51 protein-coding genes and 2 pseudogenes (1 of these 53 cut by a window edge) are annotated in these 56,623 nt (G+C 61.8%); 36 read left to right on the top strand and 17 right to left on the bottom strand.

Going from position 1 to position 56,623, the window contains the following annotated elements; genetic code table 11:
- Positions 1–879 carry the final stretch of a TonB-dependent siderophore receptor gene (locus AC07OT_RS15850; protein ID WP_495108459.1) on the top strand. Its footprint begins 1,248 nt before the window's first position, so only the last 879 of its 2,127 coding nucleotides appear in the window; the start codon falls outside the window, past its left edge; its stop codon occupies positions 877–879.
- A 123-nt stretch (positions 880–1,002) separates the two neighbouring features.
- Here the strand turns inward: AC07OT_RS15850 and AC07OT_RS15845 are convergent, their stop codons facing one another.
- Together AC07OT_RS15845 and AC07OT_RS15840 are read right to left on the bottom strand one after the other, a co-directional pair.
- Positions 1,003–1,725 carry a FadR/GntR family transcriptional regulator gene (locus AC07OT_RS15845; protein WP_027603617.1) on the bottom strand — a complete coding sequence of 241 codons (723 nt, stop codon included), beginning with the start codon at positions 1,723–1,725 and terminating at the stop codon, positions 1,003–1,005.
- 48 nt (positions 1,726–1,773) lie between these two features.
- The gene (locus tag AC07OT_RS15840) at positions 1,774–3,510 is read right to left on the bottom strand and encodes an IlvD/Edd family dehydratase (RefSeq protein WP_027603618.1); all 1,737 of its coding nucleotides are present in this window, start codon (positions 3,508–3,510) and stop codon (positions 1,774–1,776) included.
- 193 nt (positions 3,511–3,703) lie between these two features.
- Between AC07OT_RS15840 and AC07OT_RS15835 the strand changes: the two genes are divergently transcribed.
- Genes AC07OT_RS15835 through araH form a run of 7 tightly spaced genes read left to right on the top strand, consistent with a single transcriptional unit; the run spans position 3,704 to position 12,027 of the window.
- Positions 3,704–5,026 (top strand): MFS transporter, encoded by a 1,323-nt coding sequence (locus AC07OT_RS15835; protein WP_027603619.1) that lies wholly within the window; start codon positions 3,704–3,706, stop codon positions 5,024–5,026.
- A 15-nt stretch (positions 5,027–5,041) separates the two neighbouring features.
- Positions 5,042–6,034, top strand: a complete 993-nt coding sequence (gene araD1 / locus AC07OT_RS15830; protein WP_092359072.1) for an AraD1 family protein — start codon at positions 5,042–5,044, stop codon at positions 6,032–6,034.
- A gap of 10 nt (positions 6,035–6,044) precedes the next feature.
- Positions 6,045–7,625: an aldehyde dehydrogenase (NADP(+)) gene (locus tag AC07OT_RS15825; protein ID WP_495108458.1), complete on the top strand. Its 1,581-nt coding sequence runs from the start codon at positions 6,045–6,047 to the stop codon at positions 7,623–7,625.
- A 16-nt stretch (positions 7,626–7,641) separates the two neighbouring features.
- Positions 7,642–8,505 carry an SMP-30/gluconolactonase/LRE family protein gene (locus tag AC07OT_RS15820; RefSeq protein WP_141157403.1) on the top strand — a complete coding sequence of 288 codons (864 nt, stop codon included), beginning with the start codon at positions 7,642–7,644 and terminating at the stop codon, positions 8,503–8,505.
- A gap of 37 nt (positions 8,506–8,542) precedes the next feature.
- Positions 8,543–9,550 (top strand): substrate-binding domain-containing protein, encoded by a 1,008-nt coding sequence (locus tag AC07OT_RS15815; RefSeq protein ID WP_495108457.1) that lies wholly within the window; start codon positions 8,543–8,545, stop codon positions 9,548–9,550.
- Positions 9,547–11,049, top strand: a complete 1,503-nt coding sequence (gene araG / locus AC07OT_RS15810; RefSeq protein WP_495108510.1) for an L-arabinose ABC transporter ATP-binding protein AraG — start codon at positions 9,547–9,549, stop codon at positions 11,047–11,049. Before AC07OT_RS15815 ends, araG begins: the two co-directional genes overlap by 4 nt.
- Positions 11,050–11,058: 9 nt before the next feature.
- Complete coding sequence (gene araH / locus AC07OT_RS15805) at positions 11,059–12,027, top strand: L-arabinose ABC transporter permease AraH (protein ID WP_141157404.1); 969 nt, start codon at positions 11,059–11,061, stop codon at positions 12,025–12,027.
- A gap of 116 nt (positions 12,028–12,143) precedes the next feature.
- On the opposite strand, the gene AC07OT_RS15800 is transcribed toward araH, so the two are convergent.
- Positions 12,144–13,292 carry an aldose epimerase family protein gene (locus AC07OT_RS15800; protein ID WP_495108456.1) on the bottom strand — a complete coding sequence of 383 codons (1,149 nt, stop codon included), beginning with the start codon at positions 13,290–13,292 and terminating at the stop codon, positions 12,144–12,146.
- Positions 13,293–13,428: 136 nt separating this feature from the next.
- Between AC07OT_RS15800 and AC07OT_RS15795 the strand changes: the two genes are divergently transcribed.
- Complete coding sequence (locus tag AC07OT_RS15795; protein WP_027607585.1) at positions 13,429–14,196, top strand: SDR family NAD(P)-dependent oxidoreductase; 768 nt, start codon at positions 13,429–13,431, stop codon at positions 14,194–14,196.
- 138 nt (positions 14,197–14,334) lie between these two features.
- Here the strand turns inward: AC07OT_RS15795 and AC07OT_RS15790 are convergent, their stop codons facing one another.
- Both AC07OT_RS15790 and mug read right to left on the bottom strand, forming a co-directional pair.
- Positions 14,335–14,931: a glutathione S-transferase family protein gene (locus AC07OT_RS15790; RefSeq protein ID WP_092490378.1), complete on the bottom strand. Its 597-nt coding sequence runs from the start codon at positions 14,929–14,931 to the stop codon at positions 14,335–14,337.
- A 38-nt stretch (positions 14,932–14,969) separates the two neighbouring features.
- Positions 14,970–15,482 (bottom strand): G/U mismatch-specific DNA glycosylase, encoded by a 513-nt coding sequence (gene mug, locus AC07OT_RS15785; protein ID WP_495108455.1) that lies wholly within the window; start codon positions 15,480–15,482, stop codon positions 14,970–14,972.
- A 79-nt stretch (positions 15,483–15,561) separates the two neighbouring features.
- Between mug and yghU the strand changes: the two genes are divergently transcribed.
- Complete coding sequence (yghU, locus tag AC07OT_RS15780) at positions 15,562–16,398, top strand: glutathione-dependent disulfide-bond oxidoreductase (protein WP_065939862.1); 837 nt, start codon at positions 15,562–15,564, stop codon at positions 16,396–16,398.
- A 122-nt stretch (positions 16,399–16,520) separates the two neighbouring features.
- Here the strand turns inward: yghU and AC07OT_RS15775 are convergent, their stop codons facing one another.
- Genes AC07OT_RS15775 through AC07OT_RS15765 form a run of 3 tightly spaced genes read right to left on the bottom strand, consistent with a single transcriptional unit; the run spans position 16,521 to position 19,262 of the window.
- Positions 16,521–17,447 (bottom strand): sugar ABC transporter substrate-binding protein, encoded by a 927-nt coding sequence (locus AC07OT_RS15775; protein WP_027607581.1) that lies wholly within the window; start codon positions 17,445–17,447, stop codon positions 16,521–16,523.
- Positions 17,448–17,466: 19 nt separating this feature from the next.
- A complete protein-coding gene (locus tag AC07OT_RS15770; RefSeq protein ID WP_027607580.1) occupies positions 17,467–18,246 on the bottom strand; it encodes a TIM barrel protein in 780 nt (259 codons plus the stop codon).
- Positions 18,246–19,262, bottom strand: coding sequence for a Gfo/Idh/MocA family oxidoreductase (locus AC07OT_RS15765; RefSeq protein WP_495108454.1), 1,017 nt, complete (start codon positions 19,260–19,262; stop codon positions 18,246–18,248). The genes AC07OT_RS15770 and AC07OT_RS15765 overlap by 1 nt, the downstream gene beginning before the upstream one ends.
- A gap of 185 nt (positions 19,263–19,447) precedes the next feature.
- Here AC07OT_RS15765 and AC07OT_RS15760 point away from each other — a divergent pair, with 185 nt between their 5' ends.
- On the top strand, positions 19,448–21,421 hold the full coding sequence (locus tag AC07OT_RS15760; RefSeq protein WP_495108453.1) for a sigma-54 interaction domain-containing protein: 1,974 nt from the start codon (positions 19,448–19,450) through the stop codon (positions 21,419–21,421).
- Positions 21,422–21,776: 355 nt separating this feature from the next.
- Here AC07OT_RS15760 and AC07OT_RS15755 read toward each other — a convergent pair whose 3' ends face one another.
- On the bottom strand, positions 21,777–22,826 hold the full coding sequence (locus AC07OT_RS15755) for a LacI family DNA-binding transcriptional regulator (protein WP_495108452.1): 1,050 nt from the start codon (positions 22,824–22,826) through the stop codon (positions 21,777–21,779).
- A 162-nt stretch (positions 22,827–22,988) separates the two neighbouring features.
- On the opposite strand from AC07OT_RS15755, the gene AC07OT_RS15750 reads away from it, so the two are divergent.
- From AC07OT_RS15750 to AC07OT_RS15730, 5 genes are read left to right on the top strand one after another with little or no spacing between them, the layout of a single operon-like run.
- Complete coding sequence (locus AC07OT_RS15750; RefSeq protein ID WP_495108451.1) at positions 22,989–24,083, top strand: fatty acid desaturase family protein; 1,095 nt, start codon at positions 22,989–22,991, stop codon at positions 24,081–24,083.
- A gap of 28 nt (positions 24,084–24,111) precedes the next feature.
- Positions 24,112–24,432, top strand: coding sequence for a MocE family 2Fe-2S type ferredoxin (locus AC07OT_RS15745; RefSeq protein WP_027607575.1), 321 nt, complete (start codon positions 24,112–24,114; stop codon positions 24,430–24,432).
- Positions 24,433–24,434: 2 nt separating this feature from the next.
- A complete protein-coding gene (locus tag AC07OT_RS15740) occupies positions 24,435–25,634 on the top strand; it encodes an NAD(P)/FAD-dependent oxidoreductase (RefSeq protein WP_495108450.1) in 1,200 nt (399 codons plus the stop codon).
- A 1-nt stretch (position 25,635) separates the two neighbouring features.
- Positions 25,636–26,454, top strand: coding sequence for a sugar phosphate isomerase/epimerase family protein (locus AC07OT_RS15735; protein ID WP_495108449.1), 819 nt, complete (start codon positions 25,636–25,638; stop codon positions 26,452–26,454).
- A gap of 49 nt (positions 26,455–26,503) precedes the next feature.
- Positions 26,504–27,466 (top strand): Dyp-type peroxidase, encoded by a 963-nt coding sequence (locus tag AC07OT_RS15730; RefSeq protein ID WP_141157412.1) that lies wholly within the window; start codon positions 26,504–26,506, stop codon positions 27,464–27,466.
- A gap of 138 nt (positions 27,467–27,604) precedes the next feature.
- On the opposite strand, the gene AC07OT_RS15725 is transcribed toward AC07OT_RS15730, so the two are convergent.
- Complete coding sequence (locus tag AC07OT_RS15725) at positions 27,605–28,477, bottom strand: undecaprenyl-diphosphate phosphatase (RefSeq protein WP_108574877.1); 873 nt, start codon at positions 28,475–28,477, stop codon at positions 27,605–27,607.
- Positions 28,478–28,654: 177 nt separating this feature from the next.
- Here AC07OT_RS15725 and AC07OT_RS15720 point away from each other — a divergent pair, with 177 nt between their 5' ends.
- Positions 28,655–29,161: a GNAT family N-acetyltransferase gene (locus AC07OT_RS15720; protein ID WP_141157413.1), complete on the top strand. Its 507-nt coding sequence runs from the start codon at positions 28,655–28,657 to the stop codon at positions 29,159–29,161.
- Here the strand turns inward: AC07OT_RS15720 and AC07OT_RS15715 are convergent.
- Positions 29,139–30,083, bottom strand: coding sequence for a GlxA family transcriptional regulator (locus AC07OT_RS15715; RefSeq protein ID WP_027607569.1), 945 nt, complete (start codon positions 30,081–30,083; stop codon positions 29,139–29,141). The genes AC07OT_RS15720 and AC07OT_RS15715 overlap by 23 nt on opposite strands.
- A gap of 172 nt (positions 30,084–30,255) precedes the next feature.
- Between AC07OT_RS15715 and AC07OT_RS15710 the strand changes: the two are divergent.
- From AC07OT_RS15710 to AC07OT_RS15700, 3 genes and pseudogenes are all read left to right on the top strand, one after another.
- Positions 30,256–30,883, top strand: a pseudogene (locus AC07OT_RS15710) (TetR/AcrR family transcriptional regulator).
- Entirely contained in the window at positions 30,880–31,557 is a 678-nt protein-coding gene (locus tag AC07OT_RS15705; RefSeq protein WP_027607567.1) for a type 1 glutamine amidotransferase domain-containing protein, read from the top strand. The pseudogene AC07OT_RS15710 and the gene AC07OT_RS15705 overlap by 4 nt, the downstream one beginning before the upstream one ends.
- A 78-nt stretch (positions 31,558–31,635) precedes the next feature.
- On the top strand, positions 31,636–32,760 hold the full coding sequence (locus tag AC07OT_RS15700) for an alkene reductase (protein WP_115488561.1): 1,125 nt from the start codon (positions 31,636–31,638) through the stop codon (positions 32,758–32,760).
- A gap of 259 nt (positions 32,761–33,019) precedes the next feature.
- Here AC07OT_RS15700 and AC07OT_RS15695 read toward each other — a convergent pair whose 3' ends face one another.
- Both AC07OT_RS15695 and AC07OT_RS15690 read right to left on the bottom strand, forming a co-directional pair.
- Positions 33,020–34,018, bottom strand: a complete 999-nt coding sequence (locus AC07OT_RS15695) for an NAD(P)H-quinone oxidoreductase (protein WP_495108448.1) — start codon at positions 34,016–34,018, stop codon at positions 33,020–33,022.
- On the bottom strand, positions 34,015–35,247 hold the full coding sequence (locus AC07OT_RS15690; RefSeq protein ID WP_495108447.1) for a YbfB/YjiJ family MFS transporter: 1,233 nt from the start codon (positions 35,245–35,247) through the stop codon (positions 34,015–34,017). The genes AC07OT_RS15695 and AC07OT_RS15690 overlap by 4 nt, the downstream gene beginning before the upstream one ends.
- Positions 35,248–35,359: 112 nt before the next feature.
- Between AC07OT_RS15690 and AC07OT_RS15685 the strand changes: the two genes are divergently transcribed.
- Positions 35,360–36,235 (top strand): LysR family transcriptional regulator, encoded by an 876-nt coding sequence (locus AC07OT_RS15685; protein WP_098479784.1) that lies wholly within the window; start codon positions 35,360–35,362, stop codon positions 36,233–36,235.
- Positions 36,236–36,316: 81 nt separating this feature from the next.
- Entirely contained in the window at positions 36,317–36,703 is a 387-nt protein-coding gene (locus AC07OT_RS15680; RefSeq protein ID WP_053128802.1) for a DoxX family protein, read from the top strand.
- 144 nt (positions 36,704–36,847) lie between these two features.
- Here the strand turns inward: AC07OT_RS15680 and AC07OT_RS15675 are convergent, their stop codons facing one another.
- The 3 genes from AC07OT_RS15675 to AC07OT_RS15665 form a co-directional block, all read right to left on the bottom strand.
- On the bottom strand, positions 36,848–37,666 hold the full coding sequence (locus AC07OT_RS15675; RefSeq protein ID WP_495108446.1) for an alpha/beta fold hydrolase: 819 nt from the start codon (positions 37,664–37,666) through the stop codon (positions 36,848–36,850).
- A gap of 89 nt (positions 37,667–37,755) precedes the next feature.
- Complete coding sequence (locus AC07OT_RS15670) at positions 37,756–39,147, bottom strand: alginate export family protein (protein WP_495108445.1); 1,392 nt, start codon at positions 39,145–39,147, stop codon at positions 37,756–37,758.
- A complete protein-coding gene (locus AC07OT_RS15665) occupies positions 39,144–40,040 on the bottom strand; it encodes a VOC family protein (RefSeq protein ID WP_495108444.1) in 897 nt (298 codons plus the stop codon). The genes AC07OT_RS15670 and AC07OT_RS15665 overlap by 4 nt, the downstream gene beginning before the upstream one ends.
- Positions 40,041–40,187: 147 nt before the next feature.
- Between AC07OT_RS15665 and AC07OT_RS15660 the strand changes: the two genes are divergently transcribed.
- The gene (locus AC07OT_RS15660; protein ID WP_115488567.1) at positions 40,188–41,255 is read left to right on the top strand and encodes an NAD(P)-dependent alcohol dehydrogenase; all 1,068 of its coding nucleotides are present in this window, start codon (positions 40,188–40,190) and stop codon (positions 41,253–41,255) included.
- 365 nt (positions 41,256–41,620) lie between these two features.
- Here the strand turns inward: AC07OT_RS15660 and AC07OT_RS15655 are convergent, their stop codons facing one another.
- The gene (locus tag AC07OT_RS15655; RefSeq protein WP_169899901.1) at positions 41,621–41,920 is read right to left on the bottom strand and encodes a hypothetical protein; all 300 of its coding nucleotides are present in this window, start codon (positions 41,918–41,920) and stop codon (positions 41,621–41,623) included.
- Positions 41,921–42,136: 216 nt separating this feature from the next.
- On the opposite strand from AC07OT_RS15655, the gene AC07OT_RS15650 reads away from it, so the two are divergent.
- The 13 genes and pseudogenes from AC07OT_RS15650 to AC07OT_RS15590 all read left to right on the top strand — a co-directional run bounded on the left by AC07OT_RS15650 (position 42,137) and on the right by AC07OT_RS15590 (position 56,512).
- A complete protein-coding gene (locus AC07OT_RS15650; protein ID WP_065939841.1) occupies positions 42,137–42,781 on the top strand; it encodes a secretin and TonB N-terminal domain-containing protein in 645 nt (214 codons plus the stop codon).
- Complete coding sequence (locus tag AC07OT_RS15645; protein ID WP_027607555.1) at positions 42,778–43,323, top strand: RNA polymerase sigma factor; 546 nt, start codon at positions 42,778–42,780, stop codon at positions 43,321–43,323. The genes AC07OT_RS15650 and AC07OT_RS15645 overlap by 4 nt, the downstream gene beginning before the upstream one ends.
- Before the next feature lie 37 nt (positions 43,324–43,360).
- Positions 43,361–44,287 carry a FecR family protein gene (locus AC07OT_RS15640; RefSeq protein ID WP_495108443.1) on the top strand — a complete coding sequence of 309 codons (927 nt, stop codon included), beginning with the start codon at positions 43,361–43,363 and terminating at the stop codon, positions 44,285–44,287.
- Positions 44,288–44,710: 423 nt separating this feature from the next.
- Positions 44,711–46,405 (top strand): ShlB/FhaC/HecB family hemolysin secretion/activation protein, encoded by a 1,695-nt coding sequence (locus AC07OT_RS15635; protein ID WP_495108442.1) that lies wholly within the window; start codon positions 44,711–44,713, stop codon positions 46,403–46,405.
- 21 nt (positions 46,406–46,426) lie between these two features.
- On the top strand, positions 46,427–52,420 hold the full coding sequence (locus tag AC07OT_RS15630) for a two-partner secretion domain-containing protein (RefSeq protein ID WP_495108441.1): 5,994 nt from the start codon (positions 46,427–46,429) through the stop codon (positions 52,418–52,420).
- Positions 52,420–52,779, top strand: a complete 360-nt coding sequence (locus AC07OT_RS15625) for a hypothetical protein (protein ID WP_495108440.1) — start codon at positions 52,420–52,422, stop codon at positions 52,777–52,779. Before AC07OT_RS15630 ends, AC07OT_RS15625 begins: the two co-directional genes overlap by 1 nt.
- Before the next feature lie 87 nt (positions 52,780–52,866).
- On the top strand, positions 52,867–53,034 hold the full coding sequence (locus AC07OT_RS15620; RefSeq protein ID WP_495108509.1) for an HNH endonuclease: 168 nt from the start codon (positions 52,867–52,869) through the stop codon (positions 53,032–53,034).
- Between the two features lie 35 nt (positions 53,035–53,069).
- The gene (locus tag AC07OT_RS15615; RefSeq protein WP_495108439.1) at positions 53,070–53,453 is read left to right on the top strand and encodes a hypothetical protein; all 384 of its coding nucleotides are present in this window, start codon (positions 53,070–53,072) and stop codon (positions 53,451–53,453) included.
- A gap of 147 nt (positions 53,454–53,600) precedes the next feature.
- Positions 53,601–53,792 (top strand): annotated as a pseudogene (locus tag AC07OT_RS15610) (DNA/RNA non-specific endonuclease); the annotation flags it as partial.
- Positions 53,793–54,118: 326 nt separating this feature from the next.
- The gene (locus tag AC07OT_RS15605) at positions 54,119–54,649 is read left to right on the top strand and encodes an SMI1/KNR4 family protein (RefSeq protein ID WP_141157422.1); all 531 of its coding nucleotides are present in this window, start codon (positions 54,119–54,121) and stop codon (positions 54,647–54,649) included.
- Positions 54,650–55,041: 392 nt separating this feature from the next.
- Positions 55,042–55,368, top strand: a complete 327-nt coding sequence (locus AC07OT_RS15600) for a hypothetical protein (RefSeq protein ID WP_495108438.1) — start codon at positions 55,042–55,044, stop codon at positions 55,366–55,368.
- 189 nt (positions 55,369–55,557) lie between these two features.
- Complete coding sequence (locus AC07OT_RS15595; RefSeq protein ID WP_495108437.1) at positions 55,558–55,842, top strand: hypothetical protein; 285 nt, start codon at positions 55,558–55,560, stop codon at positions 55,840–55,842.
- A gap of 301 nt (positions 55,843–56,143) precedes the next feature.
- On the top strand, positions 56,144–56,512 hold the full coding sequence (locus AC07OT_RS15590) for a hypothetical protein (RefSeq protein WP_495108436.1): 369 nt from the start codon (positions 56,144–56,146) through the stop codon (positions 56,510–56,512).
- Positions 56,513–56,623: the final 111 nt, after the last annotated feature.

Here is a 56,623-nt window from a genome sequence, read left to right as displayed (position 1 = left end):
ACCCACGACAAGGAAAACCTCAAGACCTACGCGGCCTTCGTGCAGGATCAGGTGGCCCTGACCGAGCGCCTTAAAGTGCTCGCCGGCGCACGCTTCGAGCGTTTCGAACACGACTACCACACCTACGTGCCGGGCGGTAAAAGCTGGGAGGCCAGCGACAACGCCGTCACCCCACGCGTGGGCGTGATCTACGACCTCACCGACACCGTCGCGGTCTACGCCGACGCCGCACGTTCGTTCAAGCCCAACACCGGCGCCAGTCGCCAGGGCGGTGGTTTTGAGCCGGAGAAAGGCAAATCCTACGAGATGGGCATCAAGTGGGAAGCCCTGGACCGTCAACTCAGCGTCGACGCCGCGATCTACCAGATCGAGAAGAAAAACGTGCTCACCACCGACCCTCTCGACTCCACCTTCAGCGTCGCCGCCGGCCAGGTGCGCAGCCGTGGTTTCGACCTGAACGTGGCGGGTAATATCACCCCTGAGTGGCGTGTGATCGGTGGCTATGCCTACGTGGATGCCGAAGTGACCAAGGACAACACCCTGCGCAGCGGCACGCGCTTGCTGAACATCCCGCGCAACAGCTTCAGCCTGCTCAACGTCTACGAGTTCCAGGACGGCGCCCTCAAGGGCCTGGGCCTCGGCGCGGGTGGCAAGTATGTGGATGAACGGGCCGGGCAGACCTCCAACAACGCCTTCTCGATGGACGCCTACACCGTGGTCGACCTGCTCAGCTACTACAAGGTCAACGACAAGGTGCGGCTGAACCTGGACGTGAAGAACCTGTTCAATCGCGAGTATGAAGAAGGTGCGTTCGGCAACGTATACGCCTACCCAGGCGAACCGCGCACAGTGCAGGTAGGGATCGCCTACACCCTCTAACGGCCTGCACAGCTTCAATGTGGGAGGGGGCTTGCTCCCGATAGCGGTAGACCAGTCGATGTTGCTGTGACTGATCCACCGTCATCGGGGGCAAGCCCCCTCCCACATTTGACTGCGTTTACATTACAACGGCGTCAGCACATTCATCACCGTATCCAACGCCACTCGCGTGTCATCCAGCTGCACCAGCGACGCATGCCGCGCGCCGAGGGCGTCGCGGTTCTGGATCGCGGTGAGGATCGCCTTGTGCCGGGGCAGGCTCAGGCCCTGGATGTCGGGGCGGCGGTTGGTGATGTTGATCGACTCGCGCAGCGGCAACGACAGCATGTTGCACATATAGGCGAGCAGGTCGTTGCGGGTGGCGTCGGCAATGGCGCGGTGGAAGTCCAGGTCGGCCTGCAACAGCTGTTCGTGGGTCTGCGCGGTTTCCATGCCCTGGTAGGCTTTTTCGATGGTGGCGATGTCTTCATCGGTGGCGGTGGTCGCGGCCATGGCGGCGATCTCCGGCTCGAGGATGCGCCGCACACCGGCCAGGGTATTGAAGAATTCACTGTGGGGCGTGGACTGCATCAACCAGGACAACACGTCCGGGTCGAGCAAGTGCCATTTCAAGCGCGGCCGTACCACTGCACCCACCCGTGGCTTGGAATACACCAGGCCCTTGGCGCTGAGCACCCGGGTCGCCTCGCGCAACACCGAACGGCTGACCTTGTACTCCTCGCACAGCGTGGCCTCCATGGGCAGCCGTTCTTCGGGCTTGAAGCGACCTGAAACGATGTGCATGCCCAAGTCCTGAACGATCTGGGCATGCATGCTCTTGCGCGGCTTGGACGGCTGGTGATCCATAACGACAGGGATGCTCCGACTTAAATTCGCGGCATCATAGCATCCCAATTAGTGGGAATGCCGGGGGACTTCAGCCCCACGGCAACCCACCAGGAAGTCAAAGTCGCAACCCTGGTCGGCCTGCAGCACATGGTCGATGTACAGCTGGCGGTAGCCGCCGACGATCAGGTTCTGCGGCGGCTTCAGGTCGGCCATGCGCGCCGCCAGCTCTGCGTCGGGGATGTCCAGATGCAGGCGACCGTTGGCGCAATCGAGTTCGATCCAGTCACCTTCCTTCACCGTGGCCAACGGTCCGCCGGCTGCGGCTTCCGGCGCCACATGCAAGACCACGGTGCCGTAGGCAGTACCGCTCATGCGCGCATCGGAGATCCGCACCATATCGGTCACGCCCTGGGCCAGCAGTTTGGCCGGCAAGCCCATGTTGCCGACTTCGGCCATGCCTGGGTAACCCTTGGGCCCGCAGTTTTTCATGACCAGGATCGAGTTGGCGTCCACGTCCAGTTCCGGGTCGTTGATGCGCGCCTTGTACATGTCGAAGTTCTCGAACACCACCGCACGGCCGCGATGCTGCATCAGCTCGGCGCTGGCGGCCGACGGCTTGAGCACCGCGCCGAGTGGCGCCAGGTTGCCGCGTAGCACGCAGATGCCGCCGTCGGCGCGGATCGGGTTGTCGAGGGTGCGGATCACTTCGTCCTGGCCGTAGATCGGCGAGTCCTTGGTGTTCTCGCCGAGGGTCTTGCCGTTGACGGTCAGGGCGTTCGGGTGCGGGATCAGGTTGGCTTCACCGAGGCGACGCAGCACGGCGGGCAGGCCACCGGCGTAGTAGAACTCTTCCATCAGGAAGCGCCCGGACGGTTGCAGGTCGACGATGGTCGGCATGCCGCGACCGATGCGGGTCCAGTCGTCCAGGTCGAGCTCGACGCCGATGCGCCCGGCGATGGCTTTCAAGTGGATCACGGCGTTGGTCGAACCACCGATGGCGGCGTTCACGCGAATCGCGTTTTCAAACGCCTCCTTGGTGAGGATCTTCGACAGCTTCAAGTCTTCGCGCACCATCTCCACCGCACGCATGCCGGACATATGGGCTAACACATAACGTCGCGCATCCACCGCCGGGATCGCTGCGTTGTGGGGCAGGGAGGTGCCCAGTGCCTCGGCCATGCAGGCCATGGTCGATGCGGTGCCCATGGTGTTGCAGGTGCCCGCCGAACGCGACATGCCGCCTTCGGCCGCGAGGAAATCGTCCAGGGTAATGGTGCCGGCCTTGACCTGTTCGCTGAGCTGCCACACCACGGTGCCGGAGCCGATGTCCTGGCCCTTGTGCTTGCCGTTGAGCATCGGCCCACCGGTGACCACGATGGCCGGCACGTCGCAACTGGCGGCGCCCATCAGCAGGGCTGGGGTGGTCTTGTCGCAGCCGGTCAGCAGCACCACACCGTCAATCGGGTTGCCGCGAATCGCTTCCTCCACGTCCATGCTCGCCAGGTTACGGGTGAGCATGGCGGTGGGGCGCAGGTTGGATTCGCCGTTGGAGAACACCGGGAATTCCACCGGGAAGCCACCGGCCTCGATCACGCCACGTTTGACGTGCTCGGCGATCTGGCGGAAATGCGCGTTGCACGGGGTCAGCTCCGACCAGGTATTGCAGATACCGATGATCGGCTTGCCATGGAACTGATGGTCGGCGATGCCCTGGTTCTTCATCCAGCTGCGGTACATGAAGCCGTTTTTGTCGGCGGTACCAAACCACTGGGCGGAGCGTAGGCCGGGCTTTTTATCAGACATGATCGATTCTCTTATTGTATGACTATATGTTCTATGCGTGCTTAAACATAAGCGCAAAATCGATGCTTTGGAAGAGTTGTTTTGCAAATAGTCCTACTATATAGTCTGGCTTAACTGAGGTATGACCCTGGCGGATTTCCGCGAGAGGCGTCCCCCGAGCTTCTATAAAAACAACAATCGGAGATCGACCCCCATGAGCCAGGAACTGCGGCTTATTCGGCGCATCACGCTGAAACTGATTCCCTTCCTGATCCTGCTGTACCTGATCGCCTACGTGGACCGTTCCGCCGTGGGGTTTGCCAAGCTGCACATGGGCGCCGACGTCGGTATCGGCGATGCGGCCTATGGCCTGGGCGCGGGGTTGTTCTTCATTGGCTACTTCCTCTTCGAGATCCCCAGCAACCTGATGCTCGACCGCTTCGGCGCACGGCGCTGGTTCGCGCGGATCATGATCACCTGGGGCGCGATCACCATCGGCATGGCCTTCGTGCAAGGGCCGCACAGCTTCTATGTGATGCGCTTCCTGCTCGGCGCGGCCGAAGCCGGGTTCTTTCCCGGCGTCCTGTATTACATCACCCAATGGTTTCCGGTGCGCCATCGCGGCAAGATCCTCGGGCTGTTCATCCTCTCCCAACCGATTGCGATGATGATCACCGGCCCGGTGTCCGGCGGCCTGCTGGGCATGGACGGCATCCTCGGCCTGCATGGCTGGCAGTGGCTGTTCATCGTGATCGGCACCCCGGCGATCCTGCTGACCTGGCCAGTGCTGCGCTACCTGCCGGATGGCCCCAGGCAGGTCAAATGGATGAGCGACGACGAAAAGGCCTGGCTCACCGGTGAGCTGGACAAAGACCTGCAAGCCTACGGCCAGACCCGCCACGGCAACCCGCTGCATGCCCTCAAGGACAAGCGCGTGTTGCTGCTGGCGCTGTTCTACCTGCCGGTAACTCTGAGCATCTATGGCCTGGGCCTGTGGCTGCCGACCCTGATCAAACAGTTCGGCGGCACCGACCTGGTCACCGGCTTTATCTCCGCCGTGCCGTACATCTTCGGCATCATCGGCCTGCTGATCATCCCGCGCAGTTCCGACCGCCTGAATGATCGCTACGGCCACCTGGCGGTGCTGTATGTGCTCGGCGCCATCGGCCTGTTCTGCAGTGCCTGGCTGAGTGTGCCGGTGCTGCAAATGGCCGCGCTGTGCCTGGCGGCGTTTGCGCTGTTTTCCTGCACCGCAGTGTTCTGGACCTTGCCGGGGCGCTTCTTTGCCGGCGCCAGTGCGGCGGCGGGCATTGCCTTGATCAACTCGGTGGGCAACCTCGGCGGCTATATCGGTCCGTTCGTGATCGGTGCGCTCAAGGAATACACCGGCAACCTCGCCTCGGGCTTGTACTTCCTGTCCGCGGTCATGGTGTTCGGGCTGGTCCTGACCGGCGTGGTCTACCGCGTGCTGGAGCGCAAGCACGTACTGCCCGCCGATCAATTCGCCGCCAGCGCCCGTGGCGCCACACGTACTTAATCTGGGAGAAGTCTGATGCGTTTAGTTCAGTTCGAGTCAAGCAACGGTGAACGCCGGGTCGGCGTTGTAGAAGGCGCCACAGTGCGCGAAGTGCGTACCGCGCGCAGCGTGCGCGAACTGGCGCTGGCCGCCATCGAGGCGGGCGTCAAGTTGCAGCAGCAGGTCGAGAGCCTGGGCCTGGGCGACAGCCATGACTACGCCGCACTGTTGGCCGACCTGAAGATTTTGCCGCCGCTGGACCACCCGGACCCGGCCCATATGCTCATCAGCGGCACCGGCCTGACCCACCTGGGCAGTGCCTCGGCGCGGGACAAAATGCACCAGCAGGCCGGCGATGAGAGCGCCTTGACCGACACCATGCGCATCTTCAAATGGGGCGTGGAGGGCGGCAAGCCCGCTGCCGGCCAGGCTGGCGTGCAACCGGAATGGTTCTACAAGGGCGACGGCAGCATCGTCGTGCGCCCAGGTGAAGCCTTCCCGGTGCCACCGTTTGCCGAAGACGCCGGTGAAGAACCGGAAATCGGCGGCCTGTATGTGATCGGCCCGGACAGCCAGCCCTATCGCCTGGGTTTTGCAGTGGGCAACGAGTTCTCCGACCACATCATGGAGCGCAAGAACTACCTGTACCTGGCCCATTCCAAGCTGCGCAGTTGCAGCTACGGCCCCGAACTGCGCGTGGGCGAGTTGCCCCAGCACCTGGCCGGCACCAGCCGCATCCTGCGTAACGGCGAGGAAATCTGGCGGAACGAATTCCTCAGTGGCGAGGCCAATATGTGCCACAGCCTGGAAAACCTCGAGTACCACCACTTCAAATACCGCCAGTTCCTCAAGCCGGGCGATGTGCACATTCACTTCTTCGGCACCGCCACGCTGTCATTCGCCGATGGTATACGTACCCAACCGGGCGATGTGTTCGAGATCAGCCAGGCCGAGTTCGGCGCGCCGTTGGTCAATGGCGTCGGCAGCAGCGAGGCGGCCTTTGAACCCGGCCAAGTCACCCCCCTTTAAGGAGATCAACATGACCCAGTTCCTCGGCCACAACTACATCGGCGGCCAGCGCAGCGCCAGCGGCAGCGTCAAGCTGCAGAGCGTCGATGCCAGCACGGGCGAAACCTTGCCGCAGGATTTCTACCAGGCCACGCCGGAAGAAGTCGACGCCGCTGCCAAGGCCGCCGCCGCGGCGTATCCGGCGTACCGTGCGTTGAGTGCCGCGCGCCGTGCGCAGTTCCTGGACGCGATCGCCGACGAGCTGGATGGCCTGAGCGATCACTTCATCGAGCTGGTCTGCCGCGAAACCGCGCTGCCCGCCGCACGTATCAAAGGCGAGCGCGGGCGTACCAGTGGCCAGATGCGCCTGTTCGCCACGGTACTGCGTCGTGGTGATTTCTACGGCGCACGCATCGACAAGGCGTTACCCGACCGCCAGCCGCTGCCACGCCCGGACCTGCGCCAATACCGCATCGGCCTGGGCCCGGTGGCCGTGTTTGGCGCGAGCAACTTCCCCCTGGCGTTTTCCACCGCCGGCGGTGATACCGCAGCGGCGCTGGCGGCCGGTTGCCCGGTGGTGTTCAAGGCCCACAGCGGGCATATGGCCACGGCTGAACAGGTGGCCAATGCAATCATTCGAGCGGCAGAAGCGACCGAGATGCCGGCGGGCGTGTTCAATATGATCTTCGGTGGCGGCGTCGGCGAGGCGCTGGTCAAGCACCCGGCGATCCAGGCGGTCGGCTTTACCGGCTCGCTCAAGGGCGGTCGCGCCTTGTGCGATATGGCCGCGGCGCGCCCGCAGCCGATCCCGGTGTTTGCCGAAATGTCGAGCATCAACCCGGTGATCGTGCTGCCCCAGGCCCTGCAGGCGCGGGCGGAAACCGTCGCGCGGGATCTGACCGCGTCGGTGGTGCAAGGCTGCGGCCAGTTCTGTACCAACCCTGGCCTGGTGATCGGTATCGCCTCGCCGCAGTTCACCGCGTTTACCCAACAGGTCGCCCAACTGATCGGTGAGCAACCGGCGCAAACCATGCTCAATGCCGGCACCCTGAGCAGCTATGGCAAAGGCCTGGAAAAACTCCTGGCGCACCCTGGCATTCAGCATGTGGCCGGTAGCACCCAGGCGGGCAATCAGGCGCAACCGCAGCTGTTCAAGGCCGATGTGCGCTTGCTGATCGAGGGCGATGAAGTGCTGCAGGAAGAAGTCTTCGGCCCTACCACGGTGTTTGTCGAAGTGGCTGATCAAGCCCAACTCAGCGCCGCCTTGCACGGCCTGCACGGCCAGCTCACGGCGACGATCATTGGCGAACCGGCAGACTTTCAACAGTTCGCCGAACTCACGCCGCTGCTGGAACAGAAAGTCGGGCGCATCCTGCTCAACGGCTACCCGACCGGCGTCGAAGTCTGCGACTCGATGGTGCACGGCGGTCCTTATCCGGCTACCTCCGATGCCCGTGGCACCTCGGTCGGCACCTTGGCCATCGACCGTTTCCTGCGCCCTGTGTGCTTCCAGAACTACCCGGATAGCCTGCTGCCCGACGCGTTGAAAAACGCCAACCCCCTGCGCATCCAGCGCCTGGTGGATGGCACGCCATCCCGCGACTCGCTGTAAATAATCAGGAGGCAACATGTCGTGCATCGCCGTTACTCCGCACCGTGCTCAGTTGGGCGAAGGTCCGTTCTGGGACGCGCCCACCCAGGCACTGTATTGGGTGAATATCGCCGGCAAACAGGCACTGCGCCTGATGGACGGGCAGTTGCAGATCTGGCAGTTGCCCGAGCACGTTTCGGCGTTTATCCCGTGCGAACGCGGTGATGCGCTGGTGACCCTGAGCAGCGGTGTCTACCGCCTGGACCTGGCCACCGAAGCCCTGACCCTGCTGTGCGTGGCCGACCCGCAACCGGGCAACCGTGGCAATGAAGCGCGCTGCGATGCCCAGGGCCGCCTGTGGCTGGGTACCATGCAGAACAACATCGGCGAACACGGCGAAGACCTGCCGATCACGCGGCGCTCCGGCGGCCTGTTTCGCATCGATGCGGATGCACAGGTCACGCCGTTGCTCCACGGCCTGGGCATTCCCAACACCTTGCTGTGGAGCGAGGACGGCAGGCAGGTGCATTTCGGTGACAGCCTGGACGCCACGCTCTACCAGTATTCGATCCAGGCCGACGGCCAACTCGAGCCCGCAACGCCGTGGTTCGGGCCGCACTTGCGCGGCGGGCCGGATGGCTCGGCCATGGACAGTCAAGGCTACATCTGGAACGCCCGTTGGGACGGCAGTTGCCTGCTGCGCCTGACGCCCGAGGGGGAGGTGGACCGCATTATCGAATTGCCCGTGAGTCGCCCCACCAGTTGCGTATTCGGTGGCCCCAACCTCACCACTTTGTATATCACCAGCGCCGCCAGCCCATTGGATCACCCTCTGGACGGCGCGGTGCTGGCCATCGAAGTCGATGTACCCGGCATGCCTTGCCATCGCTTTGCTGGTTAACCCCAAGACTTAAAAACAACAACAAGGAGTCACCCGTATGAATTATCGTCGTCGTGGTATCCGTTCCCTGTGCTGCGCCGCTGTGGCGGTCTCGGCCATGAGCTTGAGCGGGCTGTTGCTGGCCGCTGAAGAAGTGAAGATCGGTTTCCTGGTCAAGCAGGCCGAGGAACCGTGGTTCCAGACCGAATGGGCCTTCGCCGAAAAAGCCGGCAAGGAACATGGTTTTACCGTGATCAAGATCGCCGTGCCCGATGGCGAGAAAACCCTCTCGGCCATCGACAGCCTGGCCGCCAACGGCGCCAAGGGCTTTGTGATCTGCCCGCCGGACGTGTCCCTGGGCCCGGCGATCGTCGCCAAGGCCAAGGCCAACGGCTTGAAAGTGATTGCCGTGGATGACCGTTTTGTCGACGCCAAGGGCAACTTCATGGAGGACGTGCCATACCTGGGCATGGCCGCGTTTGAAGTGGGCCAGAAACAGGGCGCGGCCATGGCTGCCGAGGCGAAAAAACGCGGTTGGGACTGGAAGGACACCTACGCGGTGATCAACACCTTCAATGAACTCGACACCGGCAAGAAACGCACCGATGGCTCGATCAAATCCCTCGAAGAAGCCGGCATCCCTAAAGACCACATCCTCACCGCCGCGCTGAAAACCCTCGACGTCCCCGGCAGCATGGACGCCACCAACTCGGCCCTGGTCAAGCTGCCCAGCGGTGCGAAAAACCTGATCATCGGCGGCATGAACGACAACACCGTGCTCGGCGGCGTGCGCGCCACCGAAAGCGCCGGTTTCGCTGCGGCCAATGTGATCGGTATCGGTATCAATGGCACCGACGCCATCGGCGAATTGAAGAAGGCCAACAGCGGCTTCTTCGGCTCGATGCTGCCAAGCCCGCACATCGAGGGCTACAACACTGCGTTGATGATGTACGAGTGGGTCACCAAGGGCACCGAGCCGCCTAAATACACGGCCATGGATGAAGTGACCCTGATCACCCGCGCCAACTTCCAGGAAGAACTGACCAAGATCGGGCTGTGGAAATGACGGCGGCGGCCCTGCGTTTCGACGCTATCGGCAAAACCTTTCCCGGGGTCAAGGCGCTGGACGGCATCAGCTTCACCGCCCACCCGGGGCAGGTGCACGCCTTGATGGGCGAGAACGGTGCCGGTAAGTCGACGCTGCTGAAGATCCTCGGCGGCGCCTATATTCCCAGCAGCGGCACGGTGCAGATCGGCGCGCAGACCATGGCGTTCAAATGCGCCGCCGACAGCATCGCCAGCGGCGTCGCGGTGATCCACCAGGAGCTGCACCTGGTGCCGGAAATGACCGTCGCCGAAAACCTGTTCCTCGGGCATTTGCCCGCGCGCTTCGGTGTGGTCAACCGGGGCCTGCTGCGCAAGCAGGCCCTGGCTTGCCTCAAGGGCCTGGCGGATGAAATCGACCCCGAGGAAAAACTCGGGCGCCTGTCCCTGGGCCAGCGCCAACTGGTGGAAATCGCCAAGGCGCTGTCCCGTGGCGCCCATGTGATTGCCTTCGACGAACCCACCAGCAGCCTGTCGGCGCGGGAGATCGACCGCTTGATGGCGATCATCACGCGCCTGCGGGACGAGGGCAAAGTGGTGCTCTACGTCTCGCACCGCATGGAAGAGGTGTTCCGCATCTGCAACGCGGTCACGGTGTTCAAGGACGGCCGTTACGTGCGCACTTTCGATGACATGAGCGCGCTGACCCACGACCAGTTGGTGACCTGCATGGTCGGTCGCGACATCCAGGACATCTACGACTACCGCCCGCGCGAGCACGGCGAGGTGGCGCTCAAGGTCGACGGTTTGTTGGGGCCGGGGTTGCGTGAGCCGGTCAGTTTTGAGGTGCGCAAGGGCGAAATCCTTGGCCTGTTCGGGCTGGTGGGGGCAGGGCGCACGGAGCTGTTCCGTTTGCTCAGCGGCTTGGAGCGCGCCAGCGCCGGCAGCCTTGAGTTATGTGGGGAGGCCCTGCAACTGCGCTCGCCCCGCGACGCCATCGCCGCCGGTGTACTGCTGTGCCCGGAAGACCGCAAGAAGGAAGGCATCATTCCGCTGTCCAGCGTCGCCGAGAACATCAATATCAGCGCCCGTGGCGCCCACTCTTCGTTCGGCTGGTTGCTGCGCGATGGCTGGGAGAAGGGCAATGCCGACCAGCAGATCAAGGCGATGAAGGTTAAAACCCCGACCGCCGCGCAAAAGATCATGTACCTGTCCGGCGGCAACCAGCAGAAAGCCATTCTCGGCCGCTGGCTGTCGATGCCGATGAAGGTGCTGCTGCTGGACGAGCCGACTCGCGGCATCGACATCGGCGCCAAGGCCGAGATCTACCAGATTATCCATAACCTCGCGGCCCAGGGCATTGCGGTGATCGTGGTGTCCAGCGACCTCATGGAAGTGATGGGCATCTCCGACCGCATCCTGGTGCTGTGCGAAGGCGCGATGCGCGGCGAACAGACCCGTGAACACGCGACCGAATCCAACCTGCTGCAACTGGCCCTGCCGCGCGGCCTGGCGAACTGAGAGAAGACCATGACCACTCAAAACAACGCGCTGCCGACGGCACGCAAACCCCTCGATATGCGCGCACTGCTCGACAACTGGGCGATGCTGCTGGCAGCGGTGGGCATCTTTGTCCTGTGCGCCTTGCTCATCGATAACTTCCTCTCGCCGCTGAACATGCGCGGCCTGGGCCTGGCGATTTCCACCGTGGGCATCGCCGCCTGCACCATGCTGTTCTGCCTGGCGTCGGGGCACTTCGACCTGTCGGTGGGCTCGGTGATCGCCTGCGCCGGCGTGGTGGCGGCGATTGTGATGCGCGATACCGACAGCGTCATGCTGGGCATTGGCGCGGCGCTGCTGATGGGCCTGGTCGTGGGGCTGATCAACGGCATCGTGATCGCCAAGCTGCGGGTCAATGCGTTGATCACCACCCTGGCGACCATGCAGATCGTGCGCGGTCTGGCCTATATCTTTGCCGACGGCAAGGCGGTGGGCGTATCCCAGGACCAGTTCTTTATCTTCGGTAACGGCCAGTTAATGGGCGTGCCGGTGCCGATCCTGATCACCATCGTGTGCTTCCTGTTTTTCGGCTGGCTGCTCAACTACACCACCTACGGGCGCAATACCATGGCCATCGGCGGTAACCCGGAAGCAGCGTTGCTGGCGGGGGTGAATGTCGACCGCACCAAGATCCTGATCTTCGCCGTGCACGGCCTGATCGGCGCATTGGCCGGGGTGATCCTCGCCTCGCGCATGACCTCGGGCCAACCGATGATCGGCCAGGGCTTCGAGCTGACGGTGATTTCCGCCTGCGTGCTGGGCGGGGTGTCGCTGAGCGGCGGCATCGGTATGATCCGCCATGTGATTGCCGGGGTGTTGATTTTGGCGATCATCGAGAACGCGATGAACCTGAAGAACATCGACACCTTCTACCAGTATGTGATCCGCGGTTCGATCCTGCTGCTGGCGGTGGTCATCGACCGCATGAAACAACGCTGAACCCCTTGTCATGTGAGGCTCAAAATGTGGGAGGGGGCTTGCCCCCGATGGCGGTGTATCAGAAGCAAATATGCAGACTGACACTCCGCAATCGGGGGCAAGCCCCCTCCCACAATTTAATCAGCGGTGAACTTGAAGACGGTGTTCTGGGTGTAGGTCTGTCCTGGGTTCAGGCGAGTTGAGGCGAAGTTTGGTTGGTTAGGCGCATCCGGAAAGTGCTGAGTCTCCAAGGTGAAACCACTCCAGTGCAGGTAGGTCTTGCCACCTTTGCCCTTCACCGAACCATCCAGGAAGTTGCTGGTATAGAACTGCACGCCCGGTTCGCTGGTGTAGAGCTGCAAGCGCCGGCCTGACGCCGGGTCGTGCACCTCGGCGGCGAGTTGCTTGACGTCGCCCTTGGTATCCAGCGCCCAGTTGAAGTCAAACCCACCCTGTTTCGGCTCGGCAAATTTGAGCTGCGGGTGATCTTCCTTGATGTGCTGGCCGATCCGGGTGGGCTTGAGGAAGTCCATCGGCGTGCCCTTGACCGGTGCCAGTTCGCCGGTAGGAATCAAGGTGGCATTCACCGGGGTGTAATGGCTGGCATGCAATGTAGCGACGTGCTTGAGGATGTCGCCGTTACCCGCACCGGCCAGGTTGAAGTAGCTGTGATTGGTGAGGTTGAGTACCGTCGGCTTGTCAGTGGTGGCCTTGTAGTCGATGTGCAGTTCGTTCCTGTCGTTGAGGCGATAGGTGACTTCGGTTTTCAAATTACCGGGAAAGCCCATCTCACCGTCCTTGGACAGGTAGCTCAACTTCACGCCGACCGAGTCCTTGTCCTTGACCGGCTCGGCCTTCCACACCTGCTTGTCGAAGCCCTGGGCGCCGCCATGCAGTGAGTTAGGACCGTCGTTGAGCGGCACCTGGAAGCGTTTGCCGTCGAGTTCAAAGGCACCGCCGGCCAGGCGATTGCCGAAGCGGCCGATGGTTGCGCCGAAAAACGCCGTACCGGCTTGATAGCCTTGTACGTCGTCAAAGCCCAGTACCACGTCGTCGACCTTGCCGTTTTTGTCCGGCACTTTCAGCGACTGCAACACGCCGCCGTAGGTGATCACCGTGGCTTGCATGCCGTGGCTGTTGCGCAGGATGTACTGTTCGACGGCGGTGCCGTCGTTGGTTTTACCGAAAGGTTTTTGCTCACTGCTCAGGCCGGCCGCCTGGGCGCCGCCGCTGGCGATCATCATGGACAGCGCCAGGCCGGACAGCAGGTATCGAGGGTGCTTCATGATCGAACTTCCTTTTGTTGTTTTGAGTGGAATAGTTCTACTAATAGCGATATTTTGTCGGTTGGACAGCGAATTTATAGCCTTTAAAGCCGATTTCGTAAAATAAAATAAGACTAATTGATCGAGGCATCCTTTTATGAGTACTGAACACGCCGTTTATCCCGACCTCAAGGGCAAGACCGTACTGATTTCCGGGGGCGCCTCGGGGATCGGCGAATTCATGGTGCGGGCCTTCGCCGTGCAGGGTGCCAAGGTCGGCTTTGTGGACCGCGCGCAAAGCCAGGGCGAACGCCTGGCGGCGCTGTTGAGTTCCCAGGGGCATGCCGTGGAGTTCGTGTGCTGCGACATCACCGATGAAATCGCCTACAAGGCGGCGATAGGGCGCTTCGAGCATTCCCTGGGGCCGATCAGCGTACTGGTGAACAACGCCGCCAATGACGTGCGCCACACCCTGGAAGAAGTCGATTCGGAAACCTTCGACAAGCTGATCTCAGTCAACCTCAAACACGCCTTCTTTGCCGCCAAGGCCGTGGTGCCGATGATGAAACGCGCCGGCAGCGGTTCGATCATCAATCTCGGCTCCGTCGGCTGGATGATGGCCTCCGCCGGCTACCCGGTGTACGCCGCCAGCAAGGCCGCCGCCCACGGCATGACCCGCGCGCTGGCACGGGAACTGGGGCCGAACCGTATCCGTGTGAACACGCTTGTGCCCGGTTGGGTGATGACGGAAAAACAGCTGGCCATGTGGGTGGATGACGCCGCCAAGGAACTGATCAGCCGCAGCCAGTGCCTGCCCGGCAGCGTACTGCCGGAACACATCGCCAATATGGCGCTGTTTCTCGCGTCCGATGCGTCGGCGATGTGTTCGGCGCAGAACTTCATCGTTGACGGCGGGTGGGTCTGAACCGAACACGTCAGTTCAGACAACCCAGATCAAGGTGGGAGGGGGCTTGCCCCCGATAGCGGTGGCTCAGACAGTACTTCTACAACTGACCCACCCTTATCGGGAGCAAACCCCCTCCCACATTTGAAACTGTGTCGCTTATTCGATGGGGTAACGCTTGAACGCCGGATGCTGCTCCAGCCTTTCGGCATGCCGTTGCAGGTTGGGAAATGCATCCGCCTTGACCACCGATGCCACGGTGAACTGGCTGAACGACCAGGCCACCGCCGCCGTAATCGACGCCTGGGTCAATGCTTCGCTGTCGCCCAATTGCTTGTCCAGCAACCCATAGGCCGCAAGCAATTGCCCGCTCACGCGCTCAAGCCACGGTGCATGCAGCTTCTCGGCCGGGCGCAGGTTGTGTTCATAGACGATCTGCACGCTCTTCTCACAGGCTGCCAGCGCCAGTCCCAGAACGTGCAAGTCCTTGGCAAGTGCCGCTGGATGCTGGGGCAACAGCTTCCTGTCGGCCGGCGCCAGGGTTTCCAGGTACTCCAGGATCAGGCTGGAGTCCATCAATACCGTGCCATCGTCCAGCACCAGGGTAGGGGCCTTGACCACCGGGTTGATCTGCGCAAATTCGTCGAAGGTGCGGAACACGGACAGGGGTTCATGCACGAAATCCACCCCGTATAGGTCCAGGGAAATAGCCACGCGGCGCACGTAGGGCGAGTCCAGCATGCCGATCAGTTTCATGAAGCCTCCATTGCTGTCAGGTTGACGAGCCCAAGAGATTAAGGGCACTCCGTCGCCCGGCGCAATTGTTGATACGCCTGCACCAGCTGCTCCAGGCTGAACGCCAGGTTGCGTCCGCTGGGATTGGGCAGCACCCACACTGACGCACCGCCCAGCACCTTTGGCTGCAAGCCCCAGGCGATCTCGCGTTGGCCGCTCAACGCGCTGTAGCCGGGCTTGCCGAGGAACGCCACAAAGCGCGGCGCGCAGTGGCGGATCTTGTGTTCGAAGCCCGCCGCGGCCTGGGTGAACTCATGCCGTGCCAATTCGCCCGCGCTGGCCGTGGGACGTTCCACCAACGTGGTCAGGCCGCAGTGGTAGTGCAGCAGCGTACGCCCGTGTTCGGGGCGGATTTCATGGGGCGTGAAGCCGGCCAGGTGCAGGGTGCGCCAGAAGCGGTTGCTGCGGTTGGCGAAATGCAGGCCGAGGGCGGCGGAACCCTTGCCGGGGTTGATGCCGCAGAACACGACCTTCAGGTGATTGGCGAGAATATCTTCAAGTCTGTCGGCCATGTGGGGGTATCTGAATGTGAGCCAATCGGTAAGATGCGCTTTGAATTCATCCATTCCAAGCGCCTCAGGAGCAGTGAGCATGACCGATTCATCCAGCTATGTCCCACCCAAGGTCTGGACCTGGGACACCGAAAGCGGCGGCACCTTCGCCAGCATCAACCGGCCCATCGCCGGCGCCACCCATGAAAAGCAATTGCCGGTCGGCAAGCATCCGCTGCAGCTGTATTCCCTGGCTACGCCCAACGGGCAGAAGGTCACCATCCTGCTCGAGGAATTGCTGGCCCTGGGGCACAGCGGCGCGGAATACGACGCCTGGCTGATCAAGATCGGCGACGGCGACCAGTTCGGCAGCGGCTTTGTCGGGGTCAACCCGAACTCGAAGATCCCGGCCTTGATGGACCACAGCGGCGCCCAGCCGATTCGCGTGTTCGAGTCCGGCGCGATCCTGCAGTACCTGGCCGAGAAGTTCGGCGCCTTCTTCCCCACCGAGCCGGCGGCCCGCGCGGAATGCCTGTCGTGGTTGTTCTGGCAGATGGGCAGTGCGCCATACCTGGGCGGCGGCTTCGGGCATTTCTATGCCTATGCGCCGAGCAAGATGGAATACCCGATCAACCGCTTTGCCATGGAAACCAAGCGCCAGCTGGATGTGCTGGACCAGCGCCTGGCCGTGAGCGAATACATCGCCGGGGATGAATACACCATCGCCGATATCGCCATCTGGCCGTGGTACGGCGGGTTGGTCAAAGGTCGCTTGTATGGTGCGGCCGAGTTTCTCTCGGTGCACGAGTACAAGCACGTACAGCGCTGGGCGGACGCGATTGAGGCGCGGCCGGCGGTGCAGCGTGGGCGGCGGGTGAATCGGGTGTCGGGCGAGGAACAGTTGCCCGAGCGCCATGATGCAAGTGACCTGGACTGATTGAGATCCAAGTGTGGGAGGGGGCTTGCCCCCGATAGCGGTGGATCAGTCACGGATGTATCAACTGACCCACTGCCATCGGGGCAAGCCCCCTCCCACATTTTGATCGCCTTATCTTCGATTTATTTGTAGCGCTGTTCGAACACTGCCACCTGTTCGGGCTTGATGAGCTCGAACGGCACCCACACCTCGGACTCGATCGGCTCGCCCTTGATCATCCTGATCGCCGACTGTACCGCTTGCGTGGCCTGGGCCTTGGGGTCCTGGAACACCGAAGCGGTGAGCATGCCGCGCTTGATCGCCGCCAGACCGTCGGGCAAGCCGTCGATGCCGATAATCGCGATCTCGCCCTTGGCCTTGCCCGCCTGTTGCAAGGCCATGGCCGCGCCAATCGCCATTTCATCGTTATTGGCCACAATCGCATCGAACTGCGTGCCGGCCAGCAGCCAGTTGCTGGTCAGGTCCATGCCCTTGTTGCGTTGCCACTCGGCGCTTTGCTGCTCCACCACCTTGATGCCGGGAAAGTCCTTGAGCACCTGCTTGACGCCTTCGGTGCGGTCATGGGTGGCGTTCTGCGCGAGGTCGCCCATGATGATCGCCACATTGCCCTTGCCGCCGAGCTTTTCCGCGAGGTAGCGCATCTGCAATTGCCCGGCCTCGATATCGTTGGATGCCACGGTGACCACGCCCTTGGGCAAGGTGCGCTCATCCGGGTGGCGGTTGACGTACACCAGCGGCGTCTTGGCCGCCACGGCGGCGCGGGTCATGTTGGCGGTGGCGGCGGTGTCCACCGGCAGCACGATCACGGCGTCGACTTTCTGGTTGAGAAAGCCTTCGACCTGGTTGAGCTGGCGCACCACGTCGCCCTGGGCGTCTTCGAACTGGATCTGCACGTCCTGTTGCTTGGCGGCATTTTCCAGGCCGGTGCGCACGTAGGTCATGAAGTTATCGTCGACCCGCGCGATGCTCACGCCGATGCGATACGCGGCGAAGGTCCATTGGCTGAACAGCAGTAAAAATGCAGCAACAAGCAATGAATAGCGATGCATGAGGGTGTTCCTTTTATTGTTATAGGGTGAACGCTTGACGGAAACGCTCCAGGGCCAACTCGCTGTCGCCGCTGGCCCAGCCTTCGAGGCCGACCACGCCGTTGTAACCCATGGCGTGCAGGGCCCTGGCTATGGCCGGGTAGTGGATTTCGCCGGTGCCGGGCTCCTGGCGTCCGGGCACGTCGGCCACCTGGATTTCACCGATGGCGCTGCCTGCGCGCTGGATCAGCTCGATCAGGTTTCCTTCGCCGATCTGCGCGTGGTACAGGTCCAGGTTCATCTTCAGGTGCGGGCTGCCCACGGCTTCGATCAGTGCCAGGGTGTCGTCGGCGCGGGCGAACGGGGTGCCGGGGTGGTCGACCTCGGTGTTGAGGTTTTCCAGCAGGAACACGCGGCCGGCGTCTTCGCCCAGGCGCGCGATCTTTTCCAGCGCCTTGCACGCGCTCAGCCACATGCGCCCGGTGGTCTGGCCCACGGGCTGCACCGGCAGGCCGCCGTCACCGAGTCCGGTGCCGTGCAGGTTGAGGCTGGGGCAGTTCAGGCGCTCGGCGACGCCGATGGATTCGCGCGCACTGTCGAGCAGTTGGCGGATGCCGTCGGGGTCGGTGAGGGTGCCGCTGATATAGCCGGTCATCGAAGTGAAATCGGCGCCGGTGGCGGCCAGGGCGCTGATGTCTTTATTGGTCCAGTTCCAGATTTCGGCACTGAAACCCAGTGCATGGATGCGCTTCACGCGCTCGACGAAGGGCAGGTCGAGAAACACCATCTCGGCACTGATCGCCAGTTTGAACGGGCTCATCAGCGGGCTCCCTGCACGGCCACGGCCTTGCCGGTCTGGAACGACTCGATACAGGCGCGGGCGATCGCCAGGGCGGCGCGCGCGTCTTCACCACTGGCCATGGGCTTGGCGCCGCTGCGCAGGCAGTCGACAAAGTGGTTGAGTTCGGCGATGTAGGCGTCGCGCAGCAGGTCGGTGTCCATGCGCTGGGTGTCGGCCTGGATGCCCTCGGCCAGGTAGCGCACCAGGTCGGAGTCGTTGAGGCTGCCCATGCTCAGCATGCCGGCGCTGCCGAACACTTCGCCGCGCACGTCGTAGCCGTACACCGCCTGGAAGTTGGCCTCGGCGGTGGCGATGGCGCCGTTGTCGAAGCGGATCGCGACCACGGCGGTGTCGAGGAAGCCTTTGCTTTTGTACTCCGGCGCGATCAGTGCGTCGGCCATCACATACACCTGCACCGCTTCGGCACCGGGGTTGAGGTAGCGCAGGGTGTCGAAGTCGTGGATCAGGGTTTCCAGGAAGATCACCCATTGCGGCGAATTGGCCGGGTTGTTGAGTGCCGGGTCGCGGGTCAGCGAGCGCAACAACTGCGGCGTGCCGATGCGGCCGGCCGCCACGTCGAGGTGGGCCGTACGGAAGCTCTTGGCGAAACGCCGATTGAAACCGACCTGCAGCGGCACGCGCGCATCGGCCGCGGCGGCAATGGCGCGGTCGGCTTCGTCGAGGGTGATGGCCATGGGTTTTTCGCAGAAGATCCCCTTGCCGGCACGGGCGGCGCTGATCACCAGTTCGGCGTGGCTGCGGGCGGGGGCGGCGATGAGGACGCCGTCAATGTCCGGGTCGTCGAGCAGCTGTTGCGGGTCGGTGTAAACCTTGGCTACTCCCAGTTCGGCCGCCAGGCGTGCGGCTTGGCCGGGAGTGGGGTCGGCAATGGCGGCGAGGCTCGCGCCGGGGATGTGTCGCGCAGCGGTCAGGCCGTGGAAGCTGCCCATGCGACCTGCACCGATCAAGCCCAGGCGGATGTTCTGTGTACTCATGAAATGACCCCTTTTTATTGTTGGCCGCAGGACAGCCCTGACTGGCAAAGGGGTCGGAGCAAAGGTTATGCCAATTTATAAGTGTCTGATAATTAAGGCTTTATAAAATACAATAAACAAAATATGTTCATTCTGATGACATGCCTATACTGACATGTCAAAAACATGAACATGGATACTGCCCGATGAGCATGGCGTTCAGCGTACAAGACCTCGACTACCTGACAGCCCTGGGGCCTGCGGCGCTGAACGACGGCCCCGTGGCTGCGCTGGAACAGGCGTGGCACGCGTGCCTGGCCGGGCAGGTGCAGCGCCCGGCCGAGGTGCGGCAGGTGATCTGGGATTCCTGGCGCCGCAGTGTCGAGGCGGGTATCGACCCGGATGACAGCCAGTACCGCTTTGTGGCGCCCCACGACCTTGCTGCCACCCTGGCCACCCACCGCGTCCTGATCGCCGCCGCTGCGCAGGTCATGCATGGTTTGCTGGCCTATAACCCGCGAGGGCATATCAACCTCACCGACGCCGACGGCACCACCCTGTATTTCTGCGGGCTGGACATCACCCCCGTCGGCAGCCGCCTGCTCGAATCGGTCCAGGGCACCAACTGCACCGGCCTGGCCCTGGCCGAAGACCGCCTGGTTTACGTGCTGGCCGAGGAGAACTTCGGCAGCGGCCTGCGCCAACGCCGCATGCACTGCGCCGCCGCGCCAATCAGGAATGCCCAGGGCCAGACCCTGGCGATGCTGACCCTCACCGCCGAACCCGGCTGGTTTCATTTTCACACCCTCGGTACCGTACAAGCGGCTGCCGAAGCGGTCTCCCGCCAGATGGCCTTGCAAGCGCTGTTGGAAGAGCAGCAAACCGTGCTCGAAGTGCTTAACGAAGGCCTGGTGGTGCTCGATGAGCGTGGCTGCATCAAGGCGCTCAACCGTTATGCCCGGCAACTGTTCAGGGTGGGGCTGGAGCTGATCGGCAGCCCCTTCCAGCGCCTGGGCCGCAGTGAGTTGAGTGACGCCATGCTTTTACGCGGCGGTGAGCCGGTGCGTGACCTCGATTGCACCTTCCACCTGCACGACCGCAGCCAGCTCGCCTGCCTGGTCTCGGTGTGCCCGCTGGAGCAGGGCGGGGTGATCGTGTCCCTGCGCGAGAACCGCCGCATCCGTGAAATCACCCGGCGCATCATCAGCACCCAGGCGCGCTACACCTTCGATACCATCCAGGGCACGTCGCGGGCGATCCAGGACGCGCTGCACCTGGGACGCATCGCCAGTCGCAGTGAATCCACCACCCTGATCCTCGGCGAAAGCGGCACCGGCAAGGAGCTGTTCGCCCAGGCCATCCACAACGCCAGCGACCGCGCCAACGGCCCGTTCGTGGCGGTCAACTGCGGCGCGATCCCACGGGACCTGGTGCAGAGCGAGCTGTTCGGGCACGTCGAAGGCGCGTTTACCGGCTCGGCCCGGGGCGGGTCGGCGGGCAAGTTTGAACTGGCGGATGGCGGCACCATTTTTCTGGATGAGATCGGCGATATGTCCTTCGACGCTCAGGTCAGCCTGTTGCGTGTGTTGCAGGAAGGCGAGATCACCCGCGTCGGCGCGAAAAGCTCACGGCCCGTGGACGTAAGGATCATCGCCGCTACCCACCGCAACCTCAGCCAGGCAGTGGCCGAAGGGGCGTTCCGTGAAGACCTCTACTACCGACTCAACGTCCTGAACCTGACCGTACCGCCGCTGCGCATGCGCCGTGAAGACATCCCGTTGCTGGCGCGGCACTTCCTCACCCGCTGTGCTCGTTCGCTGCGTAAAGCGGTGCAGGGCTTTGCCCCGGATGCGCTGGAATTGCTCTCGGCCTACGGCTGGCCAGGCAATGTGCGCGAGTTGGAAAACAGCATCGAACGCGCCACCAACCTGGCGACGGGCGAACTGATCCAGGCGGCCGATCTACCCCTGGAAACCAGACCGCGCGCTACGCTGCGCCACCACGAACCTCAGCCCGCCCAGGACCTGAGCAGCCACGAAATGCATGCCATCGTCGCCGCCCTCAAAAGCACCGGCGGCAACATCCGCCTGGCCGCCCGGCAACTGAACGTGTCCCGGGGTGGGCTGTACAACAAGATGAGTCGATTCGGGCTGAGTGCCGCAGATTTTCGCGGCGCGTAAGGTCGAAATGCGGGAGGGGGTTTGCCCCCGATAGCCATAGGTATCTACACAACGTTGGCTCAACGCTGAAAGCGCGGCAGATAGGGCTGTCGTGGTGAGCGGGCTTGTCCCGCGCTGGGCTGCGCAGCAGCCCCAAAACCAGCCTCTACAGAGTGTCTGATACACCGCGATCTTCTTGACTGGGGCTGCTGCGCAGCCCAACGCGGGACAAGCCCGCTCGCCACAGGGAGATTTGTCAGGGTCTGAAAAGTTGCGTAGATACCCTTGCCCCGATAACGGAGTGTCAGTTGACATCTACTTAACTGATCCACCGCCATCGGGGGCAAGCCCCCTCCCACATTTTGATCTCCATGTATCAGGCACACATGTTCTCCGACGTCACAATCTGCGGCGCGATATACACCCGATGCCGCTCCGGATCAAACCCCTCGGCACTCTGCAATTCCACCAGCAACTGCACCAGCGCGTTCGCCGTCTGCCTGGGCTGGGAATCCATCACCACATCGATCAACCCCTGGCTCAGCGCCTGGCGTGACAGCGCCGTGGACTCCTGCAAAATGCAGCACAACGCCGGGCGCTTGGGCAGTTGCGCGAGGGCGCTGATGATGCCGTCGCCGCCGCCGCCCACCACACACAGGCCGCGCAGGTCGGTGTGGCGGGTGAGCAGGTCGAGGGTGGCTTCTTCGGTGATGTCGCAGTTGTCCAGGTTGATCAGCGGCTCCAGCGGTTTGAGGCCGGGGGCGTGTTCGGCGAGGTAGCTGTGCAGGCCTTCGACCCGTGCCTGGTGCCCGAGGAAGCGATGGCCGCCGAGCAGGATCCCCACGCTGCCTTTGCGGGCGCCGCAGGTGCGGGCTAGCAGCCAGCCCATGGTGCGCCCGACCACGTGGTTGTCCTGGCCCACGTAGGGTTCAAGGGCTTGCTCATGAATATCCGAGAGCAGTGCCACCACCGGCACGCCGGCCTCGCGGATCTGCGCCAGGCAGGCGTTGATCAGCGGGTGGGCGAAGCTGACCACCGCCAGGCCGTCGCACTGCACGGCCAGTTGCTCGATCTGCGCGACGATGGCGCTGGGTGTGCGGTCGTTGATGTAGTCGAATTGGCAGGTCAGGTTGGCGCTGGCGTGATGCTGCGCCGCCTCGCTGATCGACTGCGCCAGGTGGGCATAGAACGCCTGGGCGGTGCCCAGCAGCAGGATGCCGAAGCGATAGGTCGGCCGGCGTTCGCGTATGCGTTGGCCGATCAACCGTGCAGCAAAATAGCCCACCGCTTCGGCAGCCTGGAACACCTGCTCGGCCGTTTGCGGATTGACTGGCGCGCGCGCATTCAGCACGCGGTCGACGGTGGCCACGCTGAGGCCCGCATGGGCGGCGACGGTGGCGATGGTCGGGCGTTTATTGTTGTTCATGACAGCCCCCTTGAGCGTCTTGATAGAAAACTATCAAGCCCCGCTGGGCCTGGATGATAGCTTGATAGGGAATGGATTCAAGGCCTTGAGGGTGATTTAGCCGCGCTCTATCGTTGGTTTCGCAAAGCACCTGAAACCTCTCGCTTGCGGAGAACAATAACAATGCCTGAACACACCGCTCACACCGCTCGGCGCGACTACAGCCTCACCGGTCCCGAAGCCGCCCGCGCGGCGGAAAAAGGCCTGGTCTCGGCCAGTTGGTACCAATCGCCGATTTCCCGTAAACGCATGAAAGAACTGATGCAACGCCGCGACGGCCCGGCCTTGCTCGACACCGCTATGTGGGTGAGTGCACTGTTCGCCACCGGCTTCGGCGGCTACTGGTTCTGGGGCACGTGGGCCTGCGTGCCGTTCTTCCTCGCCTATGGCGTGCTGTACGGCACCGCGTCCAACCCGCGCTGGCACGAAACCGGCCACGGCACCGCGTTCAAGACCCGCTGGATGAACGACGTGCTGTACCAGGTCGCGAGCTTCATGTGCATCTTCGAACCCCACGTGTGGCGCTGGAGCCATGCCCGGCACCACACCGACACCATCGTCGTCGGCCGCGACCCGGAGATCGTCGAGCCTCGCCCGCCGAGCCTGCCGATGATGTTTCTCAGCCTGTTCAACCTGCCCCTGGCCTGGAAGACCTTCAGCGGCGTGGCGCGCCATGCCATCGGCCAGATGAGTGCCCAGGAGGCGGACTTCATCCCCGAATCCGAGTGGCCCAAGGTGTTCCGCGCCGCGCGTATCTGGGTCGGCATTTATGCGCTGGTGATCTGCACCGCGTTGTACCTGCACAGCTGGCTGCCGCTGATGCTGGTCGGGCTGCCAAGTATCTACGGCGCCTGGCTCGGCTACGTGTTCGGCCTCACCCAGCATGTGGGCCTGGCCGAAGATGTGCTCGACCACCGCAGCAACTGCCGCACCATCTACATGAACCGCGTGCTGCGCTTTATCTACATGGACATGAACTACCACCTTGAGCACCACATGTACCCGATGGTGCCGTACCACGCCTTGGCGCAATTGCACGAAGAGATCCGCAGCGACTGCCCGCCGCCGTACGCCAACCTGTTCGAGGCGTACAGGGAAATCATCCCGACGATCTGGAAGCAGCGCAGCGATCCGACTTACTTCGTCCAGCGTCCCATCCGCCCCAGTGCTGAACCGGCCGCCAGGGCCCCGATGCATGCAGAAGCCACTGCCGGCTGAATCCCACCCAAGAACAAGAGAAAACGCCATGAACGATCAATGGATCGACGTCTGCGCCGTGGGCGAAATAGACGCGGAAGACGTGCTGCGCTTCGACCACGGGGCGCACACCTACGCGGTGTTCCGCTCGGCGGACAATGAGTTTTTCGCCACCGCCGGCCTGTGCACCCACGAGAAAATCCACCTCGCCGACGGCCTGGTGATGGACCATGTGATCGAGTGCCCCAAGCACAACGGGCGCTTCGATTATCGCTCGGGCAAGGCCCTGGGCGCGCCGGTGTGCGTCAACCTCAAGACCTATCCGGTGCGGGTCGAAGCGGGGCGGGTTTTGCTCGCCGTCACGGCTTGATGATGAACGCAGCCCTGATCATCGTCGGCGCCGGCCATGCCGGTGGCCGCGCGGCATTGACCCTGCGTGAAGAAGGCTACAGCGGGCGCCTGATCCTGATCGGCGACGAACCGCACGTGCCCTACGAGCGGCCGCCCCTTTCCAAGGGCCTGTTGCAAGGCAGCATGGACCTGGCCGGCTGCAGCCTGTGCGACAGCGCCCGGCTCGCCGAGTTAGGCATCGAACATATCGCCGGTAACCCGGTCAGCCAATTGGACCCGTCGCAACACCGCCTGCAATTGGCCGACGGCCAGTGGCTGTCCTACGCCGGCCTGTTGCTGGCCACCGGCGGCAGGGCGCGACGCTTGCCCCAGGCGCAGGCCAACGTGCTGTACCTGCGCACCCATGATGAAGCGCTGGCGCTGAAATCCGCGTTGCGACCCGGAGCGCGGCTGGTGATTGTCGGCGGCGGGTTTATCGGCCTGGAAGTCGCGGCCACGGCACGGGGCCTGGGCTGCGAGGTGACGGTGCTCGAAGCCGGGCCGCGCTTGGCGGGCCGGGTGCTGGCGCCGGTCATCTCCGAAGCGCTGCTGCAGGTGCATCGCCAACAGGGTGTCGACGTGCGCTTGAATGTGGCGTTGGAGTCGATCCATGCAGAGGCGGTGCAACTGGTGGACGGGCAGTTACTGCCCTGCGACCTGGTGGTGGTCGGCATCGGCATGCAACCGAATATCGAGCTGGCCGTGGCGGCGGGGCTGGAGGTGGGGCAGGGCATTCGCGTCGACGCGCACCTGCGCACCAGCGCGCCGGACATCTACGCGGCAGGTGACGTGTGCGAGTTTCGCCTCGGCGGCGAGTACCAGCGCCAGGAAACCTGGCGCAATGCCGAGGCCCAAGGGCGGCATGCCGCACTGAACATGCTCGGGCGTGATGAGCCGTTCGAAGCGCTGCCCGGCTTCTGGTCCGACCAGTACGACTGGGGCTTGCAGACCGTGGGCGTGATCACGCCGCTGACCGTCAGCCGTGCCTTGCCGGGCGCGGGTCTGTTGCTGTTCTACCTCGACGCCGACCAGCGCTTGCAAGGCGCCTGCGGCTGGGGCCCCGGCAACAGCGTGGCCAAGGACATCAAGCTGTGCGAACGCCTGATCAGCGCGCGCATCGCCCTGAACGCGGCCAGCCTGGCCGACCCCGACGTGTCCCTCAAACACCTGCTGCGAGGCTGATATGCGCCAACTCCTGGTATTCCAATCCCTCTGGGCGATGCACACCGAGCCCGGCCCCCTGGAGGCCCAACTCGACCGCATCAAGGCCGCCGGTTTCGACGGCATTACCGATCACTACTGGCAAGCCGCCGATGTCGCGCGCCTGCACGCCGCCGCCACGGCGCGGGGCCTGCAGATCGAAGGCCAGTTGTTCCCGCAAAGCGTCGACGACCTGGCGGCGGCACTGGATGTGATCAGCCGCCACGGCTGCCACCACCTCACCCTGCAAGCCGATGTGCGCCCGCGCACCCAAACCGAAGCCGCCCGCTTGATCGAAGGCTGGCAGCGCCTGGCCGAGCAGGTGGATTTTCCGGTGCTGCTGGAAACCCACCGCTATCGCCTGACCAACGACCTGCTGTTCACCCTTGACCTGCTGGCGCAGATGCCCGATTTGAAGCTGCTGGCCGACCTGTCTCACTACGTGGTCGGCCGCGAGCTGCCCGAGCCCGGCGCCGCCGAAGACGACGAGCAGATCCGCACGATCCTGCGCCACAGCTGGGGCTTTCATGGCCGTGTGGCCAGCAGCGAACAGGTGCAGGTGTCGCTGGCGTTCCCCCAGCACCAGGCCTGGGTGCAGCGCTTTACCGCGTGGTGGCGTTACGGGATCGAAGACTGGCTGGCCCGCCCCGAGACCCCGCACAGCCTGTCCTTCACCTGCGAACTGGGCCCGCCGCCCTATGCCATCACCGGCGCCGATGGGCGTGAAATCAGTGATCGCTGGGCCGAGGCGTTGCAGCTCAAGGCGTTGATTCGCGACGTGTGGCAGGCGTGCCGGAAATGATCTGCTAACCTGCGCGGGTTCACTCCCGCCCTTAGCCTGGATTTGCCCCATGCCGACTTCCTCCGTTCAGCCGCCTCTTGAACCGCAGTCCGTCTGCCACCCGATCACCAGCAGCGCGATCTTTATGGTCGCCACCATCGCCCCCGGCAGTGAAGACGGCGTGCGCGCCTGGTGCGCAGACATCGCCGGGCTGGTGCGTTCGGTGGGCAAGCGCGTGCCGGCGGGCAACCTCACCTGCGTCTGCGGCTTTGGTTCGGATGCCTGGGACCGCTTGTTCGGCACGCCGCGCCCGGCGGCGTTGCACCCGTTTCGGGAGTTCGGTGTAGAAGGGCGCATGGCGGTGTCGACGCCCGGCGACATCCTGCTGCATATCCGCGCCGAGCAGATGGACCTGTGCTTTGAACTCGCCACCCAACTGATGACAGCGCTGGGCGATAGCGTGAAGGTGGTGGATGAAGTCCAGGGTTTCCGCTACTTCGACATGCGCAGCATCATCGGCTTTGTCGACGGCACCGAGAACCCGGTGGGGCGCAAGGCCGTGGGCTTCACTATCGTTGGCGACGAAGACCCCGAATTCGAAGGCGGCAGCTACGTGCTGGTGCAGAAATACCTGCACAACATGACCGCCTGGAACGGCCTGACGGTGGAAGCCCAGGAGAAGGTGATCGGGCGCACCAAGCTGTCGGATATCGAGTTAGGCGAAGACGCCAAGCCGAGCAATGCCCACAGCGCCCTGACCGTGATCACCGACGAGAACGGCGAAGAAGTGAAAATCCTGCGCGACAACATGCCCTTCGGCCGCCCGGGGGCCGGGGAGTTCGGCACCTACTTCATCGGCTACGCACGCTCGCCGCAGCCGCTGGAGCAGATGCTGGAAAACATGTTCGTCGGCCGCCCGGCAGGCAACTACGACCGCTTGCTCGACTTCAGCACGGCGGTCACCGGCGGGTTGTTTTTCGTGCCATCGGCCGACCTGCTCGAAGCACTGGCGGAGCGTACGGGCGGGCTGTAAAGCAAAGCAGTTCAAATGTGGGAGGGGGCTTGCTCCCGATGGCGGTGGGTCAGTTAAAGATGCATTAACTGACACGCCCTCATCGGGGCAAGCCCCCTCCCACATGAGATTCATGCCGGGTTGAGACGGGGTGTTATATCAACCCAGCAACCCGGTACTGACCGACACAATCAGGAACACCCCCAGCAGCGCGCGATAGATCACAAACGGCCAGGTGGAGAACCGCTCGAGGAACTTCATCAGGCCCCAGATCGCGAAGAACGCCGAGACGCTGGCCACCACCAGCCCGAACAACAAATGCGGCCAGGCATGGGCGGGCATATCGGCATGCAGCAGCACCCACAGCTCCTTCAAACCGGCGAGGGCGATGGCGGGCAGGCCCAGCAGGAAGGAAAAGCGCGCGGCTTCTTCGCGTTTGAAGTTGAGGAACAGGGCCGCGGTGAGGGTCGAGCCGGAACGCGATACGCCCGGAATCAACGCGCCGATCTGCGCGACCCCGACGATCAGCGCATCCCGCAGACGCATCTGGCTGACCTCGCGGGTATGCCGGGCACGCAGCTCGGCCGCCGCCAGCAGCACCGCCATTACCACGCAGGAAATACCGATCACCAGCAGCCCGCGCAACGGCGAATTGCAGGCGTTCAGGGTCGACGACAAGGCCAGGCCGGCGATCCCGATCGGAATGGTCGCCAACACAATCGCCACCGCGAGCTTGAACCATGGATCGTTGTAGTCGCCCCGGCGCACCGCGCCGATGCTGCCCGTGGTCACTTGGCGCACATCGCGCCAGAAGTAACTGACCACCGCCGCCAGTGCCGCAAGCTGCATGGCCGCCGAAAACGCCGAGCCGGGGTCTTGCCAGCCGAGCAGGGCGGGCACCACACGCATATGGGCGGTGGAGGAGACCGGCAACAATTCGGTAATGCCCTGGATCACGCCCAGGATAAAGATCTGCAGGTAATCCAGGGAGGCGAAGCCCACATCCAGGCCGGCGGTACAGACGTTGGTCAAAGTGCGTGTCCTTGAAAAAGTGGCGAGCCGGCGGAGTTTATTCGAAATGTTTCAGCGCTTCGGCAGGGCTCGCCGCTATTTGCAATCGGTTCAGCAAGTAGAAAGGTTCGCGGAGCTATTGGACTGCGCCGAGGTTTTGTGAACAATGGCGCCCTGCGTTTTTTGACCGAGAGCCCCATGCCTGAAACCACCGTGGAATTGATCCAGACCGGCCCCGAAGAAGCCGAGCTGATCCGCAATCTCTACCAGTACTACGCCTATGAATCGTCGGACTGGGAGCAGGAAGATGTCGAGGCGGACGGCCGTTTCTACATCCATGACCAGCACCTGAACCGCTACTGGCAAGACCCGCACTGGAGCGCCAACCTGTTGCTGGTGGACGGTTATATCGCCGGCTTCCTGCTGATCGAGGGCAGCGAGTTGCCGGGTGTCGACGCCCTGGAACTGGCCGACCTGTTTATCCTCAAGCGTTATCGTCGCAAAGGCATCGGCCGCGCCATCGCCACCCAGGTGTTGTGCAGCGGCGAGGCGGATTGGCTGGTGCGGTTTTATGACCAGGACGAAGTGTCCCAGGCGTTCTGGCGTACGGTGCTGGATAACCTGCCGCGCCCGGTGCAGGCCCTTGAACTGGCGGATGACCCGCAGTTGATGAGTTACCTGGTTACGCGGGCGGTGTTGCATTAAAGGTGTGCTGCATCGCCTGGGGCGGCTGCCCGAACGCCCTTAGAAACGCCTGGCGCATGCGCTCGCGATCACCGAACCCGGTTTCGCGGGCCACCACTTCCACCGGGTGACGGCTGGTTTCCATCATCGCCCGTGCGGCTTCCACCCGCAGGGATTCGATGGCCTTGGCCGGCGTCTGCCCGGTTTCTTCGCGAAATACCCGGCTGAACTGGCGCGGGCTCAGCCGGGCCACCTCGGCCAGGGCGTCCACCGACAGGTCATGGGTGAGGTTTTCGCGGGCGTAGGCCAGGGCCAGTTGCACACGGTCGGACTTGGGGTCCAGCTCCAACAGTGCAGACAACTGCGATTGCTCGCTGCCCCGACGCTGGGCGATCACCAGCTTGCGCGCAATGCGCCGGGCGAGGTCGCTGCCCAGGTCGTTCTCCACCATGGCCAGCGCCATGTCCACCCCGGCACTCATGCCGGCGCCGGTCCATACCTGGCCGTCGACGATAAACAGCTTGTCTTCTTCCAGGCGGATGTCCGGGTAGCGCTTGCGAAAGGCCGGCGCGTGGATCCAGTGGGTGGTGGTGCGTTTGCCGTCGAGCAAACCGGCCTCGGCCAGCACGAAGATGCCCATGCACAGCGAGGCGACACGCCGCGATTGAGCCGAGGCGGCCTTGACCAGTGCCAGCAGGTTGGCCTCCGGCAGGCGAAACTCCAGGTAACCGCTGACGATCAGCGTGTCATAGCCTTGGGGCCGCAGGGGCGAGGTGTTCACCGAAAAGCCCTGGGACGTCATCACCGCGCCGCCGCTTTCCGACACCAGGTGAAACTCATAGGCAGGCTCTCCACGCAGCAGGTTCGCGCACTCGAACACCGAGCCCAGGCTGAGGCTCAGGGATTGGAAGTTCGGGTAAACCATCAGCGCAACGCTGTGCATCGCATGTCTCCAGGGGCGTGGGAGGGTGGATTGTCGGCGGCTGCCGGGAAAACGGCAACCGACTTCGGGTCATGTCCGGAATCCTTGCGCATATGACATTGTGAGGGGTTGGCGCGGCCCCTAACATTCCCTCAACGAACTAGACGACTGGTCTAATCGGACGGAGTGAAGCATGAGCAGCGAAACTAAAAGTGCACGGCAGACCATTCTCGACACGGCGCAGTTGATTGTTGGCCGTAAAGGATTTTCTGCGGTGGGCTTGAACGAAATACTGCAAGCCGCCGAGGTGCCTAAAGGCTCGTTCTATCACTACTTCAACTCCAAGGATGGCTTCGGTGTCGTGTTGCTCGACACCTACTTCGACAACTACGTGCACGGCATGCAGCAACTGTTCGACCAACCCGGTTTATCCCAGCAGGCCAAGTTGATGCGTTATTGGCAGGCCTGGATCGACAACCAGACCGGTTGCACCGATGCGGGCAAATGCCTTGCCGTCAAACTGGGTGCGGAGGTGTCAGACCTTTCAGAGCCCATGCGCCTGGCGCTGGAACGTGGCACGTCGCGCACCATCGATTTACTCGCCATCGCCATACAGCGCGGCCTTGAGGACGGTTCCCTGACTGTCGACCAAGCCCCTGCAAGCCTGGCCCGGCGCCTGTACGCGCTGTGGCTGGGGACCAGCGTGATGAGCAAGATCACCCGGACATCTGCGCCTTTCGAGGAGGCGTTGCTGCTGACCCGACAGCTGTTGGGTTGCCCTGGACACACTGACATTCACTGATCGAGGCACTGGAAAATGAAAGTATTAATGGTACTGACCTCTCACGACCAGCTTGGCGACACCGGCCGCAAGACCGGCTTCTGGCTCGAAGAATTTGCCGCACCCTATTACGTGTTCAAGGACGCCGGCGCCGAACTGGTGCTGGCTTCCCCGGCCGGTGGCCAGCCGCCCCTGGACCCGGTGAGTGACGCGCCCGACGCGCAAACCGAGCAGACTCGCCGCTTTGCCGCCGACCCTGCCGCGCAACAGGCCCTGGCCAGCACGGTCAAGCTGGACACGGTCAACGCTGACGATTTCGACACCGTGTTCTACCCAGGCGGCCACGGCCCGCTGTGGGACCTGGCAGAGTCGCCGGTGTCCATTGCCCTGATTGAGTCCTTCGAGCGTGCCGGCAAGCCCATCGGCTTTGTCTGCCACGCACCGGGCGCCTTGCGCCACGTCAAGGCGGTCAATGGCGAGCCGCTGGTCAAGGGCCGTCGCGTCACCGGCTTCTCCAACTCGGAAGAAGCGGCGGTGGGCCTGACCGAGGTGGTGCCGTTCCTGATTGAAGATGATTTCAAGGCACTGGGCGGCAACTATCAGAAGGGCGCCGACTGGCAATCCTTCGTGCTCGAAGATGGTTTGCTGATCACTGGGCAGAACCCTGCCAGTTCCAGTGACGTGGCCAAGGCGCTGCTCAAACTCACCGCGTAAGTTAATTAACCCTTTCATTCATTGGCGACTTGCAACAGTCGCCAATGGGTTTGCTCGTCTCGAATTTGGAATACCCCAATGACTAACAGCGTTTTAAGTACCCCGGTCAAACTGGGTCATCACACCTTGAACAACCGTATCGTGCTGCCACCGTTGACACGCCAGCGCAGCGCCCAGCCTGGCGATATCGCCACCGACCTGATGGCCGAGTATTACCGCCAGCGCGCTACGGCCGGTTTCATGGTCAGCGAAGGCACCCAGATCGAACCCCGTGGCCAGGGTTATGCCTGGACGCCGGGCATCTACACCCCGGCGCAGATTGACGGCTGGCGCAAGGTCACCGACGCGGTGCATGCCGAAGGCGGGGTGATCTTTGCCCAGTTGTGGCATGTGGGCCGTGTGTCCCATAACGCCTTGCAGCCTGACGGCGCCGCACCGGTGGCACCGTCGGCGATTCAAGCCCAGCAAGCCAAGGCCTTTATCGAGACCGGGCCTGGCACAGGTGAATTGAAGCAACCGCCGGTGCCTCGCGCCTTGAGCGTGCTCGAGATTGAAGAATTGGTCGGGCACTACGCCCAGGCCGCACGCAATGCGCTGGACGCCGGGTTTGACGGCGTGGAAATTCATTCGGCCAACGGTTACCTGGTCAACCAGTTCATCTCGGCCCATGCCAACCAGCGCGACGATGAGTACGGTGGTTCGCTGCACAATCGCCTGCGCTTTTTGCGCGAGATCGTCGAAGCCGTCAGCAAGGTGGTCGGGCCGGAGCGCCTGGGCGTGCGGTTTTCGCCGTTGTTCAGCGGCACCGACCAGGACCGTGTGTACATCGGCCTGGTGGAAGAAGACCCGCACCACACCTACATCGAAGCGATCAAGGTGCTGGAACAGTCGGGCATCGCCTACGTGTCCATCGCCGAAGCGGACTGGGACAACGCCCCCGTGCTGCCCGACAGCTTCCGTGAAGCCGTGCGCAGCACCTTCAGCGGTCGCATTATCTACGCCGGTCGCTACACCGCTGAACGCGGCGCGAAACTGGTGGACGCCGGGCTGGCGGATTTGATTGCGTTCGGACGGCCGTTCATTGCCAACCCGGACCTGCCGCAACGGCTATTCAAGGGCTGGCCGTTGAACCCGCTGCGGGAAGAGGGGATGTATGGTGGCGGTGAGGTGGGCTACATCGACTACCCCACCTACTCCGAGTAAGAGCGCGGTCAATGTGGGAGGGGGCTTGCCCTGATGCCAGCCATTTAAGAAGGAACACTATCACTGTGGTGAGCGGGCTTTTTGTGGTGAGCGGGCTTGCCCCGCGCTGGGTTGCGAAGCAGCCCCAATAAGAGCGCTGCAGTGTGTCAGGCAGCTCCGGGGCTGTGTTTGGGGCTGCTTCGCAGCCCAGCGCGGGGCAAGCCCGCTCACTACAGGTTACTGCTTGCGCCTCACACATTTGCTTTGTGTTGCCTGCTGGTTACTCCACCCGCAACACAATCTTGCCGATATGGTCCCCACCTTCCATCCGCGCATGGGCCTGGGCGGCGTCGGTGTATTCGTAGACCTTGTCGATGATCGGCAGGCAACGCCCGGCCTCCAGTACCGGCCAGATGTACTCGCGCAACTGTTCGGCAATCGCGGCTTTTTCAGCCTTGCTGCGCGCACGCAACAGTGAGCCGGTAATCACCGCGCGCTTGCCGAGGATGCTCAACAGGTCGACGTCGTTGGCCTTGGCGCCGCCGAGGAAACCCAGCATCACCAGGTGGCCGTCCATGGCCAGGGCCTTGAGGTTGTTGTTCAGATACGAGCCGCCCATGATGTCGAGGATCACATCCACGCCCTGGCCGTTGGTCTGTTGCGCGATGACCTCGGCAAAATCCTGCTCGCGATAATTGATCGGCTCGCCGCCCAGTTGGGCGATGGCTGCGCATTTGTCGGCGCTGCCGGCGGTGGCGAAGGCCTGGATGCCAAATTCGCGGCACAGCATCAGCGCGGTCGTACCGATGCCGCTGGTGCCGCCGTGGATCAGCACGCGCTGGCCGGTGTGGGCATCGCCGAGGCCGAACAGGTTGGCCCACACGGTGAAGAAGGTTTCCGGCACGGCAGCGGCTTGAATCCAGTCCATGCCTTCAGGAATCGGCAGCGCCTGGCTGGCGGGCACCGTGCAGAACTGCGCATAGCCGCCGCCATTGGTCAGGGCACAGACCTTATCGCCCACGGCGTATTCGGTCACGCCGTCGCCCAGCGCGGCGACTTCGCCCGCCACTTCCAGGCCAGGCAGCGGGTTCATGCCGGGTTTCATCGGGTACTTGCCGGCGCGTTGCAGGGCGTCGGGGCGATTCACACCGGCCGCATGCACGCGAATCAGGATCTCGCCGGGGGCCGCCACCGGTACATCTGCCCGGCGTGGTTGCAGCACCTCGGGGCCACCGGGGGTGGTGATTTCGATCAGGGTCATTTCTTTGGGAAGCGTCATTTCAGATTACCTGCAGCGATGAGCGTATGGGTTGGGACCGCGTCGGACGGCCGGCGGTTCAGCAGGCGCATGCCCGGCTCCAGGGCCAGGGCGACCACTATCGCCCCGGCGGCGATCAGGAACAACAGTGCATGCTGGCCTCCGCTGACGTTGAACAGGGCGGAATAGGCAAACCCCGAGAGCGCCTGGAAAGTCGCAAAGGACACCGTGGCACGGCTCCACGCGACCTGCTGCTGATGATGGTCGGGGAGCAGTTCGTGCACCCGCGCCAGCGCCAACGGCACGATGCCCGGCGGGAAAGAACCGAGGATCACCGCGAGTACCGCCAGGCCAGTCAACGAGCCGGCAAACGGCAACGCACCGACGGCAATCGCCTGCACCACCAGCACCACGCGGATGCTCAAGCGCGCCCCCAGTTTGTCTGCCAGGAACCCGTAGGTGACCGGCCCGACAATCGACCCCAGGCCGTACATCACCCAGATCATCGCGCCGATATGCGCCCCGGCCCCCAGGCCACGGGCCACGTAATCCACCAGGAACACCATCGCCGGTACCAGCCCCGCGGCCATAAAGGCGTATTGGGCGAACAGCAGGTACACGCCGGAAGGCGTTGCTACGGCCGCGCCGGATGGCGGCGCGTCTTCATGCAGCGTGCCCGCAGGCCAGGCGAACCAGCTGGCGGCGGTCAACACCACGGCCAGCAGGCCGAGGCCGAACCAGGTCTGCTGCAAGCCCAGGCTCAGCAGCGGCGGCACCAGCGTGCCGGAACCGGCGATGCCCAGGCCGATGCCGAGGAAAATCGCACCGCTGGCCAAGCCTCGTCGCGCTGCCGGAACATGGGGCAACACGGTCGCCGCCACCAGCACCATGATTGCGCCACCGGCAATCCCCGACAGCAGCCGCCAAGCGAAGAACCACACCACCGACAGCGGGAAGCCACAGGCGAAGAACGCCAGGGTCACCGCCACCATCATGATGCGCAGCGCGGTCCTGTTCGAGGTGCGCTGGGCAATGGGCCGCCCGATCAGCGCGCCGATCAGGTAACCCACCAGGTTGGCGGCACCGAGGTACACCACGTCATTGGCGCTGAACCAGTGGGCCTGGATCAGCGACGGAATCAACGGCGTATAGGCAAAGCGCGCCAGGCCGATGCTGACCAGGCTGGCGCACAGGCCTGCGAAGATCGGCAGCCACACGGAGCGGCGGGGTGGGGCGTGAGTGTCGAGCATGATGGCGGTCCTGGGTATTTTTCTCTGGTGCCCAGCATATCCAGGTTTCTGGATGCAATAATGCAGCGAATACACGTCGCTGTGATGCAGATATGCAGCATAAGGAGGCCGCATGAATTGGGATGATGCACGGGTGTTCCTGGCGGTCTGCCGCGAGTCGACGCTGCGCGGGGCCGCACGGGTATTGGGGGTCGACCAGGCCACAGTCGGGCGGCGGGTCAACGCCCTGGAAAAGTCCCTGGGTGCCACGCTGTTCCTGCGCACCTCCGAAGGCTACGCCCTGACCGCCGTCGGCGAGGCCGCCCTGCACTCGGTGGAAAAAATGGAACGCTCGGCCCTGGAACTGGAACGCCAGATCCAGGGCCTGGATGACCGCCTGACCGGCACCGTACGGGTCAGCACCACCGACTCCCTGGCCATCGACTTCCTGATCCCGGCGATTGCGCGCCTGCACGTCCAGCACCCGGATGTGCGCGTGCAGCTCGACGCGTCTACCCAGTTCCTGAGCCTGGCCAAACGCGAGACCGACATCGCCGTGCGCAACACCCGCCCGGACAGCCCCGACCTGATCGCCCGGCGTCTCGCGCGCTGGCCGGTGGGGTTGTTTGCGTCCCAGGCCTATATCGATCGCCAGGGTACGCCGGAGCCGGGCAGCCTGTTTGAAGGGCATGATCTTGTGGTCTATCAACCGTACCTGCAAACCCAGAAGGACATGACCCTGGTCTCGGAACCCCTGGGCCGTGGGCGCATCGTCGCCGCCCTGAGTTCCAGCCTGTTGGTGCGCCGCTCCATCGCCGCCGGGATCGGCATCGGCGAAATCCCGATCCTCACCGGCGAGCGCGACGGGCTGGTGCGCCTGTGGCCGGAGCGCACGCGGCCGTTGCCCTACGACGTCTGGCTGGTGACCCACGCCGACCTGCGCCACACCGCACGGGTGCGGGCGGTGATCGATGAAATCGTCGCGGGGTTTGCCGGCACCGGGGAGTGAGGTCAGCACACGGTTGCAAGCGTGCGTACCGCTCTGTGGACACAATCGAGGTCGATAACGTGTCAACCCACCGGAGCGCATATGAACGAATCAAGACACCAGGACCTGGGGCTGTTGTTTCTGCGAGGCAGCGGGGCGCTGTTCCTGCTATGGGTGCATGGCTTGCCCAAATTGCTCAACTACAGCGAGCAGTTGAAGCTGATCGAAGACCCGTTTCACCTCGGCGCCCATGTCACCTTGCTGCTGGCGATTTTCGCCGAAGTGCTGTGCCCGCTGCTGATCATCGCCGGGGTGCTGGTGCGCCTGGCGTGCCTGCCGATTCTGGCGGTGCTGTTGATTGCGATGGTGGTGGTGCATCCGGAGTGGACGCTGCTGGAAGGGCAATTCGGCTGGCTGCTGTTGATCATTTTCACCAGCATCCTGATTGCCGGACCAGGGCGCCTGGCACTGGAAAAAAAGGCCGGGTAAACCAACCCCCTGTAGGAGCGAGCTTGCTCGCGAAGAACTCTAGAGCGACGCGTGAAATCTGATTTACTGCGTCATCGTTGACGATCTTCGCGAGCAAGCTCGCTCCTACAGGGGAGTGGCGTGCCGGCCAAAGGAGCGGGTGTTTCAGCGTTTCAGGAACGCCAGAAGGTCTTCATTCAAGGCCTGAGCGTGGGTCACGGCAAAACCGTGGGGCGCATCCTTGTACACCTTCAGCTCGGCGCCCTTGATCATCTCGGCCGCCACCTTGCCGGTGGTCTCGAACGGCACGATCTGGTCGCCGTCACCGTGGATCACCAGGGTCGGCACGTCGATCCTGGCCATGTCCGGGCGGAAGTCGGTTTCCGAGAACGCCGTGACGCAATCGACCGTGGACTTGAGGGAGGCGAGCAGGGCGACTTGCAGGGTCTGGGTCTGCACGCCAACGGAGACCTTCTGGCCTTTGTTGATGCCATAGAACGGCGTGTTGAAATCGCTGAGGAATTGCGCGCGATCCTTCAGCAGCTCGGCCTTGAAGCCTGCGAATACGTCGAGCGGCACGCCCTGGGGGTAATCGGGTTTCTGGCCGAAGATCGGCGTCACTGCGCCCAGCAGCACCAGGCCGGCCACGCGCGCACTGCCGTGGCGTGCGATGTAGCGGGCGACGTCGCCGCCGCCCATGGAGAAGCCCACCAGGGTCACGTCCTTGAGGTCCAGGTGTTCGATCAACTGCGCGATGTCATCGGCGAAGGTGTCGTAGTCGTTGCCGGTCCAGGGCTGGTCCGAGCGGCCAAAGCCACGGCGGTCAAACGCGATGGTGCGAAAGCCACGACTGCTGAGGTATTCCATCTGGTATTCCCACATGTCGGCATCCAGCGGCCAGCCGTGGCTGAACAGCACGGGCTTACCGCTGCCCCAATCCTTGAAGTAGATCTGGGTACCGTCTTTGGCAACGAATGTGCTCATGGAAAACTCCTTGATTGAGGAACTGAAAAACCAGCCTCACTATTGCCCGAAACCGGGCCGGGGGCTTGTACGGGTGTGCTTGCCTGGGGTCACCAACTGAACTTGAGCTCGACCCCCAGGTAATTGCTGTCATCGCCGCCGGCATCGCGCAAGGTGCGGCCCACGGCGTAGTGCACCGCTTCAACCGCGCCGGTGAGGTTTGGCGTAAACACATAGTCGGTACGCAGCTGACCATAGGCACCGGTCCAGCGTTCACCCTGGCCTGCGGTGCCGGCGACGGGCAGGTTCGGCTGGGTGTACACCGCGTCGCTGGTGGTCTGGCGCCACAGCAGGCCGACGGCGGCCTGCACGCTGAGTTTGTCGATGGGCTTGACGGTGATCGACGGTTTGACGTGGATCAGGTTGCTGTAGCCCGTATAGCCGGCCAGGGAAAAATAGTAGCCGTTGGGGAACAGCGGGTTGAACGTGCCGACGGTGCCGTCCCCGGTCTTGCGGTCGCCCGAGGCGATGTCCAGTTGCAGGCCGATGCGCGGCTTCCACGCCAGGCTCTCGAAGGTGTACCCCGTGCGGCTGCCGCCGGCCCAGGCGCGAATATCCTTGCTGCCCACCGAGCCGCTTTGCAGCATGGCTTCGATGTCCCAGTCGAACCCCAGGGCCGCACCGCCCAGGCGTGCGTCGAACAGATGGCGGGTTTCATCGCCGTCCGCATCCAGATAGTGCGCGGCACTGCGTTCGTACACGCCATAGTAGGCCGACAGCTCATTCTTGCCGGCCACCAGCCGCTCGACCCGCAGCATGTGGAAGCGCGCGTCACGGTTGGATGTGTCGTCGAAGTGCCGCTCGTCCTGATACTGCACCGGCTGGCTGGCAATCCCGATAAAGCGCCAGTTGGGCGTCTCCCAATCGGCCCACAGCGCATCGAATGATTGCCGCACATTCGGGCCATCCCGCGATGAGATGAAACGCTGCAGGTCGAAGGCGAAGTCCTGGCGCCCGACACGTGCCTTGAGCGTGCCGCTGGCAAAGGCGTTGACGTATTCGGCAAAGGCCAGGCGCAAATCGACGCGGTTCTGATCGGCGCCGCCGACCGTGGTCTTGTCGTAGGCGCGTACATCTTCGAGTTGGGTGAAGAGCCGCCATTGTTCATTCAAGTGCAGGTCGGCGTGCACCTGGAAGCGCTGGATCAGGTAGCGATCACGCTTTACGTCCTTCACCCCAAAACCACTGGCATCGTTCATCTCGAAGCGCTCGCGCAACGTCGCCCCCAATGACAAATAGGTGAACGGGTTGGCGCTGGACAGCGGGATGTACTTCAAGCTGTCCAGCGGCTGCGTGCGCAACGCCGGGTCACGCAGCACCGACCAGTCCTCCTGCCAGCGGTTGGTCTTGATGGCCGGTCGTGCCGGTTGCTCGTCGGCGTGGGCGCTGCCGACCAGCAGCGGCCACAGCACGGCCAGGCCCCAGCCTGTGCGGCGAATCATTTTGCGGCGTGGAGCTGGTGAATTTCCGCGACGTAGCCGCCGGGGAATTCCACCACGGCGCTGCGCCGGCCCTTGCTGTCAAAGGCCGGCACCAACACCCTGGCGCCGGAGCCGGTGGCCTTGCCCAGCGTGGCTGTCAGGTCAGGCACTTGGTAACCGGTGGTCTCGTGGCCGAAGGGGTAGGGCAGGTGGCCGTTGGTGACCAGCACCGCCATGCGCCCGAATGGCGACTCGATATCGACGCGACGGTAAGTACCAGTGGCCTGACCCACATCGACGCCAGGCGCGTGTTTGTCATCGTCCAGGACCTTGCCGTGGGAGAAGCCCAGAAACGCTTTGATAAAGGCGTCAGCGCGATCGGTGGACAGGTACACGCGGTTTTCCGGCACGGTCTGGAATGCCGCGTAGTCCGGGGTCTTGGTATGCCAGTAGAGCTGCATGTTCACGCCACCCGGCCATTGCACCACGGCGTCACGCCCGATCGGGTCCGGGAAGTCGCTGACGATAACGGCGGCGCCGTTTTCTCGCGCGGCGTTGAGCGCCGCGTCCATGTCCTTGACCAGGTAGCCGTTGCGCTCCTGGCCGAAGGGGTGCGGGATCGGCGTGGTGAAGCCGAACAGCGACACCGTGCCCGCCGGCGTCTGCAGCAGTTGCGAGGTGGTACTGCTCGGCACCGGCAGCACGTTCACCACCACCTGGGGCGTGCTCTTGCCGCCAAAGGTGGCGAGGAAACTCTGGGCGAAACGCTCCACATCCGCCGGGGCCACATACACGTGGCTGGTGTCGTATTGCGGCGCCACGGCCACGCTCGGGGTTGCCGCGAAGGCATTGCCCATCATTGCGCTCGCCAGCAGCGTCAATGCCACAGATACCTTGATTGCTTTGCTGCCCATGCCCACTCTCCAGCACTTCTACGGGATTGAAAGCCGTGAGGTTAGGGGCAGGGACGCGTTGGAAATTGTACAAACGTGCTCGGTTGAACGGTTCAGCGTCTATGCTGGTTCACTGACCTCTACCGTCAGATCACACAGGTGAACGAAATGGCCAAGACCTACAGCTACGCCGCCCGGAACGCCACGGATGCCCTCAAGCCCTTTACCTTCGAGCGCCGCGCGCCGGGGGCGGACGACGTACAGATCGACATCCTCTACTGTGGCGTGTGCCACTCCGATCTGCACACCGCGCGCAACGAGTGGAACAACACCCTGTACCCGTCGGTACCCGGCCACGAAATCGTCGGTCGCGTGACGGCGGTGGGGGGCAATGTGAAGAAATTCAAGGTCGGCGACCTCGCCGGTGTCGGCTGCATGGTCGACAGCTGCCAGCACTGCGCCTCTTGCGCCGAGGGCGAGGAGCAATACTGCGAGAGCGGTTTTACCGGCACCTACAACGGCCCGGTATTCGGCGGTGAAAATACCTTTGGCGGCTACTCGGACAGCATCGTGGTCAAGGAGAAGTTCGTGCTGCGCATCTCCCACGACGATTCCAACCTGGCCGCCGTCGCGCCGCTGTTGTGTGCGGGCATCACCACCTACTCGCCGCTGCATCACTGGAAGGTCGGGCCCGGCAAGAAGGTCGGTGTGGTGGGCCTGGGCGGCCTGGGGCACATGGCAGTGAAGATCGCCCATGCCATGGGCGCCCATGTCACGCTGTTCACCACCTCGCCCAACAAGCGTGAAGACGGCCTGCGCCTGGGCGCCGACCAGGTGGTGGTGTCGAAGAACCCGGACGAAATGGCCAAGGTCGCCAACAGCCTGGACTTCATCCTCAACACCGTCGCCGCGCCGCATAACCTCGACGCGTTCCTCAACCTGCTCAAGCGCGACGGCACCATGACCCTGGTCGGCGCCCCGGACAGCCCGCACCCGTCGCCGACGGTGTTCAACCTGATCTTCAAGCGCCGCAGCCTGGCCGGCTCGCTGATCGGCGGCATCCAGGAGACCCAGGACATGCTCGACTTCTGCGCCAGGCACGGGATTGTCTCGGACGTGGAGATGATCGACATCCAGGGCATCAACGAGGCGTATGAGCGCATGCTCAAGGGCGATGTGAAGTACCGGTTCGTGATCGATATGGACAGCTTGAAAAAGGAAAGCCACGCGGCTTGAAAACTGCTCCGGGAAACACTGGGGGCAATGTAGGAGGGGGCTTGCCCAAATGCCCGTCAGTTAAGGAGGAACACTGTAACTGTGGTGGTGGTGGTGGTGGTGGTGGTGGTGGTGGTGGTGAGCGGGCTTGCCCCGCGCTGGGCTGCGAAGCAGCCCCAGGAAAGAAGAACGCGGTGTATCAGACACTCTGTAGGGGCTGGTTTTGGGGCTGCTTCGCAGCCCGGCGCGGGCGGTGCGACGATTCGACAAGCCCGCTCACCACAACAGCCCTATGTGCCGGGGGGAACAGCGTTTAGACAAAGTTGTGTAGATACCTATGCCCCTCCCCCATGGGTGCTGTGTTGCTCAAACAGTCATCGAACAACTCAAGGCCGCTGCGGCTTCACCGAGGTGCCGAAGGTATTGCCCATGCGCACGCTGGTCGCCGCCGGGGTGGCCAGGCCGACCTTGTTCGGCTGGCGTTTTTCCACGGCAATGCCTTGCGCCTCGCGGTTTTTCTTCGCGGCTTTGGCCGCATTCGTATCGTTGCCCATCTGCTGGCTCAGGCAGCCATAGTCGGGCGCCTTGTAGCCATCCACCGAGACGTCGGCGCAGTTGCCGGCGTGGGCGTGCAAGGGCAGGGCCGTGCACAGCAACAGGCTGGCGAGGAGCGGTAAGCGTTTCATCAAGGCCTCCTGGCGGGCCCGAGGGGGTGGGCCGGTTGGTGTGCAAGTCTAGTGCAGCGGGCCTCTCGTCACCGTGATGTTTTTTTTGCTATCACCGTAACATCAGGTTCATAAATTGGCCTCAGGATGACGGTTTTCTAGGGCGCGTCGGCCGTGCAGCGATGCAGAGCAGGGGGTGAACAGGGGGGCTGGAGGCGCGCCGTATGCGCCCTGGTCTTGCTGTTGCTGCTGGCCGGTGGTCGCGTCGCGCAGGCGGAGTCACCGCTGCTGCTGTTGAACCTGCCGGCGCAGGACCTGGAACATGCACTGCAAGCGTACAGCCGCGCCACCGGAATGGCAGTGCTGGTCGACCGCGAACTGACGCGGGGCCGGCGTTCCATCAGTGTGCGCGGACGTTTTACGGCGCAGGAGGCTCTGGCGATGTTGCTGACGGGGAGTGGCCTGATGGCGCGTTATGCACGCGATGATGCGTTCACCTTGCAGTTGCCCGCGGTCAGCCAGCCGCCTGCCGCCCGTGGTGCGGCGGCACGCAACGCCGCACGGATCAACAACAGCTACGCCACGGCCTTGCAGCAGGCCATCGAGACCAGCCTGTGCCGCTCGCCGCTGACCCGGCCCGGCAGTTTCCGCGCGCTGGTACAGGTGTGGGTCAACCCCCAAGGGCTGATCGAACACAGTCGGTTGGTCAGCTCCACCGGCGACGAACAACGCGATGAAGCACTGGTACGCAACCTGGGCACCACGCGGGTCGAACGACCGGCGCCGAGCTCGCTGCGCCAACCGGTGACTTTACTTTTGATGCCCGACACCACAGGAATGCGCATGGAATGCACAGCAGCAAACGGAGCCTGGGGCGGATGAAAAATACCGGGCACAGTACGATGGTCGGCTTGTTCCTGGCCTCCTATGACGACTTCAAGGTGCGTTTGCGCAAGCGCCTGGGCTCGGAGGACCTGGCCAACGATGTGCTGCACGAAACCTACCTGCGGGTCGACCGCATGGAAGTGCCGCCCAACCTGGCGCAACCCAATGCCTACCTGTACCGCATGGCCTTGAACATCGCCGCCGACCGCCGCCAGGCCGACGCGCGCCTGCTCACCGGCAGCGAGGTGGAAGAACTGCTGCAAAGTGCCGACGAAGCCCAGGACCCGTCACGGGTGGTGGGCGGCCAGAAAGAAATCCAGTCCCTGGTCAAGGCGCTCTACGAACTGCCGGCCCGCCGCCGCAAGATCCTCATCGCCGCCCGCCTGGAAGAAGCGCCGCACCTGGAAATCTCCCAGCGTTTCGGCATTTCCACGCGCATGGTCGAGAAGGAAATCAAGGCCGCCCTGGGCCACTGCGCCAAGCGCCTGGAAAGAAAAGTGATCCAGCGGTTCGGTCCCGGGGCCGGAAAACCGTCTTAGAGTCGAGTCCCTGATAAAACCGTGAGTATTTGCGCGCTTGAACATTTTTAGCCTCAGTGCCACTCGGCAATCCGCCGCCAGCCCCCTGCACGATGAAGCCCGCGACTGGCTGCTCCTGCTGACCTCGGGCCGCGCCACCGTGGCCGATGCCAAGGCGCTCAAGGCCTGGTGTGCGCAAAGCCCCGAGCACGCCCAGGCGTTCGAGCAGGCCAAGGCGATGTGGCAGCAACTGGCCCCGGCGCTTGAGCAAGTCTCGCAACCGCGCAGCTTTGGGCGCCGGGCGTTCCTGGGCGGCGCGATTGCCGCATCGGCCGCCATGCTCATGGTGCAGGTCGGCTCCCCCGGTGGTTTTGCCGGCCTCACGGCGGACTATCGCACCGAAGTCGGCGAACAGCGCCAAGTGCTGTTAAGCGACGGCGTCAGCCTCGAACTCAACACCCAGACGCGCGTCAGCCGCGTGGGCCAGGGGCTTGAATTGCTCGAAGGCGAAGTCGAGGTGATCGCCCATTCCGCACAACCGCTCAAGGTGCTGGCGGGCGAAGGCTGGGTAAGCGCGGCGCAGGCACGTTTCAATCTGCGCAACACCGACCGCACGGTGTGCGTGACCTGTATCGAGGGCTGGCTGTCGGTGGCCGTGGCCGGGCGCAGCGTGCGCCTGGAAAGCGGCCGGCAACTGAGCTACGACGCGGCCGGCCTGGGCGAACCGGTGGTGGTGGACACCCAGGCGGTCGTGGCCTGGCGCGAACAGGTGCTGGTCTTCAACAACGCCACCCTGGCCACGGTGGTGGATGAGATCAACCGCTACCGCCCGGGGATGCTGGTGCTGCTCAACAAGCAACTCGGCCAACGGCGCGTCCAGGCGCGGTTCAGCCTGCAGCAGTTGGCAGGGGTGGCGCTGTTGATTCGGGATGCGTATGGGGCCAAGTGTACGGAGTTGCCGGGTGGGGTGGTGTTGTTGAGTTGAGGCCTGCCGCTCGTCGGGTAACTCCGATTTTTACGCTGTAAAAGAGCCGCGATCACCCGTTGTTCTACGCCTGTCGCTTTCAGGTATGCCTGTGTGCTCATGGGCTGAGCGACCGGTCTTCCCCCTCTGACAGACCTCCTTTCTTATCTTCTCTGAATTTTCTCTTTTGTTTGTAGGGGAAGAGATTTTTAACGTATGAAAAAACCAGGAAACACGCTCTTCAAGTCTCACTGCCTATCCGATTTCTTCCTTCGACTTACATTGTTCGGAAGCCTCTGACAGTCCTCGAACGGCTGTGTGACAGGCAGGGCGACGACGTCAAAAACGCCGAACTTTTTGTAACTTTTCCTCTTTTCCTTAAGCGTTTCAGCCTCGGCAGCATGGGTGCTCTTTCCATTTGAGTACCTGTGTGAGGGTGAAGGGATGCCAGCTGTTTTCCGACCTGCGCTGCTGGGGATGGCGCTGCTTTCAGGTCCGCTTTATGCCGCGTCCACCGTGTCGCCCGGCGACCGTGAACTGGCCCGTGAGCGTCAGCAGAAAGTGTTGGAAGAACAGCGTCGCCGCCTTGAAGACCTGCAACACCTGCCGGGCCAGATCACTGCACCAACCGCCCCCGCGCCGCTGGACGACGGCCAGTGCATCACCCTCACGCGCATCAATGTCGAAGGCGCTGCGTTGCTGTCGGCGGCCCAGCGGCAGGCGCTGCTGGAACCCTGGCAGGGGCGTTGCCTGGGGGTGCCTCAACTCAACGCAGCGCTCAAAAGTCTCACTGATCATTACCTGCATCGCGGCTACGTCACCACCCGCGCCTACCTGCCGCAGCAGGACCTGAAAAATGGCGAGCTGACCATCATTGTGGTGGAAGGGCGTCTTGAAGGACTCGACAGCTCATTGCTGGCCAGCCCGCTGGAGTCCGCCATGACCTTCCCCGGCACCGTGGGTGAGGTGCTCGACCTGCGTGAGCTGGAGCAATGGGTGGATCAACTGTCGCGCTTGCCCTCGCGCCAGCCGCAGCTTGAGGTCCTGCCGGGGCAGGCGGTGGGCGGCAGTCGCGTGACGCTTAAAGGCGAGCGCCTCAAACCCTGGCGCGTCTCGGCCAACCGTAACAACCATGGCGATACCAGCACCGGTCGCCAGCAGGCCGGTATCGGCCTGGATTGGGACAGCCCCCTGGGCCTGGCGGATCAGTTGAACCTGCGGGCCAACCGCGACACCGTCAGCGACCGCTGGCGCCATTCCCACAGCCAGAACCTGTTCTACAGCCTGCCGTATGGTTGGTGGACCTTCAATTTCAGCCACGGCCAAAGCTACTACCGCACGCGTAACGACCTCTCCGGGTTTGCCTTTGCGCTGTCGGGTGAGACCTCCAGCCAGCAGTTGCGCGCCGAACGCGTGCTGCACCGCGATAACCTGGGCAAGACGGCATTTAACCTGGGCCTGAGCCACCTGCGCACCCGCAACTACCTGGAAGACGCGCTGCTGCGCACCTCCAGCCATCGCATCACTGAGCGTCAACTGGGCTTCAACCATGGCCGCCGAATCGGCAATGCCTTTCTCAATCTCGATGCCGGTTGGCAACAGGGCATCGGTGCCCTGGACGCCCAGCGCGATCTCTCCAGGCAGCGCGGCGCGCCTACCTCGCGCTATCAGAAATACACCCTGACCCTCAGCTATTTGCAGTCCTTTCGCTGGCTGGGCCAGTACTGGAGTGTCGACAGCCTTGCTACCGGCCAACACGCCGAAGACGAACTCTATGGACCACAACGCCTGAGCGTCGGCGGCCTTGGTGCCGTGCGCGGGTTTCAGCAACAGAACCTGTCGGGCAACAGCGGCGGCTACTGGCGCAGCCAGGTGCGCTGGCGCCAACCGGTTGCCTGGGATGCGCTGCGCCCCTGGGTGCACGAAGTGGGCGTGGGCTTTGGCTACGACGTCGGTGTGATCAGCCGCGGCCCGCATAACCCTGAGGTGGCCGGGCGCCTTACCGGCCATGCCTGGGAGTTCAGCGCACGCGGCACTCACCTTGCGGCGTCGCTGGTGCTCGCCCGTTCCCTGGAGCGCCCGGCAGTCGTTGAACGCCGCGAACACCCGATCTACGCCCGAATCGAGCTGTTTTTCTAATAACAACAAGGAACCTTGCCTATGGACGTGCGCAGCCCGTTTAACCAGTGCCTGGCCCTGAGCCTGGCGGGAATTATCTTCCTCAACCCCATTGTTGCCGCCGCCGCAGAGCTGAGCGTGGACCCAGCCAGCCCTGGCACCAGCGTCGGCCATGCACCCAATGGCGTGCCGGTGGTGAATATCGCCGGGCCCAATGGCAGCGGGCTGTCCCATAACCTGTTCACCGACTACAACGTCGGCAGCCAGGGGCTGATCCTCAACAACGCCACCCAGGCCACGCAACACACCCAGCTGGGGGGTGTGATCCTCGGCAACCCAGGCCTGCAAGGGCGAGCCGCCAGCGTGATCCTCAACGAAGTCACCGGTGGCAACCGCAGCCACTTGGGTGGCTACACCGAGGTGGCCGGGCAGGCCGCGCGGGTGATCGTCGCCAATCCTCATGGCATCACCTGCAATGGCTGCGGATTTATCAATACGCCTCGCGCGACATTGACCACCGGCAAGCCAGTGATCGAGGGTGGGCGGCTGGATCACTTTCGCGTAGAGGGCGGCGATATTGCAGTGGAGGGCGCCGGGCTCAATGCACGCAATGTCAGCCAGTTCGACCTGATTACCCGTACGGCCAAGCTGAATGCGCAGTTGCATGCCGACCACCTCACCGTCATCACCGGCCGTAACGATGTCAGCGCCGACAGTTTGCAGGCCCACGCCCATGCCGAGGATGGCCGGGACAAACCGCAACTGGCCATCGACGCCAGCGCACTCGGCGGGATGTACGCCGGGACGATTCGCCTGGTGGGCACTGAACAGGGCGTAGGCGTAAGGCTGGCGGGCGATATGGCCAGCACCGCCGGCGACATTGTGATCAACGCCAATGGCGGCCTGAGCCTGTCCCATACCACCAGCGTCGGCGCACTCACTGCCAAGGCCGAGTCGATTGACTTGCAGGGCCCGACCTTTGCGATGGGGGATGTCGACCTGCAGGCCCAGGGTGACCTGGTGGTGCGGCAAACCCTGGCCAGTGCCGGGAATGTGAGCGTGGAAGGCACCTCGGTCAGCAACCAGGGCAAGGTTGTCAGCGGCATCCTGGAAGATCGGCGTATCGCGGGCAAACAGCTGGCCATCCAGGCCCAGCGCCTGGATAACCAGGGCGAACTCAACGCCAGTGGCCACTTGGAAATCACCAGCGGCAGCCTCGATAACAACGGCCGGATCGCCGCCGGCAGCGCCAGGGTCGACGCACGCCAGACCCTGAGAAACAACGGCCAGGTCGTCACCGCCCGCGAACTGGACATTGTCGCCCATCATGCCGTCAACCACGCCGGGACGATTCATGCCGAAGGCGATCTGAGCCTGATCGCCGACACCGTCGACAACAGCGGCAAGATCGTGGGCGCAGGCAGTGAGCTGAGTATTGCGGCCGGCACGTTCACCAACGCTGGCGAACTGCTCGGCGACCACCATCTGCAACTGCAGATCGATGGCGATCTGAAGAACACCGGCCTCATCGCCGCCAAAGGCGATGCCGTCATCAGCGCATCAAACCTCACCCAAGACCACGGCCAGATCCTCAGCGGCCAAGACATCCAACTGCGCGTGCGCGATGTACTGCACAACCTCGGCGTGCTCAGTGCAGCACGGCATATGCAGATCAATGCCGCTCAGTTGGATAACCATGGGAGCGTCGGCAGCCAAGGCCATTTCCTGCTCACTGCCAACGTCACCAACACCGGCCTGCTGTTCAGCGGCGGCGACCTGCACGTGCGCGGCGAGCATTTCAGCAACCTCGAAGGTGATCTCTACAGCGTCGGTGATTTCAGTTTCACCGGCACGCGCTTCAGTAACCTCTCCGGCAGCGTGGAAACCGAAGGCAACCTGCACATCAACGCCCGCGAGTTCGAAAACGCCCGCACCCGCCTTGCCCTCGAACGCGAACTGGTCGGCGGCAGCATCCAGTGGGTCTGCGGCCAGCACTGCGACGGCGACGACAGCTTCAAGCGCGGCACCATCTATATCAGCGAAACCTGGCGCGAAACCGCCGCGCCCAACTCCACCCAGGCCGCGCGACTGGTGGCCGGCAAACACCTGAGTATCGACGCGCATACCCTGGAAAACCGCTACAGCCTGCTCGCCGCCAATGGCGACATGCACCTCGCCGCCCACCGTCTTATCAACCAGGGCGCGGCCTCCCAGACCGGTACTTCCAGCACCATCATCGGCACCCCCGGGCGCATCGACAAAGCCCTGTGGGACCAGATGGAGTTCCACGACCTGCCGGCCTTCAACAATGCGCCGTTCGACCCGGTGCGCTTTGCCGAACTCAAGGCGCGCTCGACAGGGGAGGGCTTCAGCAACCCCGGCACACTCACGACCTGGCGCGAGGATGGTCGCGCAGTCTATGCCGCTACCCTGCAAGCCGGCGGCAGCCTCAACCTGCAGGCCAGCGAGTACCTGCAAAACGGCACCCTGCGTGAAAACACCCTGGCGCAACTGACGGGCGAAACAGGCCACAACCCCAACGACCTCGAACTGAGCCCTGATCGCCTCAGCGAAGACCTGACCCAACCGCCGGAATTCCAACTGCCCAGCGGTGAATACGGGCTGTTTATCCCCAGCAGGAATCCGGGCAGCCCCTACCTGATTGAGACCAATCCACTCTTCACCCACCTTGCCAACTTCCTCAGTTCCCAGTACCTGCTCGACAAGATCGGCTACAACAACGACGAAGCCTGGCGACGCCTGGGCGACGGCTACTACGAAAGCCGCCTGATCCGTGACGCCGTGCTGGCGAAGACCGGGCAACGCTTTCTCGCCGGGCTGGAGAGCGACGAGGAACAGTTCCGCTACCTGATGGACAACGGCCTCAGCGCCCGCGACAGCCTGCAACTGAGTGTCGGCGTCGGCCTCACCGCGCAGCAGGTGGCGGCCCTGACCCACGACATCGTGTGGATGGAAAAGCGCCAGGTGCAGGGCGAAGACGTGCTGGTTCCGGTGCTGTACCTGGCAACGGTCGATGCCCATAACCTGCGGGGCGGCAGCCTGGTGCAAGGCCGGGATGTCAACCTGGTCAGCGGTGGCGATATCGTCAGCGTGGGCACCTTGAAAGCCTCGCAGGATCTGACTGCTATCAGCGATGGCAGCCTGCTCAATGGCGGCACGATCAGCGCCGGTGAACGCATCAGCCTGCTGGCCAGCGACAGTATCCGCAATGCGATGGCCGGTGAGATCCGTGGCAGTCACATCGATCTCACCAGTGTGAGCGGCGACATCCTCAACGAACGCACCGCCCACGCCAGGCATCAGGGCGACGGCACCCTCGTCACCCATCTCGACACCGCCAGCCGGATCAGTGCCGGACAGCAACTCACGCTCAATGCCGGTCGCGACATCACCAACCGTGGTGATATCAACAGCGCTGGCGATGCCAGCCTGAGCGCTGGGCGTGACATCAACCTTATCGCCGTCACCGACACCCAACAGGTCCGCACCACGGAAAACGGCGGCCACCGCGTCACCCAACACAGCCGCACTGAACAGCTCGGCGCCAACCTCAACGCCGCCGGTAACCTGAGCCTGCACGCCGGGCGCGACATCACGCTATTGGCCAGCCAGGCCAACGCCGGCAAAGACCTGACCGTCTCCGCCGGTGGCAACCTCCACCTATTGGCCGCCGCCAACGAGACCGACCATGAGGTCAACAGCAAACGCGGCGGCGCCAGGGTCCATGAGCAAACCACCCAGGTCCGCCACGTGGGCAGCCAGCTCACCGCCGGCGGCACCCTTACCGCCAGCGCGGGGCAAGACATCGTGCTGCACGCCAGTCAGGTTCGCAGCGGCAAGGATGCGTATCTGGTGGCCGGTGGGCAGTTGCAGCTGCTGAGTGCCAATGACAGCGACTACAGCCTGTATGACTACAAGAAAAAAGGCAGCTTCGGCGCACTCAAGACCCAACGCGACGAAGTCACCGACCTGCGCGCGGTGGGCAGCCAGGTCACCACAGGCGGCAACCTCAACCTGATCAGCGGCGGTGACCAGCTTTATCAAGGGGCCAGGCTGGAAAGTGCTGCGGATATCGCCATCACCAGTGGTGGAGCGGTGACCTTCGAAGCGGTGAAGGACCTGCATCAGGAGAGCCACGAGAAGACCAACAACAACGCATTCTGGGTGTCATCCAAGGGCAAGGGCAGCACTGACGAGACGCTGCGCCAGAGTCAGCTGGTTGCCGGGGGCAACGTCGCGATCAAAGCCGTCGACGGTTTGAAGATCGACATCAAGCAGGTCAACCAGCAAAGCGTCACCCAGTCCATCGATGCGATGGTCAAGGCCGACCCGCAATTGGCTTGGCTCAAGGACGCAGAGCAACGCGGGGACGTGGACTGGCGTCAGGTCAGGGAAGTCCACGACAGCTTCAAGTACAGCCACTCCGGGCTGGGCCCCGCCTCGCAAATGATCATTGCCATTGTGATGTCGGCGGTCATCGGGCCCATGGCAGCGGCAGCCGCGGGGGGCGGCGTCGGCGGCGCCATGGTCGGTGCATTAGCCACCGGCGCGTCGACCAATGCCGGCGTCAGCGTGGTCAATAACCGGGGCAATCTCGGTGCGGTTCTCAAGGATGTGACGGCGTCCGATGCCATCAAGGGCTATGGGATTTCGGCGATCACTGCCGGGCTGACGGTGGGCCATTTCGATCGATGGACCGGCACCCACACCCAGACCGACATAGGCAAAATTGTTACATCCGGCTCGCTGGGCACCTGGAGCGGTGTCGGCCAATTCGCAGCCAACCAGGCGCTGCAGAACGGCACCTCTGTGTTGCTGAACAAAGCCCTGGGGCAGGGCGGCAGTGTCAGTGACGCGCTGAAAAATGCCTTGTTCAACACCTTGGCGGCCGCCAGCTTCAACCTGGTCGGGGATTACACGAAAAACCTCCTGGCGGACGGCTCGGCCCCGAAGGTGGTGATTCACGCCATGGTCGGTGGGTTGCTGGCGGAAGCCACCGGCGGCGACTTCAAAACCGGCGCATTGGCTGCGGCGGCGAGCGAAGCGCTGGTTGGCCACCTGGATGACTTGGTCAAGGGCAACGACAACCTGCTCACCATGAGCTCGCAGATCGTCGGCGTGCTCGCGGCTGCGGCGCAGAGCGATACGGACGCAGCCAAGCTGGAGACCGGCAGTTGGGTGGCGAAGAACGCCACGCAATACAACTACCTGTCACACAACCAACTGGAGCGAGCCGCCAAGCAGATAACGCGATGCACCGACGCCTCCTGCATCGAAGACACGACGCGCAAATTCATAGAACTGAGCCTGCAGCAGGACATTGACGCGATAGTCAGCTGCCAGGCCGACCCCGACTCTTGCGCCGCACGCTCCATGGAAGTCGCCAACACCCAGGCGAACCTCAACGCCATCCGCGATATCGCTGACGACGCCTCGCCTGAGGCCCGGGCAGCAGTACAGAACCTCATCAACGGCAACTACGAATTCCAGGAAATGTTAGCGACCGCCACGACCGAGCACTCGGTGGGTGCGATGGTCGATTCGCTCAAGGCGAAATGGGAACTGAGCGACGCTCAGGCGCAGGACATTGCGGACAATTTGAAGATTGCGCTGGCGGTTGGGGTGGGGACTGCGGCGGGGGTGGTGGCTTATAGGCGGGCTGTGGCGCGTGGAGGGAAAGAAGTCCCATCAATTAAGCATGCGTCTGGGGTTGATTTGTCTAAAAGTCAATCACAGATGATTGCCAGTTTTGAGACTGCGGGTTATCCATCAAAACCTGTAGTCTCACCAACTAGTGGAAAGGTGGTTGGCACGCAATATACGATGCCGGATGGTTCGCGTGTCCGTGTCATGCAAGCAGATGGCCGTAGTCCTCAAAGGGCTTCGTTTGAAAATGCTAATGGTGGGCCAATAGATCCAACAACGGGCAAGCCACCGCAGCCACCTAAAGGTATTTCTAAAATCGAAAGAAAACAGTGGATTAGAGAAAGAACGCATATTGAGCAGGTGGATTAATGTTTGATTTTTTAAAACTTGTCATGTCATTTTCCCCACTTCGTATTAATAATATTGAGTGGGATGGTGATTTTTTGAATGTTTCTGGAGACGGTTGGAGCTTTAGCAGTAGTAGTGCCTGGAGGGTGTCTAAGGATGAAGATATATTGTTTGCATGTTGGGATGATCAGGCAAGTGTACGTATTAAAGAGTTGGTAGGGCTTTCAGTTGGAAGTGTGTCGTGGATCGCCCAGAATCAACCAGTAGATCCATCTTTTACACTTTCTGATGGTAGAAGGCTTGATGTATTTTGCTCTTCTGTTTGCGAGCCTTGGGTAATGACTCTTCCGAATAATATTGTTTATGTTGGGAATTCATAGGTGCAATAGGAGGCAAGTGGCGCCAGCCCCTTATTGATCCTTGAAGGGCGGAGTAATTCAGGGTAGACGGGGTAAGACTCTAATTGACTGGAGTGGATAAGCAAGCAGCTCCAGCAGATTAGCGAGGGGGCAAAGAAAATCGATGGGTATACGTGGCATCACCATCAGGATAGTGGACGAATGCAGTTGGTCCCTGAACTCATTCATAAGAAGACGGGGCATATTGGTGGCGAAGTCATGGGCGGTGGAATGTGAGTCTGAGTGATCCTAGTTGCTTCAGTGATGAGCTGATGGCATTCGTTATCACCTGTCTATTTTGTGGGGCTATAAGCAGGGATGAGCTTAATTTGTGGTGCGCTCAAGCTTTGGCGCTGAATAACACTCCAGTATTCTTACATGACTTAATGGATTTCCATGATGAAATTTTCAAGGTCTATAAGGTAATTGGCTATGTCCCCCATTGGGAGCATGCGGAAGATGACGAACATGTTTTGTACGGTATTGCTGTTCGTCGAGGGTTTGAGCCTTATGACATGCCTTTAACGTCAGATGAAGCGCTTGCGCGTCTCGATGCGTCGCCAAATGTTGAGCGGCTGTTTGGTCAGGTTTTTGACTTTATCAAGATGCAGCAGGTGCAAAAGGAACAGGGCAAGCTTTACGGGAAGTTAGATTAGTTCTGGTGGTAAAGGTGCATGAAACAAAGAGTTGAATAAGCCTGTGCCGAATACCGTATATAAAATCGATGTGAATAAAACCTTCCCAACAGATGGCTTGGGCCGCGTGAGAGGGTCTAGTCAAATCTTTTATTAACTAAAAATGATTGGAGTACATGTCAGCAATGTGTGGCAGGCAAGTGCGGCGTCAGTGGGGGCGAGGGTGGGCACTTGATTGCTAGTATATTCAACGGTCCTTGGGAGAGATTGAACCTTCTTCCCATGAATGGGAATTTGAATAAAGATACTTGGAGATCTATGGAGAATGCATGGGCGTCCGCACTTAAGGAGGGCAAATAGGTTGGTGCGAAAATTTTTGATTATTGCAAATTAGTGCAACTTAAAGAAAATTAATGCCAATCAGAGCAACTTAGAGCAACTCAATGCAACTTCTCTCGGGTGTGGGGTCAGCACGTTTTTGTTGAGGCACGTTACCGACTGTTTACAAACGAGCTGCGCCACTCGTAACCAATCGACCGGACCAGTGGTGAAACAGTAAGCTATAGTGCTGTGCCCATTTATACAGGTACAAACCCAATGCCAACCGGTGTAACGTTGTCTGCTCGTGGGTCAGGCGGTTTTACTCTTGATGTATCAATTCCGAACGTGAGTGGAGTTAAGTAAGAATGATAAATGAACTGATTGCTCTCCTTTCGCCACCCTCTCAGCGAATCTTTGATAATGCGGCTTGGGCGACCTTTGAATCTGAGGGAGGTCTGCGATTACCATCTGATTTTAAACAGTTCATATCAATTTACGGATGTGGAGCAGTAGACGATTTCGTATGGGTGTTAGATCCATTTTCAGAAAACTCAAATTTGAATTTTGACAAAAGCCAATATTTTATAGACGCGTACGCTGTAATGAGGCAGGAATTTTTATCGGACTATCCAAGACCAGATTACCCTGCGGAAGGCTCTTTTCTTCCTTGGGCGGTAACGGATAATGGAGAAACTTTTGTTTGGTTGGTTGATGGGGAGCCAGACTCATGGAAAGTTGCTATTCATAGCTCGGATCAGGGGGAAGAGGAAATCTACAACTTCGGCTGTGTTGAGTTTATTTTAAAGCTGCTTAGCAGAGATATTTCGTCAAAAATTCTACCTGGTCAGTTTCCTCCTGTTGATCTAGATAAACATTTTTTTACAGCTGCTGATTAGATGCAAAAGGAACTGCGAGCGGCTTGCCGTCTGGTGAAATGAAATTAGTCGATCACGGTACTATCCGACTTCCTTGCCAGATTTAAAGTTATAGGCCTGGCAGTCAGAGATCATAAATTCCGTTAAAAATATGCCGGAGGGATCGGCCAACGCAGCCGCAGAGAGTGCGCTTAAGGCTGGCAGGGTCGAAGGCCGAATATTCAAATGGCCACAATAGGCTCGAGGTATTTAAAATGAAAGAATGGTCATCGCTGTGCAAATCAAAAGTTGGGGGCGCCGTTGATGTACGGGAGCAATGCGTTATCGCTATGGACGACGGTGCATAAAAAATTTCAGACGATCAGTATTTTTTAGCTGACGAGTCTTCTGATGAGGGAGAGGAAAAACTTCGTTTGCTATCCCTCTACTGGGCCTGCAGTGAGCCTGCATTTAGAAGAGCCTACTACAGGGATGTTGAAAATGATGACATGGCCGTATGCCGGCCGCCGCCTGAATTGCTTCCAGTTGGGGCGGGGGAGACCTATAGTCAGATAAAAAATGCCCTTAGCTCTCTTGGTTCTGACAAGTTTATGGAGTACGCCTCTTATCGTGTTATGTCTGATGGTGCATTTGTTCATAAGGGCTTAGAAAGTTTATTGGCTGTTTATTATTTTCGCTTGCATGATATTGTTGATGATGAGCTGCCTTACGCGATACTGTGGAAGCTTTCTAGAGTGTGATTTAATGAAAAACAACGTCCTGTTACTGGGTTGAAGCGGTGCAAAAGTCACAGCCACGATTGGAGGTTAAACAGCTTCTACACTTCCGAAGACCTGTGGCGAGTCGGTCCTCGGTCATAATACCCAGATTGGCGTGCGAAATAGAGGGTAAACGGGGTCTGACCCCGAGTGACCCCAGGGGGTAATACCATGAGTTTTATTTATGTTGTTGAATATGGAATAGTTATTCGTCGGAAAGAGTTATTATTTAAGCGTATAGATATTAATGGACTGTCAGCGGTGCTTGAATTCGATGCGCCACTTGATAAAAATGATGATTTGGTTTGCTTTGGGCCATGTTTTGGAGAAGAGGCGGCGGATGAGCTTGCTCGGCGCTTAGAGGCACTTGGTTTGAAATACGTTGATGATTTTTTTGTGTTTTCAGGTGAGTTTCCATTATGGTGTAAATTTAAAGTAGGCATAAATTCTGATTAGATGAAAGAAAGAGTAAGTGTTTCAGTTGGCGAGACGGTTTCGGGGGCAACTGACTTTATGGGTGATGCCGATCAGTTTTTCAAAGATGCTTCTAGGAGCGCGAACATTGATAGATAGGGGGTAAGCGGGGCCTGAGGGATCTCACAATCAAGCAAGGCAGTTCACGGGCACCAGGAAGTGCTCATCCACATGTTGAGTTTAAAAACGCAGCAGGTCAAAGAACAGACGTCTTTGGTAATCCGGTAACAAGAAAAAGTCCAGATAATCACACACTAATTGACTTTGATTTGTGAGAATAAATATGAACTATTATGATATTCCATCGCTTTCAGATATTTATCTCGAAGATAGCTATGTTTTATCCGTTCGTGAGGAAAAGAGCTCTCTGGTCTTTGAGTTGGAAGCAGTCCTTACTGAAAAACATCCGAAATATAAAAAGCCACAAGAAGGAGAGATATATTGCTACAGAAGGGTTTTATTGCGCTTTCTAAATGCGGATTCTTTCGAGTGGCTTGACAGGAATTTTGTGGCATATGCAGATGCTTTGGGTGAGTTTGATTGTGGAAATATTGACAGTTTTTTTGGTTGTGAGGGTAGCTATGAGCTGACCGGTGACTGGGGGCGAGTAGCTATTAAGGGGGAAGCTGTAAATGTAATTGTGGAATATTAGTTGGTCTAAAAGCCATGGGTGGAACAGTTCTTCTAAAGTTTGCATGGAGTCGACTTCTAGGAGGTGGTGAAAAATTAATATACTCCTCGAAAAATATTACGTTCATTAAAG

The sequence above is a fragment of the Pseudomonas sp. GW821-FHT09C10 genome, assembly GCF_059418085.1.
Note: the sequence above shows the minus strand (reverse complement) of the source record. Positions and strands in the feature narration are given on the sequence as shown.

Bases quoted from the DNA above. Each gene is read 5' to 3' on its own strand.
- yghU (WP_065939862.1), top strand. From the start codon at position 15,562: ATGACCGATTCATCCAGCTATGTCCCACCCAAGGTCTGGACCTGGGAC.
- AC07OT_RS15815 (WP_495108457.1), top strand. From the start codon at position 8,543: ATGAATTATCGTCGTCGTGGTATCCGTTCCCTGTGCTGCGCCGCTGTG.
- AC07OT_RS15765 (WP_495108454.1), bottom strand. From the start codon at position 19,262: ATGAGTACACAGAACATCCGCCTGGGCTTGATCGGTGCAGGTCGCATG.
- AC07OT_RS15750 (WP_495108451.1), top strand. From the start codon at position 22,989: ATGCCTGAACACACCGCTCACACCGCTCGGCGCGACTACAGCCTCACC.
- AC07OT_RS15835 (WP_027603619.1), top strand. From the start codon at position 3,704: ATGAGCCAGGAACTGCGGCTTATTCGGCGCATCACGCTGAAACTGATT.
- AC07OT_RS15655 (WP_169899901.1), bottom strand. From the start codon at position 41,920: ATGAAACGCTTACCGCTCCTCGCCAGCCTGTTGCTGTGCACGGCCCTG.
- araH (WP_141157404.1), top strand. From the start codon at position 11,059: ATGACCACTCAAAACAACGCGCTGCCGACGGCACGCAAACCCCTCGAT.
- AC07OT_RS15665 (WP_495108444.1), bottom strand. From the start codon at position 40,040: ATGGGCAGCAAAGCAATCAAGGTATCTGTGGCATTGACGCTGCTGGCG.
- AC07OT_RS15700 (WP_115488561.1), top strand. From the start codon at position 31,636: ATGACTAACAGCGTTTTAAGTACCCCGGTCAAACTGGGTCATCACACC.
- AC07OT_RS15685 (WP_098479784.1), top strand. From the start codon at position 35,360: ATGAATTGGGATGATGCACGGGTGTTCCTGGCGGTCTGCCGCGAGTCG.
- araG (WP_495108510.1), top strand. From the start codon at position 9,547: ATGACGGCGGCGGCCCTGCGTTTCGACGCTATCGGCAAAACCTTTCCC.
- AC07OT_RS15720 (WP_141157413.1), top strand. From the start codon at position 28,655: ATGCCTGAAACCACCGTGGAATTGATCCAGACCGGCCCCGAAGAAGCC.
- AC07OT_RS15675 (WP_495108446.1), bottom strand. From the start codon at position 37,666: ATGAGCACATTCGTTGCCAAAGACGGTACCCAGATCTACTTCAAGGAT.
- AC07OT_RS15735 (WP_495108449.1), top strand. From the start codon at position 25,636: ATGCGCCAACTCCTGGTATTCCAATCCCTCTGGGCGATGCACACCGAG.
- AC07OT_RS15845 (WP_027603617.1), bottom strand. From the start codon at position 1,725: ATGGATCACCAGCCGTCCAAGCCGCGCAAGAGCATGCATGCCCAGATC.
- AC07OT_RS15775 (WP_027607581.1), bottom strand. From the start codon at position 17,447: ATGCATCGCTATTCATTGCTTGTTGCTGCATTTTTACTGCTGTTCAGC.
- AC07OT_RS15790 (WP_092490378.1), bottom strand. From the start codon at position 14,931: ATGAAACTGATCGGCATGCTGGACTCGCCCTACGTGCGCCGCGTGGCT.
- AC07OT_RS15590 (WP_495108436.1), top strand. From the start codon at position 56,144: ATGAACTATTATGATATTCCATCGCTTTCAGATATTTATCTCGAAGAT.
- AC07OT_RS15615 (WP_495108439.1), top strand. From the start codon at position 53,070: ATGGCATTCGTTATCACCTGTCTATTTTGTGGGGCTATAAGCAGGGAT.
- AC07OT_RS15660 (WP_115488567.1), top strand. From the start codon at position 40,188: ATGGCCAAGACCTACAGCTACGCCGCCCGGAACGCCACGGATGCCCTC.
- AC07OT_RS15730 (WP_141157412.1), top strand. From the start codon at position 26,504: ATGCCGACTTCCTCCGTTCAGCCGCCTCTTGAACCGCAGTCCGTCTGC.
- AC07OT_RS15840 (WP_027603618.1), bottom strand. From the start codon at position 3,510: ATGTCTGATAAAAAGCCCGGCCTACGCTCCGCCCAGTGGTTTGGTACC.
- AC07OT_RS15695 (WP_495108448.1), bottom strand. From the start codon at position 34,018: ATGACGCTTCCCAAAGAAATGACCCTGATCGAAATCACCACCCCCGGT.
- AC07OT_RS15630 (WP_495108441.1), top strand. From the start codon at position 46,427: ATGGACGTGCGCAGCCCGTTTAACCAGTGCCTGGCCCTGAGCCTGGCG.
- mug (WP_495108455.1), bottom strand. From the start codon at position 15,482: ATGGCCGACAGACTTGAAGATATTCTCGCCAATCACCTGAAGGTCGTG.
- AC07OT_RS15645 (WP_027607555.1), top strand. From the start codon at position 42,778: ATGAAAAATACCGGGCACAGTACGATGGTCGGCTTGTTCCTGGCCTCC.
- AC07OT_RS15755 (WP_495108452.1), bottom strand. From the start codon at position 22,826: ATGAACAACAATAAACGCCCGACCATCGCCACCGTCGCCGCCCATGCG.
- AC07OT_RS15605 (WP_141157422.1), top strand. From the start codon at position 54,119: ATGATAAATGAACTGATTGCTCTCCTTTCGCCACCCTCTCAGCGAATC.
- AC07OT_RS15690 (WP_495108447.1), bottom strand. From the start codon at position 35,247: ATGCTCGACACTCACGCCCCACCCCGCCGCTCCGTGTGGCTGCCGATC.
- AC07OT_RS15745 (WP_027607575.1), top strand. From the start codon at position 24,112: ATGAACGATCAATGGATCGACGTCTGCGCCGTGGGCGAAATAGACGCG.
- AC07OT_RS15715 (WP_027607569.1), bottom strand. From the start codon at position 30,083: ATGCACAGCGTTGCGCTGATGGTTTACCCGAACTTCCAATCCCTGAGC.
- AC07OT_RS15670 (WP_495108445.1), bottom strand. From the start codon at position 39,147: ATGATTCGCCGCACAGGCTGGGGCCTGGCCGTGCTGTGGCCGCTGCTG.
- AC07OT_RS15825 (WP_495108458.1), top strand. From the start codon at position 6,045: ATGACCCAGTTCCTCGGCCACAACTACATCGGCGGCCAGCGCAGCGCC.
- araD1 (WP_092359072.1), top strand. From the start codon at position 5,042: ATGCGTTTAGTTCAGTTCGAGTCAAGCAACGGTGAACGCCGGGTCGGC.
- AC07OT_RS15635 (WP_495108442.1), top strand. From the start codon at position 44,711: ATGCCAGCTGTTTTCCGACCTGCGCTGCTGGGGATGGCGCTGCTTTCA.
- AC07OT_RS15705 (WP_027607567.1), top strand. From the start codon at position 30,880: ATGAAAGTATTAATGGTACTGACCTCTCACGACCAGCTTGGCGACACC.
- AC07OT_RS15740 (WP_495108450.1), top strand. From the start codon at position 24,435: ATGAACGCAGCCCTGATCATCGTCGGCGCCGGCCATGCCGGTGGCCGC.
- AC07OT_RS15595 (WP_495108437.1), top strand. From the start codon at position 55,558: ATGAGTTTTATTTATGTTGTTGAATATGGAATAGTTATTCGTCGGAAA.
- AC07OT_RS15820 (WP_141157403.1), top strand. From the start codon at position 7,642: ATGTCGTGCATCGCCGTTACTCCGCACCGTGCTCAGTTGGGCGAAGGT.
- AC07OT_RS15770 (WP_027607580.1), bottom strand. From the start codon at position 18,246: ATGAGCCCGTTCAAACTGGCGATCAGTGCCGAGATGGTGTTTCTCGAC.
- AC07OT_RS15800 (WP_495108456.1), bottom strand. From the start codon at position 13,292: ATGAAGCACCCTCGATACCTGCTGTCCGGCCTGGCGCTGTCCATGATG.
- AC07OT_RS15625 (WP_495108440.1), top strand. From the start codon at position 52,420: ATGTTTGATTTTTTAAAACTTGTCATGTCATTTTCCCCACTTCGTATT.
- AC07OT_RS15760 (WP_495108453.1), top strand. From the start codon at position 19,448: ATGAGCATGGCGTTCAGCGTACAAGACCTCGACTACCTGACAGCCCTG.
- AC07OT_RS15795 (WP_027607585.1), top strand. From the start codon at position 13,429: ATGAGTACTGAACACGCCGTTTATCCCGACCTCAAGGGCAAGACCGTA.
- AC07OT_RS15680 (WP_053128802.1), top strand. From the start codon at position 36,317: ATGAACGAATCAAGACACCAGGACCTGGGGCTGTTGTTTCTGCGAGGC.